The organism is Flavobacterium sp. DSR3-2 (genome assembly GCF_049896525.1).
Classification (GTDB): domain Bacteria; phylum Bacteroidota; class Bacteroidia; order Flavobacteriales; family Flavobacteriaceae; genus Flavobacterium.
The window spans coordinates 57,672-115,342 of record NZ_JAFCUM010000007.1 but is presented as its reverse complement, the minus strand read 5'-3'; the positions used below and the strand labels follow the sequence as shown (position 1 = coordinate 115,342).

The following is a 57,671-nucleotide window of genomic DNA, read 5'->3' as shown; positions in this document are numbered from 1 at the left end:
AAATTATCCTTAATCTTAAACAAGTACGTTTCAAACGTCAAATTGAAGATATTGATAATGAATCAGTTACTATATCTGTTTCAGGTAAAGATCAATTAACAGCTGGTGATTTTCAAAAATTTATTTCAGGTTTCCAAGTTTTGAATCCGGAACTTGTTATCTGTAATTTAGACAGTAAAATCAAACTAAATTTCGATTTAACTATCGAAAAAGGTAGAGGATATGTTCCTGCTGAAGAGAACAAAAAACAGAATGCTGCAATTGGAACTATTTTTACTGACTCCATTTTTACTCCGGTAAAGAATGTAAAGTATGCAATTGAAAACTTTCGTGTAGAGCAAAAAACAGATTATGAAAAATTAGTTTTTGAAATCAAAACTGATGGTTCAATCAATCCAAAAGATGCTCTTACTGAAGCTGCAAAAGTTTTAATACACCATTTTATGTTGTTCTCTGACGAAAGAATTACACTTGAGGCTGACGAAATTGCACAAACAGAATCATATGATGAAGAATCATTACACATGAGACAATTGCTTAAAACTAAGCTTGTCGATATGGATCTTTCTGTTAGAGCATTAAATTGTTTGAAAGCGGCTGAAGTTGATACACTTGGTGATTTGGTATCGTTCAATAAAAATGACCTAATGAAATTCCGTAATTTTGGTAAAAAATCTTTAACTGAACTTGATGAACTTGTTGCAGTTAAAAATTTAAACTTCGGTATGGATTTAGCAAAATATAAACTAGATAAAGAATAATCTAAGCCGCAAGGTTTAAATTTACATAGCAATGAGACACGGAAAAAAATTCAATCACTTAAGCAGACAGACTGCGCATAGAAAATCTATGTTAGCTAATATGGCTTGTTCTCTTATCGAGCACAAACGTATTAACACCACTGTCGCTAAAGCAAAAGCGCTTAAACAATTTGTTGAGCCGCTTATAACAAAATCTAAAGCAGATACGACTCACAATCGTCGTATCGTTTTTGCTTACTTACGTAGCAAATATGCTGTAACTGACTTGTTCAGAGACGTAGCTGCTAAAGTAGGAGACCGTCCAGGTGGATACACTCGTATCATTAAAGTTGGAAATCGTTTAGGAGATAATGCTGATATGGCAATGATCGAATTGGTAGATTTCAATGAGCTTTACAATGGTGGTAAAAAAGAAGTTAAGAAAGCAAAAAGCCGTCGTGGTGGTAAAGCTAAGAAAGATGATGCTACTGAAGCACCAGCTGCCGAAACTGAAACAACTACAGAGACTGCTGAGTAATTATGAAAATAATCATTCAATAAAATCAAGGATAAGCTATTTATAGTTTATCCTTTTTTTTTGATGTGTTTCGAAGCACGGCATTTGGAGTTCTTCAAAACTAGTCCTCCCGCTTTCCGTTGCAATCTTTTTCTTTTTTAAAGAAAAAAGAAAAAGGATTTCCACTTTAATCGGGGCTATTTTAGAACTTTTTCCTTACACAAGAGTACTTAAAAAACATAAATTTTTATAAAACATTGCATTCACTGTTTTAAAGAATTAAATTTGCAAAATACTTAATTACTCATGTAACGAGTTTGCTCGAGTTGCATGAGACCATTAAAAAACTAATAGAAATCAAAGAATGAAATACACAACACGACAAAAAGCAATCCTTTTATTAAGTGACGGAACCATATTCCACGGAAAATCTATTGGAATTAGCGGAACTACTTTTGGAGAAGTTTGTTTTAATACAGGAATGACAGGTTACCAAGAAATATTTACAGATCCATCTTACTTTGGTCAACTAATGGTAGCTACGAATGCGCATATTGGAAATTATGGCGTAAATGATGCTGAAGTTGAGTCGCAAAGCATAAAAATTGCTGGTTTAGTTTGTAAAAACTTTAGCTTCAATTATTCTCGTGTAGATGCTTCAGGAAGTTTAGAGGATTATTTTATAAAGCAAAATCTTATCTGTATATCTGATGTAGATACACGTGCTTTAGTAAGCTATATCCGTGACAACGGTGCTATGAATGCCATAATTTGTACAGATGAAACTCCATTAGAAGAACTAAAAATGACTTTGGCTAAAGTTCCTGATATGAAAGGTTTAGAATTAGCTTCTAAAGTTTCTACAACAGAACCTTACTTTTTTGGAGATGAAAATGCAACCTATAAAATCTCCGCTCTTGACTTAGGAATTAAAGCAAATATTCTTCGCAACCTTGCTAAAAGAGATTGCTATATCAAAGTATATCCTTATAATTCATCATATCAAGATTTAGCTGAATTTAATCCGGATGGTTATTTCTTGTCAAATGGCCCTGGTGATCCTGAACCTCTGTCGGGAGCTATTCAAGTGGCTAAGGAGATTTTGGAAAATAATAAACCTTTATTCGGAATTTGTCTGGGACACCAAGTAATTGGTTTGGCAAATGGGATTTCAACTTATAAAATGTTCAATGGTCATCGAGGTATAAATCACCCCGTGAAAAATTTGATTACTGGAAAAGGGGAAATCACTTCGCAAAATCATGGTTTTGCTGTAAATAAAGAAGAGCTTGACAATCATCCTGATTTAGAGATTACACATCTTCATTTAAACGATGGAACTGTCGCGGGAATGCGAATGAAAAACAAAAATTGTTTCTCAGTTCAATATCATCCTGAAGCAAGTCCTGGGCCACATGATTCCTCTTATTTATTCGATCAATTTATTGCAAATATAAAAGGATAGTAATTGAATGTTCTCGACACGAATGTAACGAAAGAGGGTTTGACTTAATTTATAGTCAAACTTTTTTTTTGTTTTTTAATTTACATACCGAAAGGGTAGTTTTTAGATTTTTGATTTTCACTAAACCAATATTTATGGAATTTAGTTCATGTGTTTCATATATAAAAATGAATGCATCATTTCTCTCTGGAAATATTGAGGAACATAATTTACATATCTTTCGTGTTCTGTATCGTAAACCACGCCAATTGCACGTTGGTCTATTGTTGAAAAAAAACTTTTTTTTCTCATTATTTTATTCATCAGTAATAATCTGTTTTGGTCGTTATTAGCTACGTTAAAGGCATCTTCCCAGCTTGCATCGATAGCTTGTGGAATTTTTATTTTTCGCATAGAATCGCCCCATTCTCTTCTGGAAACAGCACTTCACTGAAATAATCCAAATGCTCCTGCAACAACTGTGACGGTTTCATATCGTTCTCTTAATAGTCGTCCTACATTGATCGTTCACTCCGATGCCATATCTGTAGGTCGTGCATCACCATTGTGCATGATGAGTTCCCAAACTATAATTTTTTAAATCTTTTCCTTGAAATTTCATCAGAGGATCAATGATTGAAACCACATGCACGTCACGAAAATTCCAAGAATCCTATCCTGTATTAATCAGGGCGCGATAATATTTATCTGCGTTTCTGGTAACGTATTCATTTATTCGTTTCTTAACTCATTTTTTGCCCGTTGGTTAAAATTGGGAATATTTTTTACGATAACGTTCAGCAAGTTTAGGATTTCTTTTTGATATAGTTCCGGAACAAAAAAGGATGCCTTCGCATGTGATTGTCCTCCATGTTTACCAAAGGACTTAAAGCATTCCATCGCTTTTTTTGTTACTGCAAGTGCTTTTATTTCATTTTTCTCTAAATATTGCACTATGGATGGATAGACTCTTTGAAACTATAAACGTCTAAACCGTTAAACCCAATTCTTTTATTGGTGGATAAATTTTCATTGTAGCTCTTCAGCAAATCTATAAAAGATGCTACTTCCCAATTAGTCCACATTTAGGCTGGCTAGCTTTTCAATTCATTCATAACGCTAAGAATGTCTTTTCTGAAATCTAAATATCCTTATTCAAACCGGTACAAGCGATAGCGATCCGGCCTTTCACCTTCAACTCCTACAAAAAAGAATCCTCTTTCTTAAACGAGTCGTTGTGTAATTTTTGCATTCCAAGTATAATATTCCAGTGTTTCACGTGATGCCACCCCCAACAAAACATGTTTTGCCTCTCCGATGTAGTTGAGGGATGGTCTTAAATCTTTTGAATTTTCCAATATTAAGGAAGTTTTATTCAGCACTGCAATGATTTTATTATAATTTATTGCATTTTTTGAGTTTTTTACCGGTTTAATCACATTTTATTTTATAAATAGAAAATGCATAATACTATCTAATCGATAGTCCAATAAAATGGATTTATAGCTAAATAAAAAATACAACATTTTAAATAAACATCTTATAAACAAGTGGTTATGCTTTTGCTTATTTAATTGTTTACTTGTTCTTTAATTACATGTAATTTTTTCAATTGAATTGCATGGATTATTGCTTTTGTAATTTTATTTGAGTGGAAAAGAAAAAAATAACAGATTAAGTAAAAATAAATTCTAAAAAAACAGAAATGTTTTGTTTGTAAAAAAATTATAACGTTTTCGTTAATAACATTCATTATTTTCATAAAATGATTCCAAAAGATAGAATATATTTGTATTTCAAAATTTAAAAAATTTAGTATTATGAGTATAATTATCAAAATTCACGCAAGACAAATTTTTGATTCAAGAGGAAATCCTACAATTGAGGTAGATGTAATTACGGACAATGGAGTTTTAGGAAGAGCCGCAGTACCATCTGGAGCGTCAACCGGTGAACATGAAGCAGTAGAATTACGTGATGGAGGAAAAGCATTTCTTGGAAAAGGAGTTTTGAATGCAGTGAAAAATGTAAATACCATTATTTCTGAAGAACTTGTTGGAGTTTCTGTTTTCGAACAAAATCTGATTGACCAAACGATGATCGATTTAGATGGTACCCCAAATAAATCAAACTTAGGAGCAAATGCAATTTTAGGAGTTTCATTGGCTGTAGCCAAAGCGGCTGCTAATGAATTGGGATTGCCTTTATACAGATACGTAGGTGGTGTTTCGGCGAATACATTACCAGTGCCAATGATGAATATTATAAACGGAGGTTCCCATTCTGATGCGCCTATTGCGTTTCAAGAATTTATGATTTTCCCGGTGAAAGCAACTTCGTTTTCACACGCAATGCAAATGGGAACTGAAATTTTTCATAGTTTGAAAAAAGTATTACACGACAGAGGTCTTTCTACTGCTGTGGGTGATGAAGGAGGTTTTGCACCAAATCTTGCTGGAGGAACAGAAGATGCTTTGGACACAATCAAAAAAGCGGTTGAAACTGCTGGTTATACTTTTGGAGACGAAATCATGATTGCTTTAGATTGTGCTGCTGCAGAATTTTATGTAAATGGAAAATACGATTACACTAAATTTGAAGGAGAAACAGGTAAAATTAGATCTTCTGAAGAGCAAGTGGAGTATTTAACGCAATTAGCAGCAAAATATCCTATCATTTCTATTGAAGATGGAATGGATGAGAATGACTGGGATGGATGGAAATTGCTTACGGAAAGAATTGGTGATAAAGTGCAATTAGTTGGAGATGATTTATTTGTTACTAATGTGGAGCGTTTGTCTACTGGTATCGAAAAAGGAATTGCGAATTCAATTCTTATCAAAGTAAACCAAATTGGAACTTTGACTGAAACTATTGCAGCAGTTAATATGGCTAAAAATGCAGGTTATACTTCAGTTATGTCACACCGTTCTGGAGAGACAGAAGATAACACAATTGCAGATTTAGCAGTAGCTTTGAACTGTGGTCAAATTAAAACTGGTTCTGCTTCTCGTTCTGATCGTATGGCAAAATACAATCAATTATTGAGAATTGAAGAGGAATTAGGGAATTCAGCGTATTTCCCTGGTAAGGCTGCTTTTAAAATAAAATAAATTCTTACGATCTTTTTACAGAAAGCCATTCGCCTTGCGTGAGTGGCTTTTTTTTGTAATATTTAACAATTTCATTGTGTTATTCTCTTTTTAATTAGTGTTTAATTCCTTAGATTTGAGAAATTATTATTTTAAAAGTTTATTTTCAATTATATTATGTCAAAAACAGCAACATTAGAAATTGATGGGAAGAAAATTGAACTGCCTATAATTGTAGGAAGTGAAAATGAAGTTGCCATCGATATTAACAAATTACGTGATTTATCCGGTATAATAACATTGGATCCTGGGTATAAAAATTCAGGCTCTTGTAAAAGTGACATCACTTTTTTAGATGGAGAATTAGGAATTCTTCGTTACAGAGGATATTCGATTGAAGATTTAGCAGACAAAGCAGATTTTCTGGAAGTATCTTACCTTTTAATTTTTGGAGAATTGCCAACTGTTGAGCAGTTAGCGCAATTTGAAACGGATATCAGAAAATACACATTGGTCAATGAAGAAATGAAAAACATCATTGATGGTTTTCCTAAAACAGCGCATCCAATGGGTGTTTTAGCTGCTTTGACAAGTGCATTAACAGCATTCAACCCTAAATCGGTAAATGTTGATAATGAGAAAGAAATGTACGAGGCAGTGTGTAAAACTATGGGTAAATTCCTTGTTATTGCAACTTGGACGTACAGAAAAAGCATGGGTTATCCTTTAAATTATTACGATAATACAAAAGGTTATGTAGAAAACTTCATGCGTTTAATGTTTGAATTACCTACACAACCATACACTGCAAATCCTGTCGTTATAGATGCATTGGATAAATTGTTTATTCTTCACGGAGATCATGAGCAAAACTGTTCAACTTCTACAGTTAGAATGGTAGGATCTTCTCACGCAGGATTATTTGCTTCAATATCTGCTGGAGTTTCTGCACTTTGGGGACCACTTCACGGAGGAGCAAATCAAGCAGTTCTTGAAATGTTAGAAGAAATCCACAGAAATGGGGGGGATGCTGATAAATACATGGCTAAAGCCAAAGACAAAAATGATCCTTTTAGATTGATGGGATTTGGTCACAGAGTCTATAAGAATTTTGATCCAAGAGCAAAAATCATCAAAAAAGCAGCTAATGAAGTTTTGGCAACTTTAGGAGTTGAAGATCCAATTCTTGCAATTGCTAAAAAATTAGAAGAAGCAGCTTTAGAAGATGAATATTTTAAGTCAAGAAATTTATATCCTAATGTAGATTTCTATTCTGGAATTATTTACAGAGCTTTAGGAATTCCTACTGATATGTTTACAGTAATGTTTGCCATAGGCCGTTTACCGGGTTGGATAGCACAATGGAAAGAAATGCGTGAAAATAAGGAGCCTATCGGAAGGCCAAGACAAATCTATACAGGTCACCCTTTAAGGGATTTTGTACCAACAGATAAAAGATAAAATCAGTTCAAAAGCTTCACTAATTTGTGAAGCTTTTTTTATATTTGCCAAAAGCTAAAAATACATGTTAGAGTTAAATATAAAGAATGAAACTTCGAAACTCCGAGCTGTAGTTTTAGGTTCAGCCATCAATAATGGACCTACGCCGACGGTTGAAGAAGCGTATGATCCTAAATCATTAGAACATATTTTAGCAGGAACCTATCCTCAGGAGCATGACATGGTGAATGAAATGGAAGCATTTAATACCGTATTAAAAAAGTATAATGTGACCGTTTATCGTCCCGTAATGATTAAAAATTATAATCAGATATTTACTAGAGATATTGGTTTTGTAATTGATGACACTTTTGTCAAATCGAATATTTTGCCGGATAGAGAAAGAGAATTAGATGCTATCCAATATATAATTGACCAAATTAACCCCAAAAAAGTGGCGCGCCCTCCAGAGGAAGTTCACATCGAAGGTGGTGATGTGATGTTGTGGAACGATTATATTTTTATTGGAACTTACAAAGGAAGTGACTACAACGATTATATTACGGCTCGAACAAACATGGCAGGTGTTCAATACATTAAAGATTTATTCCCAAATAAAATTGTAAAAGAAATTGATTTGGTAAAATCTACAATTGAAGCTCGTGACAATGCGTTGCATTTGGATTGTTGTTTTCAGCCGGTGGGGAATGACAAAGGGATTATCTACAAAAACGGATTCCGAGAAGAAGCCGATTATTTATTTTTGGTAAACCTTTTTGGAAAAGAAAACCTATTTCATATTACCAGAGACGAAATGTATGACATGAATTCTAATGTTTTTTCTATTGACACTGATGTTGTTGTTTCAGAAAGAAATTTTACACGACTTAACAATTGGTTGCGTGCAAACAGTTTTGTTGTGGAAGAAATTCCATATTCAGAAATCGCAAAACAAGAAGGATTGTTACGATGTTCTACCTTACCTTTAATAAGAGATTAATTTAGTAAAGACGCACTGCAATGCGTCTCGGCAATAAAATAAAAATTAAAAAATCATGAAACAAACCACAAATTCTATATTGATGATTCGCCCGTTGGCGTTTAGAATGAACGAACAAACGGCAGTAAATAATTATTATCAAAAAGTATTAGACGGACTTTTGCCGGCAACGGTAAATGCCAAAGCGCAACAAGAATTTGATGCTTTTGTCGAGAAACTGACAGCAGTTGGTGTTGATGTTACTGTTGTTGATGATACGCTGGATCCAAATACTCCTGACAGTATTTTTCCAAACAACTGGATTTCTTTTCACGAGAATGGTGACGTAGCTTTATATCCTATGTTTGCTGAAAATCGTCGTCACGAACGTCGTGAAGAAATTTTAGATTTATTGGAAGAAAAAGGTTTCGTAATTCATAATATTATAGATTACACTTCCGCTGAAGAAGATGGATTTTTCTTGGAAGGAACAGGAAGTTTACTTTTGGACAGAGCCAATGCCAAAGCATATTGCGCATTATCTCCCAGAGCGGATGAGGAATTATTTATAGAATTCTGCGAGGATTTTGATTATGCACCAGTGATTTTTGAAGCTTTTCAAACGGTTGATTCAGAACGAAAACTGATTTACCATACCAATGTGATGATGTGCTTGGGAGATACTTTTGCGGTAATTTGCTCGGATTGTATCGATGATAAAAAAGAACGCAAAATGGTTCTGGACAATCTGAAAGAAAATGGAAAAGAAATCATTTTGATTACCGAAGCCCAAATGAATAATTTTGCGGGTAATATGCTTGAAGTTCGTGGAGCAAATGATAAACGGTATTTGGTTATGAGTGCAGCTGCACATCAAAGTTTAACGCCAAAACAAATAGAACAATTAGAAAAACATGCTGAAATTTTGAGTTCAAGTTTGGATACTATCGAAGCTTGTGGCGGAGGAAGCGCCAGATGTATGATGGCAGAGATTTTCTTGCCAAGGAAATAGAAAAGACCGGATACGATTCTAAATCTTATCCGGTTTTTTTATTGCTTTAATTTAAGAGAGATTTCCTTTTATAATATTGATGATGGCGCTTACGATATATTGTATTCCTATCGCAATTACAATGAAACCTACAATTCTTGAAATAGCAACAATTCCCGAAGCTCCTAGTATTTTTGCTAAATAATGAGCACTTTTAAGAATGATAAATATTGTAACAGCAATGGCAAGAATAGCAATGGAAGAGATAATTATCTCCATAGTCGTATTGTGTTCCTGATAAAAAGCAATAAGCAAAGAAATAGAGCCAGGGCCCGCTAGCATCGGGATTGCAAGCGGAGTCAAAGCAATGTCGTTTCTTTGTTGCGCGTCAGTTTCTGCTTTTTTGTTAATACCTCGTTTCTTAGTGAATTTTCCCGAAAGTAAAGAAAAACCGGAACTTACAATAATAATTCCACCCGCTATCCGGAGAGCATCAATACTGATTCCAAAAAAAAGTAATACATATTGCCCGATAAAAAATGAGACAATAAGAATGATAAATACATTTATTGCTGTCCACAAAGAAATTCGGGAACGCTCTTTTTTAGTGTCATGTTGTGTAAGTCCCACAAAAATAGGAACAGTACCTATGGGGTTTAAAACAGAAAAGAGGGCAACAAACAGGTAAATAAAAAGATCCATATTTTATTTTTAAGGGTGTAAAAATACTCTTTTTTTGTTTTTTAATGTTAGGGCAATGTTTTTTATTGCTGCTACAACTAAAGCTTAAAATTATCAAACGGGTAAACCTTTTTGATTACTTTTGCCAAATACAATCAGAGAAAATCATGAAGAATAAAAAAACATTGGTTCTTGGAGCGACGACTAAACCAGAACGCTACGCCTTTAAAGCCGTGAATATGTTAGTAGAAAAAGGGCATTCCGTTCTCGCATTAGGCCAAAATGCAGGCGAAGTTGCCGGTGTGAAAATCCAGACAAAAGCCATTCCATTAAAAAACATCGATACCGTTACCCTATATTTAAACCCTACACGTCAGCGCGATTATTACAATTATATCGTCGAGGCTAAACCTAAACGTGTTATTTTCAATCCAGGAACTGAGAATCCGGAATTTTACCAATTGTTGAAACTAAATGATATTAAAGTAGAAGTAGCTTGCACGTTAGTCTTGTTAGCTACCAATCAGTATTAGTTTTTTGAAGCTTTTCCTGCTATCCATTTCAATCTTTTGAACAAAACAGTATTTTTCTAAATAAATCAAGAGCTTCCGTTGGTCGCTCTTTTTTTATAAGAAAAAATTACTGTTTTTTATCAAAAGGATTTCCATTTCTATCAAGGCTAGGGCGCAAGAAATTTGAGATTTAAAAAGACAGCTCCATAAAATATCTTAAAATCTTGTATCCATAATTGCAGGTTTGCTAATCAACAACAATCCAAGAAAAGTGATCAGTCCGTTTACGATAATCAATTCGTTATCGAAAACATATCCTCCAAATAAAGTCTTCGAATTTTCGCTGATAAAGTACGTCAGCGCTGGAGACAATAAGCAAACGATTGGAACAAATTTGTCTTTGACGGTTTTTGATTTTACAAACAATCCAAAACAATACAATCCTAAAAGCGGACCATACGTATAAGATGCAACTCTAAAAATCATTCCCACTACAGAGCTGTCATTAATAGCATTAAAGAAAATAATCACCAGAAACATTAAAAACGAAAAGGCAATATGTACAAGATGTCTGTTTCGAACTACGTTTGGCTTGTTTAGATTTTCTATTTTATCCATTCCTAAAAAATCAACACAAAACGAAGTTGTCAACGCTGTCAAGGCAGAATCCGTTGTTGCAAATGTGGCGGCTGTTAATCCCAACAAGAAAATTACGGATGGAATCAGTGTCAAATGGTTAAACGCAATTTCTGGGAAAAGTAAATCGGTTCTGGGTTTTCCGGTAATTAAATCGGTAGGAACTTCTATTCCGTTTTTAGCCGCATAAATATAAAGTAAAGCACCTACGCTGAGGAAAAAGATATTGATACCTACAAATATTCCAGTGAACGTAAACATGTTTTTTTGGGCTTCGCCAATGTTTTTGCAACTCAGGTTTTTCTGCATTAAATCCTGATCCAAGCCCACCATGGCAATGGTTACAAAGATTCCTCCCAGAATTTGTTTTATAAAATGAAACTTACTTGATACAAAATCTTCAAAAAAGAATACCTTAGAATAATTGCTGTTTTTTACTGCTCCAAATGCTTCGAAAACATTTAAGTTTAAACTTCTGCAAATAAAGAAAATCGTCAAAAAAACAGATGAAACTAAGAAAAATGTTTGTAAAGTATCGGTAATTATAATCGTTTTCAATCCGCCTCGATACGTGTACGCAAATATCAAAGCCAGCGAAATTAATACCGTAACTGCAAACGGGATTCCGTAAAAGTCAAAAACAAAGCGTTGCAAAACAATAACAACAAGATACAATCTAAATGCAGACCCAATTGTTCTGCTAATCAGGAAAATGGTTGCGGCCGTTTTATAAGAATACATTCCTAATCGTTGCTCGATGTAACCGTAAATAGAAGTTAAATTCATCCGATAATACAACGGCAGCAGTACTTTTGCAATAATAACGAAACCAATCGCATTACCGAGAACAAATTGAAAATATTTGAATTGCTCCCCATTTGGAGAACCTACTTCTCCCGGTACCGAAATAAAAGTCACTCCCGAAAGCGCCGTTCCAATCATTCCAAAAGCAACTAAATACCATTTTGAATTTTTATTGGCTTTAAAAAAAGCATCATTTCCGCTGTCTTTTCTGCTTACAAAATACGAAATCAAAAAAAGAATTCCGAAGTAGATTACAATTAGCGACAGAATGGCGAATGGAGTCATATTATATGAAAATTGTTTTTGACCAAATTACATAAATAATCCTCAAATTTTCAAAATATCTATCCTTAACGATTGGGACAAATTAACTACTTTTGTTTTTATGGAATTTTCTTCAAAATTAATAGAAAAAGCAGTTAACGAAATGTCTCAGCTGCCAGGAATTGGTAAAAGGACTGCACTGCGATTGGTATTGCATTTATTGAAACAACCCAAAGAGCAAACAGGATTTCTGTCGCAAGCCTTGATCGCTATGCGTGAAGATATTAAGTATTGTAGCAGTTGTCATAATATTTCGGACAGCGTGATGTGCGAAATTTGCGCTAACAAAACCAGAAATTATCAAATTATTTGCGTTGTGGAGGATATTCGCGATGTTATGGCAATCGAAAATACAGGTCAGTTTAGGGGTATTTACCATGTTTTGGGAGGTAAAATTTCTCCCATTGACGGCGTTGGCCCCAGTCAGTTGAATATTACAACTTTAGTCGAAAAAGTAAAATCAGGAAGTGTCAACGAGATTATTTTTGCTTTAAGTTCCACGATGGAGGGGGATACGACTAATTTTTACATCTACAAACAAATTGCCGATTGTGAAATAATAATATCAACAATCGCTAGAGGAATTTCGGTAGGCGATGAACTGGAATATGCGGATGAAGTTACCTTGGGAAGGAGTATTTTGCAAAGAGTTCCGTTTGAAAAGTCTTTTAAAAATAATTAATCCATTTAAAGAATAGCGATACTTTTTAAATCGTAAATGAAAAGCTATATTTGTCGCTTAAAAAATATTGAAAATGAGCAAATTCGTACTCTATTTGTTGTTAATTATTAGTGTGTTGCTTTCATCTTGTATACCTACCAAAGATTTAATTTATCTTCAGAAAAAAGATAGCTCAGAAGCGGAAGCCACAATTGCAGCGATAGAAACAAAGCCGTATAGATTGCAAATTAATGACGTTTTGAGTATTACTATAAAAGCGATAGATCCGAAGTTAGTCGCTATTTTTAGCCCTTCGAATGAAGGTGCTGCAGCAGGAAAATCTGAGTCGGGGTTGTATTTTGATGGATTTACTGTGGACGATCACGGGAATATAAGAGTTCCTGTTTTGGGAGATTTGAATGTGATTGGTTACACGCTGGATGAAGTCAGAATACGATTAGAGAAGCAATTATTAGCGGAATATTTTAATAAGGAAGCAAATATTTTTGTGACTGTAAAATTGGCAGGTTTTCGTTATACAATCAATGGCGAAATAGGCGGTCCAGGAACAAAAACATTATTTCAGGAACACGTAAATATTATGGAAGCTATTGCTAATGCTGGAGATATCACCATCACAGGGGATAGAAAAGCAGTGACAATCATGCGGAAAACACCAACGGGAGTTGAAATGCATGATTTAGATCTTACCGATGTAAAGGTGATGAAATCGCCTTATTTTTACTTGCAGCCTAATGATTATGTTTATATAAAACCGCTCAAACAGAAAACTTGGGGCACCGGAAAAACAGGTATAGAATCGCTGGGAACTATTATTACTTTGCTTTCTTTAGCCACAACGACTTTCTTACTATTAAAAAATTAAAAATCGCGATTTAAATATGTTAGATATAAAAGATTTTTCGATTTTCGAAAATCAAGTCAGCTTTGACTTTAAAGGGTTTTTAATAAAAATCGGAAGTTACTGGAAGTGGTTTTTACTCAGTTTGCTAATCACTTTTACGGTTGCATATCAAGTTAATATTCGTAAAGAAAAAATCTACGGTATGGAAACGCTTATTGCTGTAAAGGAAGAGAGCAATCCTCTTTTTACGTCAAATACGAGTTTGGTTTTTAATTGGGGCGGTACTTCGGATCAGGTTCAGACTATTTCTACAACATTACAATCCCGTTCTCATAATGAATTGGTAGTAGATAAGCTACAATATTACATTAGCTATTTGACTCAAGGCAAATATAATTTGGTCGACGCTTATGGCGCTGTTCCTTTTACTGTAAATATTGATAAATCCAAAGGACAACTTGCGGGAACACTTATTGGAATCAAGTTTTTAAGTGAAAGTGAATATGAAATCAGAATTCCATTTGAGAATCCAAGCGTTTCAATAGTTACGTATTCCAATAATTCTTATAGTAACACCGGCGTTGAAACCGGTGAATTTGTTAAAAAATATAAAGTAGGGCAGCAAGTCTCGTTACCTTTTTTGAATTGGAAATTACAAATAAATGATAATCCTGGTTTTTATAAAGGGAATGAGTATTTTGTGCAGTTCAATGATTTTAACGGAACAGTATCCGGATACAAAGGGATAAGTGTGCAATCAGATGATAAAGGTGGTTCCATAATCACTTTAGGAATGCAAGGAACCAATAAAGCAAGAATGGTTGAGTATTTGAATTCGACTGTTAAAATGCTTATTAAAAGACAATTAGATAGTAAGAATCAATTTGCAACCAATACAATTGCTTTTATTGACAGTACATTGGTTACGATGGAATCCCAATTAAAGGAAACCGGGAATGAGCTGAAAACTTTTAGAAAAGGTAAAAACATCTATGATATTGAGGAAGGTGGCGCTAAATTTTCAGAAAAGATTTTAGAATTCGATGTCAAAAAAGATGAGGTTAATCGTAAAATGGCGTATTACAATTCTTTAAAGGCGTACCTGAAAAACAGCGTGAATTATGCTAAACTTCCTGCTCCATCTGTAGCGGGAATCGAAGATCCAAATATCGTTGTCAATGTTTCTAAATTAATTGCGTTATCTACCCAAAGATCTGAAATGGCTTATGCTGTAAAAAGCGATAAGATTTTCAAGGATTTTGACAATCAAATGGAAGCCGTTAAAAATGTACTTTTAGAAAATATAGCTACCGCCAAATCAGCTTTGCAGTATGATTTAGCTATGGTCAGCAGTAAAATAAATGAAACTGAAAGTACCATAAAACAACTTCCTGAGGATCAACAAGAGCTTATTAAGATTAAGAGGAAGTATGATTTAAGCGATAATATTTACAGCACCTTCCTTCAAAAAAGAAGCGAAGCGGATATTGTGAAAGCAGCGAATTTGTCAGACGTTCATTTTATTGATCCTGCAAAAGATGTTGGAGGAGGATTAATTGGTCCAAAAACTTCTGTTAATTATGTTTTGGCATTATTTCTGGGAATTTTGTTTCCGTTGATTTTTGTTTTTGCCGTTTTCTTTATTAATAACTCGATTCAAAATACGGAAGATATCAGCAAAATGACAAAAATACCATTGATTGGAGTCGTTGGTGTCAATAGGGAGCATACGAATTTAGCTGTTTATGACAAACCTAAATCTGCTTTATCGGAATCCTTCAGAGCGATTCGTTCCTCGCTTCAGTTTTTATATAAGCAGCAAAATGTAGATGGTGCTAAGACTTTGATGATTACCTCTTCGGTGAGTGGTGAAGGGAAGACGTTTTGTTCGATAAATATTGCGACAGTTTTTGCTTTAAGTGAAAAGAAAACAGTAGTTATCGGGTTGGATTTAAGAAAACCTAGGTTAGCTTCAGAGTTTAACTTATCCAATGAAGTAGGGGTAGTTAATTATTTAATTAAACAAAAAACAGTTGATGAGATTATAAATCATACCCATATTCCTTATTTGGATGTTATTTTATCAGGACCTATTCCGCCGAATCCGGCTGAAATGATCTTGAGTGAGGGCATGAAAGAATTAATTGAAGAATTGAAGAAAAAGTACGATTATATTATATTGGATACGCCGCCTGTTGGTTTGGTTTCTGATGCGTTAGAATTGGCACAATACTCCGATGTGACGCTTTACATTGTCAGACAGAATTTCACTAAAAAGGATATGATTACTTTATTGAACAATCGAGTGAAACGTGGGGAGTTAAACAATACCAGCATTATCTTAAATGGTTTGGAAAATAAAGCTAAATACGGAACGGGTTATGGGTATGGATACGGTTATGGATATGGGTACGGAACGTATGCGAATGGCTATTATGAAGAGGAAAAACCAAAGAGCATATACCAAAAGGTAGCCCAAAAAATATTAAAAAAACCAACTAAGTAACAGCTAGTTTTTAAGACAAAACGAAATGAAAGAGCAAATACAAAAAGCGATTTTAATTACTGGAGGGGCGGGATTCATAGGTTCTAATCTTTGTGATTATTTTTTGTCAAAAGGGTATAAAGTGGTTTGTTTAGATAATTTTGCCACAGGTCACAGGCATAATTTAAAAGATTTTATAAATCATCCCAATTTTTCTTTGATTGAAGGCGATATTCGGAACGCAATAGATTGTGCCACTGCAGTAAAAGGAGTAGATTATGTTTTGCATCAAGCGGCTTTAGGTTCGGTGCCACGGTCTATAAATGATCCGGCTACCACGAATGATGTGAATGTTTCCGGATTTTTGAATATGTTGGTGGCGGCAAAAGACGAGAAAGTAAAACGTTTCGTGTACGCTGCAAGTTCTTCGACTTACGGGGATTCAGAAGCTTTGCCCAAGGTTGAAAATGTGATTGGGAAACCGCTATCTCCGTATGCTATTACGAAATATGTGAACGAGTTGTATGCAGAAATTTTTAGTAAAACGTATGGTTTAGAAACTATTGGTCTGCGTTATTTTAATGTTTTTGGAAAAAAGCAGGATCCTAATGGCGCTTATGCTGCCGTTATACCGAAATTTGTGATGCAGTTCATGCAGCACGAAAGTCCAAGAATAAATGGGGATGGAAATTATTCCCGTGATTTTACTTATATTGATAATGTCATTCAAATGAATGAATTGGCAATGTTGACCCAAAATCCGGAGGCAATTAATACTGTCTATAATACGGCTTATGGCGATAGAAATACGTTGAATAATTTGGTGGATTATTTGAAAGAATTTTTATCCGAACAAGATCCAAAAATAGGAAATGTTGCTATTGAATATGGTCCAAACCGAGCAGGAGATATTCCGCATTCCTTGGCCAGTATTGAGAAAGCGAAAACGTTGCTTGGATACGATCCAAAATATTCTATGCAAGAAGGATTGCGAGCAGCGGTGCAATGGTACTGGGAGAATTTGCGGGAGAAAAGTAAATAGTTAGGGAGCTTTATAGTATAGGTATAGTAAGAGGTAAGCAGAGGGTAATGAGATAATATTTGTTGAAAAGATGACGGTTAGAAATATAAAAAGGTATAATTGAGCATAAAAAATAAGAGAATGGAAATTACAAAAATTTGTTGCATTGGGGCAGGATATGTTGGTGGTCCAACGATGGCCGTCATTGCTCAAAAATGTCCACACATACAAGTAACAGTAGTCGATTTGAATGAAGAGCGCATTGCCGCCTGGAATGATAAAGACACTTCAAATATTCCTATTTATGAACCGGGATTGGATACCATTGTTGCGGAAGCAAGAGGAAGGAATTTATTTTTTTCCACTGCCGTTGACAAAGCCATAGATGAAGCTCAGATTATTTTTATATCTGTAAATACGCCTACTAAAACGTATGGAAAAGGAAAAGGCATGGCGGCTGATTTAAAATATATAGAGTTGTGTGCCCGACAAATTGCCCGCGTAGCTAAAGACAATAAAATAGTGGTAGAAAAATCTACTCTACCGGTTCGAACCGCAGAAGCTATTAAAAGTATTCTTGACAATACCGGTAATGGTGTGCAGTTTCAAATTTTGTCCAATCCAGAATTTTTAGCGGAAGGAACAGCGGTTTCTGATTTATTAAATCCCGATAGAATTCTTATTGGAGGTGATGCTTCAGAGGAAGGTAAAAAAGCAATTCAGGCTTTAGTTGATGTATATTCGAATTGGGTTGCTTCAGATAAAATATTAACTACTAATGTTTGGTCTTCTGAACTGTCTAAGCTTACCGCCAATGCTTTTTTGGCGCAACGTATTTCTTCGATTAATGCCATGTCAGAACTTTGTGAAAAAACAGGAGCTGATGTCACTGAAGTAGCAAAAGCTATCGGAATGGATAGCAGGATTGGATCGAAATTTCTAAAAGCTTCCGTTGGTTTTGGGGGTTCTTGTTTTCAAAAAGACATTTTAAATTTAGTTTACATCGCAAAATCATACGGTTTAAACGAAGTGGCCGATTATTGGGAACAAGTCATCATTATGAATGATCATCAAAAAAGACGTTTCTCCAATACCATTGTACAAACACTTTACAATACAGTCTCGGATAAAAAAATTACTTTTTTGGGTTGGGCGTTCAAGAAAGATACGAACGACACCAGAGAATCTGCGGCTATTTACGTTGCCGATGATTTGATTAACGAACATGCAAATATTGCTGTTTACGATCCAAAAGTTTCGAATAAAAAAATTATAGATGATTTAAATTATTTAGAAACAAGAAATGTGGAACGCAATGCCAACAGCATCAGTTCTTTTACGGATCCTTATGAAGCCTGCCAAAACGCACATGCTATTGCTATACTCACGGAGTGGGACGAATTCACTCAGTATGACTGGCAAAAAATTTATGATTCGATGCAAAAGCCCGCTTTTATCTTTGATGGTAGAAATTTGTTGAATGGTCCTGATTTGAAAGCTATTGGTTTTGTATACCAAGCTATCGGTTCCTAAAGATACTAGTTGTAAAGAAATAATGGGCCAGAATAATGAAGAGATCAAAAGCACTGAAAAAAAAATATTGACAAAGAGTTTAACAGAGGCAAAGCAACAAACAGCATAGTTACAGATAAAGAATTTCAGAACGGTAAGCGATAGCGTCATGGGTTCAGGGATATTAATGATATAGGGTGTGTTATAATTTAGAAGCGTTTACTTTCAAATTTGACGCGGAATATTAATTGTATTGTAAAAAATAAAGGAGATGAATTGGTATGTAGTGTATACAAAGCCCAAATGGGAGAAGAAAGTTGCAGAACAATTACAAAAGAGAGGAATTGAATGTTATTGTCCATTGGTTACACAAATGCGACAATGGTCTGACCGAAAGAAAAAAGTGGAAGTTCCTCTTTTTAATTCCTATGTTTTTGTTCAGGTAGCTGAAGGGGAACGCAATGCTGTTTTTGAATGTGTAGGTGTAGTGCGGTATTTATTTTGGTTGGGAAAACCGGCTATTGTCCGTAATGAAGAAATTGAAGTTATAAAAAAATGGCTCAATACGTCCGATACAATTGATGTTGCCGTTTCGTCCTATCAAGTAGGGGATTCCATACAATTGGAATCAGGACCATTCTCCGCACAAACAGCTACGATTCAAGAAATGACCAATACACATTATGTGCTGGTTTTGGAATCTTTAGGATGTGTCTTGAAAATGAAAATAAAGCAGTAGGTGTTTGTTTTTTGTGTTGCATGACCTTTTTTTATCTTTTACAGGAAATTGAGCTTTGTACGAATAAAATAAGACTTTTATTACTTGAGTAAAATCTGTAAGGTGGGCTAAAAAGGGGCAAAAACTGTTTTTTAGATTGAAAAATAAAATTAAAATTGAATTAAAGATTCGTGCTTAACTATTGACTTTCAGATGCTTGTGATTTAATTTAAAGTGCCTGCAAATATTTAATGTTTAATTATTTTGGAGTATTCTTTTTGATAGCCGATTGTAGCTATATTTGCCTCCTTAATTTAACTAGATTCCTGCTCCGTTTTGTGTGAGTAAGGAGTGCGTAGCGGTGCCATAGAGTAAACAATCGTTAAAATTATTATTGTTAAAAGTTTTAGGATTATAATTTAAAAATGAATTCCATCAAAAAAATAGCGGTAATTGGTTTGGGTTATGTGGGTTTGCCATTGGCCCGACTGTTTGCGACGCAGCATGCTGTAACCGGGTTTGATATTAATCAGTCCCGAGTTGCTTCGTTGCAGTCCGGCACTGATTCCACTTTTGAAGTATCGGACTCAGTTTTACAACAAGTATTGTTACAGGAACCAAGCGATTCTATCGGTTTGTATTGCACCACCGACATAGCTGCAATAGCCAACTGTACGTATTATATAATAACGGTTCCAACTCCTGTCGATAAAAACAATCGTCCAGATTTGACTCCTTTATATAAATCAAGTGAAACGGTAGGTAAAGTTTTGAAAAAAGGAGATGTCGTTATTTATGAATCTACCGTGTATCCTGGAGCGACAGAAGAAGAATGTGTGCCCGTTTTAGAAAAAGTTTCCGGACTGGAATTTAATGTTGATTTTTTTGTCGGGTATTCTCCTGAACGCATCAATCCCGGTGATAAAGAGCATACGGTAGAAAAAATTTTAAAAATAACTTCAGGTTCAACACCGCAAATTGGCCAAAAAGTAGATGCCCTATATAAATCAGTAATCACCGCAGGTACCCATTTGGCACCCTCCATAAAAGTAGCTGAAGCCGCTAAAGTGATTGAAAATTCCCAACGGGATATCAATATTGCTTTTGTAAATGAATTGGCTAAAATATTTAATCTGATGCAAATTGATACCCATGCCGTTTTAGAAGCGGCAGGTACGAAATGGAATTTTCTTCCTTTCAAACCGGGTCTAGTCGGCGGGCACTGCATTGGTGTAGACCCCTATTACTTGGCGCAAAGAGCACAAGAATTTGGTTATCATCCAGAAATTATTTTAGCAGGACGTCGATTAAATGACAGTATGGGCGATTATGTGGCTTCACAGATTGTAAAATTAATGATCAAAAAAGGAATTTCAGTAAATGGTGCTACTTTATTGATGCTAGGTATTACTTTTAAAGAAAACTGTCCTGATGTTCGCAACACAAAAATTGTCGATGTCATAACAGCTTTGACCGATTATGGAATTGCTATTACTATTTATGACCCCTTGGCTAATCCTTCAGAAGTACAGCATGAATACCGTTTAATGACCACTGCTACTTTACCAAAGGAAAAATTTGATGCGGTTGTTTTAGGTGTCGCACATCGTGAATTCCTAGCTCTCGATTTTTCCAAATTGCAAAATGAGAACAGTTTGTTATACGATGTCAAAGGTATTTTAGGAAATGTGGCGGATGGAAGGTTGTGAGCGTTGCCTATCGTCCTTAGCTTTTCGTCCAACGATTTTCGATTACCGTTTTTCGTCCAACGTCCATCGATTTTCGACCACCGTCCATCGAACAACGAAACTGGAACAACGAAATATGACTGGCGTTTTTCGTCCAGCGTTTAATGTCCATCGATTTTCGTACAACGACCAACGAATTTCGATTAACGAATTTCGAACATCGAACAACGAATAAAATATGGAATCAAATTTAGAAGTTTGGAAATTAGCTCATCAGCTCACTTTACAGGTCTACAAAATTACGCAATGCTTCCCAAAATCTGAACAATTTGGTCTTATGAGTCAAGTGAGAAGAAGTGTAAGTAGCGTTCCCACAAATATAATTGAAGCTCAGGCAAGACAATATAAAAAAGAGTTCATACAGTTCTTATACATAGCAAAAGGATCATTAGAAGAAACAAATTATCATTTGTATTTGTCTAAAGATTTAGGTTACATTACTGATTCTGATTATAAGTTTTTATTTGAATTGTGCACAAGAATAAAAATGATGTTGTATAAATTAATTAAATCGTTATCCGTTTAACGTCTAACGATTTTCGACTACCGTTTTTCGTTCAATGTCCAACGTCCATTGCTTCTCGACTAGCGTTTTTCCTTCAGCGTTCAACGTCCATTGAATCTCGAATCTCAATTGTCGTTTTTCGTTTAACTTACACCGCTGCTCGGACAACGAAACTCGTACAACAAACAACGAATTTTGAACAATAAACATCGAACAACGAAACTCGAACAACGAACAACGAACAACGAATATAATATGGAAAATAAACATTCAATCACGCATGTTATTCTTACCGGTGGAGTGGGAAGCCGATTGTGGCCATTATCCAGAAAAAGCCAACCCAAGCAATATTTAGATTTATTTGAAGGTAAGTCTTTATTTGAAATGACTGTAGAACGCAATCGTACTTTAGTGGATCAGGTTATGGTTGTTGGCAACATTGACAACTGCCATTTGAGCAGACAGGTTTTAGAGAAATCGAATACTTCTTATATTGATATTATAGAATCTACTCCAAGAAATACGGCTGCAGCCATTGCTTTTGCTGCGTTGGCTTCTGATTCGGAGGCCATTTTAATTGTGACGCCATCGGATCATATTATCGATGACATGGAACAGTATAATAAAGCCATTCAGGAGGCCATTGAAAAGGCTTCTAACGGTTTTATTGTCACTTTTGGGATTGTCCCAATTAAACCGGAGACGGGTTATGGCTATATTGAAAGAAAAGGAAACGATGTTGTATCCTTTCGTGAAAAGCCCAATAAAGTTACTGCGACTGATTTTATTGCCAAAGGGAATTTTCTCTGGAACAGTGGCATGTTTTGTTTTAAAGCAGGCGTTTTTTTGGAAGAATTAAAATTGTTTGCTCCTGAAGTATATGAAAAATCAAAAATAGCTTGGGACGCCAATATTGATGGAAATTTAGATTTGGCCTTATCGATGGATATTCCGTCAATCAGTGTTGATTACGCTGTGATGGAGCGTAGTAAGAAGATAAAAGTTGTTCCTTCGACCTTCGTTTGGTCTGATTTGGGTTCTTTTGAATCGGTTTATGATTATTTGGAAGCTACAGGACATGCGGTCGACACTAACGGGAATATGGTAATCGGTACTACTAATTACACTGCTTTTGTAGGGGTAAAAAATACTATTTTTGTTTACACGGAGACCGCTAATTTAATTCTTCAAAAAGAGAATTCTCAAGATGTAAAAAATGTTTACAGTGCTCTGGAAAAACAAAATTCAGATTTGTTAAATTAAATGATCGTTATGAACAAAGATTCTAAAATATATATAGCAGGTCATAATGGCATGGTAGGAAGTGCCATTTGGAGAACTTTGACAGTTAAAGGCTATACTAATTTAATGGGAGTTTCAAGTACTGTCTTAGATTTAAGAAATCAACAAGCGGTTGCGGATTTTATTGCTGCCGAAAAACCGGAAGTGATCATTGATGCCGCAGCTCGTGTGGGCGGTATTTTGGCCAACAATGATTATCCGTACCAATTTATTATGGAGAACATGCAGATCCAGAATAATCTTATCGATTCTTCTTTAAAATCCGGAGTGGAGAAGTTTATTTTTTTAGGGAGTTCTTGTATTTATCCAAAATTGGGGCCACAGCCTTTAAAAGAGGAGTACTTGCTTACTGGTACTTTGGAACCTACGAACGAATGCTATGCTATTGCAAAAATCGCGGGTGTTAAGGCTTGCGAAGCCATTCGCAAACAATTTGGAAAGGATTATGTGAGTTTAATGCCTACAAACTTATACGGTACCCATGACAATTTTGATTTAAATACGTCTCATGTTTTACCGGCAATGATGCGTAAATTTCATGAAGCCAAAGAAAACAATCATGCTCCTGTTACTCTTTGGGGTAGCGGAACACCCATGCGTGAGTTTCTTTTTGTGGATGATATGGCTGCTGCAGTTATTTTTGCTTTGGAAAATAAACTTCCGGAATATTTATACAATGTGGGAACAGGAGAAGATTTGACCATCAGACAGCTGGCCGAAACTATCCAAAAAATATCGGGACATCAAGGAGAAATCATTTGGGATGCCAGTAAACCGGACGGTACTGCAAGAAAGTTAATGGACATAGCTAAAATGCACGCTTTGGGATGGAAACATCAGGTGCAGTTGGAAGAAGGTATACAGAAAACATACAATTGGTTTTTAGAGAATATAGATCGATTTAAGGAAGTGAAAATTTAGAGGGGATAATCGTTTATTGGATTAGGAAGAAGTTAATTGTTTAAAAAAAAAATTAATCGTTACGAAAAAAATTAACTGGATAGGAAAAAGTTTATCAGTTGAACTTTTTAGAGAAAAAGTTAATCGTTTAGGAAAAGAATAGTCGATGAAGCGAAATAAAAACAATTAATCACATATCAGATTCAGCAATTGATAAAACAATTAGCACGGTCTTTTTTATAAAATAATAAAATTAATTCTTTTATCGAGAGGCGAAACAACTAAGTAAATAATCGAATAATCATTTAAGCTAAAAAAATGAGTACAATACAAAAAACAGCATTTATTACCGGAGTAACGGGACAAGATGGAGCATATTTAAGCGAATTTTTACTTAAAAAAGGATACATCGTTCATGGATTAAAAAGACGTTCTTCGTTATTTAACACCGATCGTATTGATCATTTGTATCAAGATCCGCATGTAGACCACCGTAATTTCTTTTTGCATTATGGGGACATGACTGATGGGACCAATTTAATTCGTTTGATTCAGGAAATACAGCCTGATGAAATTTATAATTTGGCCGCCATGAGCCATGTAGCGGTTTCTTTTGAGACACCCGAATATACAGGGAATGCCGATGGATTGGGAACTTTGCGTATTTTGGATGCCGTTCGTTTGTTGGGATTAGAAAAGAAGACCCGTATTTATCAAGCTTCCACTTCTGAGTTGTATGGTAAAGTACAGGAAGTGCCACAATCAGAAACCACTCCTTTTTACCCTCGTTCACCGTATGCTGTAGCCAAGATGTATGCCTTTTGGATTACCGTAAATTACAGAGAAGCTTATGGAATGTATGCCTGTAACGGTATTTTGTTTAATCATGAATCGCCTATTCGTGGAGAAACTTTTGTCACACGTAAGATTACCAGAGCGACTTCAAGAATTGCTCTGGGTTTACAAGACAAATTGTATTTAGGAAACTTGGATGCGAAACGCGATTGGGGTCATGCCAAAGATTACGTACGGATGATGTGGATGATTCTTCAGGCCGATGAAGCCGAAGACTGGGTCATCGCGACTGGGAAAACGACACCGGTACGTGAATTCGTACGAATGAGTTTTGCTGAAGTTGGCATTGAACTGGAGTTTAAAGGAGAAGGTATAGATGAAAAAGCGTATGTAAAAGCCTGCTCTAAACCTGAATTTCAATTGGAAATTGGGAAAGAGGTGTTAGCAGTTGACCCTAAATATTTCAGACCAACAGAAGTCGATTTGTTAATTGGTGATCCAACCAAAGCAAAAACCAAATTGGGGTGGGAATGTAAGTATGATTTAGCAGCCTTAGTCAAAGACATGATGCAAAGTGACTTAAAACTGATGCAGAAAGACCAATACTTAAAAGACGGAGGGTATAAAACGTTGAATTATTTCGAGTAGATAATACCTTTTCATTTGCATTAATAAAGGTAATTGAGTTTATAAAAGCACAAAGCTCAAAAATTAAGATGATAAAAAATTTAATAATATTTGGAACTCGTCCTGAAGCCATTAAGATGGCACCTTTGGTAAAACAGTTTAAAATGTATCCCCAATTATTTGATACCCGGGTTTTTGTTACGGCACAACATCGTGAAATGTTGGATCAGGTTTTGGATTTTTTTGAAATCACTCCGAATTATGATTTGGATTTGATGAAACCAAACCAGAACTTATATTCGCTGACTTCTGATATTATTTTAGGATTGAAGCCCGTTTTAGAGGAATTTCAGCCGGATTATGTATATGTGCACGGTGATACCACAACAACAATGGCCTCAAGTGTTGCCGCCTTTTATTCTGGTGCTAAAGTATGCCATATTGAGGCTGGTTTAAGAACCCATAACAAGCTTTCTCCTTTTCCTGAAGAGATAAACAGGCAGATAACAGGACGCATTGCCGATATACATTTTGCCCCAACAATTACTTCTAAAGAGAATTTATTGAAAGAGAATATTGATGCAAGCACGATTCTAATTACAGGAAATACCGTTATCGATGCCCTTTTAGACAGTTCTACTAAAGTAAATTCAATTCAAAACAAGGAAATTGAATTCTTAAAAAACGAACTGGACTTTACAAAACGCGTTATATTGGTAACGGGACACCGAAGGGAAAATCATGGGGAAGGCTTTATTAATATTTGTAGTGCTTTGAAAGAAATTGCTTTAATGAATCCAGAGATCGAAATTGTATATCCTGTACATTTAAATCCACATGTGAAAGGACCTGTTTATGAAATTCTAGGTGAAATTCCCTCGATAAAATTAATTAGTCCATTAGCTTATCCTGCATTTGTCTGGCTGATGAATAAATCCTGCCTAATTATTACAGATAGTGGTGGTGTACAAGAAGAAGCCCCAAGTTTAGGAAAGCCTGTTTTAGTCATGCGCGATACCACGGAGCGTCCAGAAGCAGTTGATGCTGGGACCGTAATTTTGGTAGGAACAGATAAAGATAAAATTGTAAGAGAATGCAATAGTTTACTAAATGACAAAGTTAGGTATGAACACATGAGTGCCTTACATAATCCTTACGGAGACGGAAAAGCGAGCGAACGTATTGTAGATCATATTATGCAATTGTCAAAAGAAAAAGATTTAACAGCTACAAAATAAAATAAAAAATGAGTCAAGTAAAAGTTGTAACTATAGGTTTAGGATATATTGGATTACCCACATCAGCATTGATTGCGAACAATAATATTTCTGTTCATGGGGTTGATATTAACCAAAATGTAGTAGATATTATCAATTCTGGAAAAATTCATATAGTGGAGCCTTCCCTTGATTTAGCAGTTTCTAAGGCAGTACATGAGGGGTTTTTAAAAGCAGATACCAAACCGGTTGTTGCTGATACGTATTTAATTGTTGTTCCTACTCCTTTTAAAGCAAAAAACGAACCAGACATTTCTTTCGTTCTTGCTGCAACTAAATCCATACTTCCATTTTTAAAAGTTGGAGATCTATATATTATTGAATCAACTTCTCCAATTGGAACTACCGAGAAGATGCTACATTTTATTTATAATGAACGTCCAGAATTAAGAGATAAAATACACATTGCCTATTGCCCAGAACGTGTGTTACCAGGCAACGTAATGTATGAATTGGTGCATAATGATCGTGTAATTGGTGGTGTGGATGAAGCATCGACCCAAAAAGCAATCGCTTTTTATAGCCAATTTGTAAAAGGAGAATTGCACCCAACCAATGCTAGAACAGCAGAAATGTGTAAATTAGTTGAGAATTCCTCCAGAGATGTACAAATTGCTTTTGCCAATGAATTGTCTTTGATTTGTGCCAAGGCTGATATTAATGTTTGGGATTTAATCCAGCTTGCTAACAAGCATCCAAGAGTAAACATATTGCAGCCAGGTTGCGGAGTGGGGGGTCATTGTATTGCGGTGGATCCTTATTTTATTGTAGCTGACTATCCTATGGAGTCTAAAATCATTGCCTCTGCGAGAGAAATAAATAATTATAAATCATTCTGGTGTGCGGAGCAAGTAAAAACAGCTAAGCTGGAGTTTCAATTAAAAGAAGGTAGAAAAGCTAGTGTAGCGATCATGGGATTGGCATTTAAACCCAATATAGATGATTTGAGAGAGTCTCCTGCAAAATATATAGCGCAAAAAGTTATGCAAGATGCCCAGGACGAACAATATTATATAGTTGAGCCTAACATTGAGGATCATCATGTTTTTAAGATAACCAATTATAAAGAAGCTATAGAAAAAGCGGATATTGTTGTTTTTCTGGTTTCACATAATGAATTTAAAAACTTGGAAATTTCAAAAGATAAAGTGGTGTTAGATTTTTGTGGAGTGATGAATACTAATCAAGTGTTATAAAAAGGAATAACATTTAAAAAATTTTGACAGTAGTTCGTTTTGTAAGGTAGGTAATGCGGTTTGAATACAAATAGAGTTCATAGCAGAAAATATAGATACAAAAAGCTAAGTTGAATTTTGTGCAAATCCAGATTTTCAATTGGAAAATAGAAAAAAAAATGAAAAGTATTTTAGTAACTGGAGTAGCAGGTTTTATTGGAGCTCATTTTTGTGAGAGATATAATGAAGGAAATGAAGTAATTTGTATGGATAATTATTTTACTGCAAGTAAGCAAATGGCCAACATTTATTGGGTAATGTATTTTTTGAATTAATTAGATAAACTTTACATACTATTTATTTGTTTTTAAAATACCACCAAGATACACTGTAAGTAAAACCAAAATTAGATAGCTAATGTAAATAGGAATTCCGGCTTTAGTAAAAGACATCATGCAACGCTATAAAAATGAATTAAAAAGACTAGTGTTTGATAGATTTTGGAATAAGAACCGGAACTATTTTTATTGGTTTTCCTTGTGAATTATTTTTTTTGATTATTAAGTTGTTTAAAAAAAAATATAATCGTTTGATAATACATTAACAAGTTACTATTTCCAAAATTTATTAAAAAATAATTTATCTATTTAATTTTAAGAAAATCAGCGAATTTCTTTGAAGACTTAAGTTAAATAATCTTAATTATTTGAGCAGTAAAAATCATTAATATTACAGTATGTTTACCATAAGACTTAAAAACGACACCAATTTTTTATGTGCTCCAGCAGACACTATTTTGATTGGTGCCCAGAAACAGAATATTACCTTAGACTATAATTGCAAAACAGGTCGTTGTCAGTCCTGTAAGGCTAAACTTATTAGAGGTACTTCAACTGGATCAATTGATGAAGTAGGATTAAGTGATCAAGATAAATTAAATGGGTATATCTTAACGTGTGTAAGGAAGCCAACATCGGATTTAACGTTAGACATCGAAGATTTGAGTAAATATGCATTAGAACAAGTGAGAACATTACCCTCAAAAGTAGATAAGATTACAATAATTTCAGATGATGTTGTCGAATTACAATTGCGGATACCGCCACAATCTAATTTTAAGTATTTATCAGGCCAGTATATTAATATTATCAAAGGGGACTACAAGAGGAGCTATTCTATTGCCAGTAGTAATTCAAACCAAAATTTAGTTTTTTTTATAAAGAATTACGAAGGTGGAAAGTTCAGCCAGTATTTGTTTAAAGAGGCAAAAATAAATGACCTGCTTAGGATAGAGGGTCCAATCGGAACTTTTTTTTACCGAAAGACCAATAAAAAAAATATTGTTTTTTTGGCAACAGGAACTGGAATAGCACCTGTGAAAGCAATGCTGGAACAAATGGATGAAAACCATAGCGAACTGATTAATAAAATCATTTATTTGTTTTTTGGAGGCAGAGCAGAAGAAGACTTGTTTTGGGAGCCAAAATTCGCAAATATTAAGGTAGTATTTGTACCGGTTTTAAGTAGAAGCGATGATAAGTGGAATGGTGCAAAAGGCTACGTTCAAGATGTTGTTCTTTCTAACGATATTGATTTAACAGACAGTGTTTTTTATGCTTGTGGTTCAGAAAATATGATCAAAGATTCAAGAGAATTAGTGATAAATAATGGGTTATCAGAGGATTCATTTTATTCGGACGCATTTATTAGCAGTTAAAAAAGGGATAATTGGTTAACGAGTTAATTTTTTAATAAATACTTACATCATAATTATTTATTGGTAAATCTTGAGTCTATTTCGCTAAAAAATTAAATTACAAATAGTAAAAATTGTTATTAAATATAAATTTATGAAAGCAGTCATTCTTGCAGGAGGTTTGGGAACGCGTCTAAGCGAAGAGACCGTATCCAAGCCAAAACCGATGGTGGAAATTGGAGGCAAACCCATTTTATGGCATATTATGAAAACTTATTCCCATTATGGGATTAACGATTTTATTATTTGTTGTGGGTATAAGGGGTATGTGATTAAAGAGTATTTTGCAAATTATTTTTTGCATCAATCTGATGTTACCTTTAATATGAAAGATAACAAAATGGTGGTGCATGAAGAAAGAGCAGAACCGTGGACTATAACTTTAGTGGATACAGGTGATGATTCTATGACTGGAGGAAGACTTAAAAGAGTGTCCCAATATTTAAAAGAGGAAGAAAGTTTTTGTTTTACTTATGGAGATGGTGTTGCGGATGTGAATATTGCGGAGTTATTAGCCTTTCACAAAGCCCATGGTAAAGAGGCTACTTTAACCGCTACCTATCCACCAGGGCGATTTGGTGCCTTGGATATTGTTGACAATGAAGTACGCCAGTTTCAAGAAAAACCAAGAGGTGATGGCGCTTTAATTAATGGTGGTTTTTTTGTGTTGTCTCCAAAGGTTATTGACAGAATAACTGATGATTCTACGGTATGGGAACAAGGTCCATTGAAAGGTTTGGCTTCAGACAACCAATTAATGGCATTCAAGCATGAAGGTTTCTGGCAACCTATGGATACGTTGAGAGATAAAGTTCATTTAGAAGAATTATGGGATAGTAATCAAGCACCTTGGAAATTATGGAGGGAATAAAAGGAAAAGTGAATTCTGCTTTTTGGAAAGGTAAAAAAGTCTTTTTGACAGGACATACCGGATTCAAAGGTAGTTGGTTGTCACTTTGGCTACAATCTATGGGAGCAGTTGTTAAAGGATACTCTTTAGCACCACCGACTAATCCATCATTGTTTGTAGAGGCAGATGTGGCAGCAACAATGGAATCTCAAATGGGCGATATTAGGGATTTGGAAATGCTAAGGAAAAGTATGTTGGACTTTAATCCAGATGTTTTAATTCACATGGCAGCACAACCTTTAGTCCGATTATCTTACATTGAGCCAGTTGATACGTATACTACAAATGTAATTGGTACCGTGAATGTATTAGAAGCCGCTAGAAATTGCCCTAATCTCAAGGCGATTGTATCCGTCACAACAGACAAGTGCTATGAAAACAAGGAATGGGCTTGGGGATATCGAGAAGATGAACCTATGGGCGGTCATGATCCGTACAGCAGTAGTAAGGGTTGTGCTGAATTAGTGACAGCAGCTTATAGAAATTCTTTTTTTAATACTAAAGATAGTGCCGCATTAGCAACAGCTAGAGCAGGAAATGTGATAGGTGGTGGTGATTGGGCTGATGATAGGCTTATTCCTGATATTTTAAAAGCCTTCGAAAAATCAGAAGCGGTAGTGGTGCGTAATCCTTTGTCTACAAGACCATGGCAACATGTTTTGGAACCTCTTTCAGGCTATTTAGTTTTAGCAGAAAATTTATATATAAATGGTCATGATCATGCAGAAGCTTGGAATTTTGGTCCTAAAGACGAAGACTGCAGATCGGTGAATTGGATTTTAGATAAAATGGTATCGAATTGGGGAGCTGGAGCAAGTTGGCAATTAGACAAAAACAATAATCCTCATGAGGCAGGTTTTTTAAAATTAGACTGTTCTAAAGCGAAGCAAAGACTAAATTGGGAATCCCAATGGAATTTAGAATTTACGCTAAAATCAATTGTGAATTGGCATAAAGCTTGGATGAATAAAGAGGACTTAAAAAAAGAATGTTTAAAAGAAATAGATTTATATACTGATAAATTATAATGATGGAAAAGAAAGAACAATTAGAAAATTTACGAACGGAAATAGCTGGTTTAGTATCAAAATACGCTGCTATTAATTATGCAGCAACCCCTTTTATCCCGGGTGAAACTGTTGTTCCTCCTTCGGGAAAGTTATTAGGTGAGGAAGAAATGCAGAATATGGTTGCGGCATCCTTAGATGCTTGGCTAACAACAGGTCGCTTTAATGCCGAATTCGAAAAAAAGTTAGCCGCTTTTTTAGGTGTGAAACATTGTTTGTCTGTAAACTCAGGTTCCTCGGCAAATTTAGTGGCATTTACCACATTAACTTCTCACAAATTAGGAGATCGCGCCATCAAAAAAGGAGATGAGGTGATAGGCGTTGCCGCTGGTTTTCCTACGACAGTAAATCCTATTATTCAATTTGGGGCCATTCCAGTTTTTGTAGATGTTGACATTCATACCCACAATGTTAATGCAGATTTAATTGAAGCTGCGATAACCCCAAAAACAAAAGCGATAATGTTGGCGCACGCTTTAGGTAATCCTTTTAATTTGAATAAGGTTACCGAATTGTGTAGAAAATACAATCTTTGGTTGATTGAAGATACTTGTGATGCACTAGGTGCTGAATATAACGGACAAAAATGCGGTACTTTTGGCGACATTGGTACTTTGAGTTTTTATCCTGCCCACCACATGACTATGGGAGAAGGTGGCGCTGTGTTCATGAATTCTCCTGAGTTAAAATCTATCGCAGAATCCTACAGAGATTGGGGGCGTGATTGTTACTGTGCGCCGGGTTGTGACAACACCTGTGGCTGCCGTTTTGAACAAAAACATGGTGATTTACCTTATGGATACGACCATAAATATGTGTACTCACACTTAGGCTATAATTTAAAAATTACCGATATGCAAGCGGCCTGTGGCTTGGCGCAGCTGGATAAATTAGATTTTTTTATTGCCAGACGTCGTGAAAATTTCGCATATTTAAAAGAAAAGCTACAAACCTTAAATGATTTTATTCATTTACCAGTAGCAACTGAAAATAGTAATCCTTCTTGGTTTGGTTTCCCTATTACGCTCAAAGATAATTGCGGTTCTAACCGAGTTGATTTATTAAAATTTTTAGACAATTATAAAATAGGCACTCGGTTGTTATTTGCCGGTAATTTAACGAAACAGCCATACTTTAAAGATATTGAATACCGTGTTGTAGGGGAGTTAACACATACGGACAAGACCATGAATGATACTTTTTGGGTTGGTGTGCAACCTGCATTGACAAACGATCATTTGGATTTTGTGGTCGAAAAAATGGAAGAATTTTTTGGTTTAAATTTCTAATGAGTACCATCTTGTTAACTGGTGCAACTGGGTTTTTAGGAAGCCATCTACTGGAGTCCTTTATTAAACAGGGATTAGATGTAATAGTTTTAAAAAGAACTACATCTGACACTTGGAGAATTAATCATTTGTTAGATAAAGTAAAAATTTATAATATTGATACAGTCGATTTTAAAACAGTTTTTAGTCATAAAAAAATTGATGTAATAATCAATACGGTTTGCAGTTATGGTAGAACTAATGAAAGTTTAATTGATATTGTTAATTCAAATTTAATTTTTGGTTTAAATTTATTGGATGAAGCAATAAAAAATAAGGTGCAAACATTTATTAATACGGACTCATTATTGCCCAGAAATCTTAATGATTATAGTTTATCTAAAGCACAATTTGCCGATTGGCTTTATCAACGTTCGGAAAAGATACAAATCATTAATTTTAAAATTGAACATATGTATGGCCCTAAAGACGATACGAATAAGTTTTTGCCTTGGCTAAGGAATGAAATGATTAATAAAACAGACGATATTAATTTAACCTCTGGAATTCAGAAAAGAGATTTTATTTACATAACGGATGTTATTGCCGCATACGATTTAGTTTTACAAAAAAAAATGAGTTTGCCAAAGTGGAGTCAATTTGACATTGGGACAAATATATTTACTGAGGTAAAAGAATTTGTATTAATTCTTGCTGGAGAATTAGAAAAATTAAATAAAAGTAAAATAGCTTACAAGTTAAAATTCGGCAAAATTCCGTACAGAAAAGGAGATGTTATGATTCCAGAATTGGATAATACAAAATTAATCGGGTTGGGATGGAAACCAAAAGTGACCATTATGGAAGGAATTCAAAAATTTTTAAAAGAATAAAAAATGAAGTATCTAATAACAGGAGGTTGTGGATTTATAGGCAGTAATTTGGCTGCCGAAGTTTTAAAAAGAGGAGAAGAACTGGTTGTTTTTGATAATTTATTTCGATATGGAAGTGCTCTAAACTTAGAGTGGCTTAAAAAACAGGGTGAATTTAAATACTATCCCTTTGATATCCGAAATTTAAATGACGTTGAAACGGTAATTAAAGAAGAACAGCCCGATGTTGTTTTCCATCTGGCTGGGCAAGTAGCGATGACCACTTCCATTAATAATCCAAGATTGGATTTTGAAATAAATGCGATGGGAACATTCAATTTATTGGATTCTATCAGGAAATATGCACCCAATGCAATGGTATTGTATTCATCATCAAATAAAGTATATGGTGATTTTGATGAATTAACTTTTGAAGAAAACGAAACAAGGTATTTATGCAAAGAATACCCTAATGGTTTTGATGAAAAGGCACCGCTGAATTTTCATTCGCCCTATGGTTGCTCTAAAGGCACCGCTGATCAGTATCTATTGGATTTTAATCGCATTTATGGCATAAAAACAGTCGTGTTTAGGCATTCTTCTATGTATGGAGGCAACCAACATGCCACAATTGATCAGGGATGGATTGGGTGGTTTTGTCAAAAAGCGCTAGAAATTAAAAACCATTCAAACACAGAAAAATTCACCATTTCTGGAACGGGAAAACAAGTAAGAGATGTATTGCATGCAGATGATGTCGTCTCACTATATTTTTCTGCTGTAAAAAATATAGATAAGGTACAAGGTAACGCTTTTAACATAGGAGGTGGTATAGAAAACAGTTTGTCTTTACTGGAGCTTTTTGGTTTGTTAGAGGAATTACTGGATGTGAAAATGGATTATAATAAATTACCTCCTCGAGAAAGTGATCAATTGTTATTTGTTGCTGACAATAAAAAAATAGTAGCGCTTACTTCTTGGAAACCCCAAATTGAAGCTAAAAAAGGTATAATTAAAATGCTTGAATGGCTTGATGGTACTGTAGAACCAAATTATAAATAACATTTTTGATGAGTAAGATACAGTTGAAAAAGTTAAAATTATGGATTAATTCAGGACATTTAAGAACGGTTCAGTTAAAGAAACAGATGCTTTCAATGTTCATATTAAATGGGTTTCAAATCGCACTTAATTTAGCATTAGTACCACTTTTACTGCGTTATCTTGGAGATGTTAAGTATGGTATATGGATTACATTAAGTTCAGTAATAACGTGGGTTACTTTTTTTGATATTGGATTAGGAAATGGATTAAGAAATAAATTTGCAGAATCAGTAGCGTTAAAAGATTACAAAAAAGCCAGAATATATGTAAGTACAACTTATGCTTTGATGACAATAATTATGTTTGTCGTATTTATAATATTTTTAATAGTTTATAATTTTGTCGATTGGGGAATAATTTTCAACGTTCCTAAAAATGAGATTAAAGATTTTTCGAAGTTAGTTTTTTGGATTTTTACATTTTTTTTAATCCAATTCGTTGTTAAGCTTGTAGGGGCTTTATACAGTGCAAGTCAAAAAACTTCAAGAAATTCAGTAATAAATTTAGTAAGCGGTATAATATCTTTTATAGTTGTATTTATTCTATATAAATCAGCATATAATAGTCTTTTATTTTTTGGTATAGCTTATTCAATAATCCCAATAATTGTGTATATTATTTTTAGCTTAAAAAGTTTTAATGACGAATATATTGACTTTAGTCCAAGTTGGTCACATGTTCGATGGAAATATTCCAAAGACTTATTTGGCTTAGGTTTTAAATATTTTATCATACAAATTTCAATTATTATTATTGCTCAAACAGATTTAATGATAATAACTCAAGTATTAGGTCCTGAAAATGTTACGCCTTTTTCGATTACCCAAAAATATTTTAGTATTTCTTATATGGTATTTGGTATTGCGATGGCTCCCTTATGGTCTGCATATACAGAGGCCCATATCTTGAATGATTATAATTGGATGAGACGTATTATAAAGAAACAATTAAAAATTATTCCATATATAATCTTTGGGTTGATTTTGATGGCATTATTGTTTAAACCGATTTTAAAAATCTGGATTGGAAAAAGTTTTGATGTTATTGGAAATGAATTTATTTTATTATTTGTGATTCAAGCGTTTTTTGTAGTGTGGAATAATATTTTTGGTATGGTATTGAACGGTTTGTCAAAAGTCAGATTAAATACAATATTAGTACTTATTTCTGCAATAATTAATATCCCTCTTTCAATTTTATTTGCAAAACATTATGCGATGGGTATAAATGGGGTAGTGTTAGGAACATTAGTAAGTGGAGTTCTAGTTTTTATTATAAACCCAATACAAGTTTATTATTTTATTTTTTCAAATAAAAAATCACCATTATTAACAAAAATATTTAGTTAATGAACATTAAAATATCTGTTTGTATTCCGACATACAATAGAAAAGGAAAGCTTAAAAGAGCAATTGAATCTGTTTTAAAACAGACATATAATAATTATGAATTAATTATTTCGGATAATTGTTCCATTGATGGAACTGAGGAAATGATAAAAACAGATTTCTTAGATGTTCCGAATATGGTATATTACAAGAATAAAGTAAACCGCGGAATGGTGCCTAATTGGCGTAATTGCATTGAAAAAGCAACTGGTGATTTTTATATTATTTTGGATGATGACAACTATTTAATTTATGATGATTATCTATTAGATGCTTCTTTAATAATCACACAGAACTCTAATATTCAATTGGTTTTTGGTGATTTTTTAATTAGATTTAAGGAAAAAGACCAAATGGAGTCTTATCGGTTTAATTCTTATGTAAAAGGACAGGACGTCTACAATAATTATTTTAACTTTAAAGAGGTATCTCAAATATTTTTTGTTTTGTTAAATAGAGAAACAGCAATTAAGAATGATTTTTATATTGATAACTTAATTACACATGATGTTCAATCTTTTTTGATATCAATGTTACAAGGTGATGTTGGATATATAAAAAGGCTAATTGGGATATATGATATGACGGGTGATGACAACGTGGTGTTGTCAATACAAAGTAAATGGAAAGATTACATAAATTATCATGATAGAATACTTGCGTTTGGAAATAAAAACGGATTAAAAAAGTCGTTTTATGTGAAACCGCTGAAAAGACAATTAAGACAGAGTTATAACAGTCAATTAACAAGATTAAATAAAGAAGAAAAAGATTGGTATAATAACAGAATTAGAAAATTATATGGGCAAAAATATTTTGTCTATTTGAAGTGCGTCGATATATTATACTCTATAGGTAAACTAATTTTAAAATGATAAAAAATCCGTTAGTAAGTATACTAATACCTGTCTATAATAGAGAATATATAGTAGGGGAAACTATTGAAAGTGCTATAAATCAAACCTATACTAATATTGAAATAATCATAGTTGATAATTGTAGTACAGATGAAACCTGGGTCGTATTAAAGAATTTTGCCGCAAAGGACAGTCGTATTAAAATATTTCAGAATGATGTAAACGTTGGGCCTGTGTTAAATTGGAAGCGATGCATAGATGAGGCAAAGGGGGAATATGGAAAGATTTTATTTTCAGATGATTTAATTTCAGAAAATTTTATTGAAGAAACATTAGCTGTTTTTGACGAACAAACAGCATTTGTGCTATCTAAAATAAAAGTTTTTGCTACAGATGTGGAAAAGGATTATTCTGAGAAAGTTGAAGTCAATACTATACATTCATCGTCATTTTATTTACAGGATGTATTACTAAATAACTTTTATGGTTTTTCCGTTTCTCCGGGGTGCTCTTTGTTTCGAACAAGTGACTTGAGAACATCATTAATTATAGATATCCCAAATACGTTAAATTTAGATTTTAAAAAATTTGGCGCAGGAAATGACTTATTATTATTTTTGAATACTGCTTTACTGTACTCAAAAATTAAAACAACAAATAAAGCGGTTGCATTCTTTAGATCTCACAAAGATTCATTCACCATTTCAAATCAGCTTGGTGTTTATTACGATTTTTCACGCCTTTATTTTATTGAAAAACATTTTCCACACTATCTTTCTAAATTTAAAACGTTGACATGGTTAAAAATGAAAAAGCATGGTACAATAAACCCTATATTCCCATTATTGGGTGAGTCACATAATTGGAGTTATGGCATCAAATTTATTTTTAAAAAACTAAAATGAGTGCTTAATAACAGCAAAATTATTTAATTGTTGGAGGAGTAAACTGTTTAGTCTTTTTGTGGCTCACATTTATTGTTGTTAAAGTTGCGTAATGCATTGGAACGATAAGCTCAAATTTCAAATTATTTAAAAATAATAAACGATATAATAACTTTTTTAAATACTAAAAATCATAAAGAATGATTGGAACTTTTTTATTGCTTATCCTTTTTTTTTTCTTTTTTTTAAGAGATAATACAACAGGGATAGTATCTATAATCATTATATCATTAATGAATGATATGTTTGAATTGTCTTTGGGTTTTTCATTAGCGGTTCATTATATCATTGCATTGGTATATATTCCAAAACTGTTGTTGGATTATAAATTTATATCATTAAAAAATAGACAATTAATTAGACCTCTTTATATTGAACTTTTTTATCTTATTTTTTTGGCTATTTTTTTTGGGTATATTGAGCCATGGGAATCTCGATATGATTATGAACGAAGTTGGAGCCAGAAAGCGGAAGGTAGGGCAATAATTCAAATATTTAGGCTGTTTGCTGAGTTTGCTCTGATGTTAATACTGTTATTATGGCTTAACAAAAAGCGAATAACTATAGATTATTTATTGAAAGCGATTTCCTTAATAATGTTTTTTACTTTGATGATGGCATTTTTTGATACTGCTCTGAATGGAGGTTTAAAACAGATATTTTTTTCAGGGTCAAGAATATTAGGTGACCGTTTTACCGGATTTAACGGAGAGCCTAGAGCTTTCGGCCGTATGTGTTCTTTTGTTTTGCTATTTTTGGTAACGTTTAGGGCTAGTAATAAAAATAAGCTTATTAAAATCGGTATGTGGTCTTCGATTATTGGTTTAGTCATAAGTTTATCTGCATCAGCATATTTAATGACTTTAGTTTGGGGAACAGTATTTATTATAATTACACAAAGATATAAGTATCTTTTTTTTGGTATTCCACTCATTCTTTTTTTACTATTTTTTCTTAACCAAAACGAATTTTTTAAGGAAAGCACATTAAAAAAAATAGAAAATATGGTGTCAAACGGTGGTGGTTATAATCAAAAAGAAAAAGTAAATGCTCAAGAACCTGAAATTTTCAGCAGTTTTGAAATATTTGACAGAGCCGCATTAAATTTTCTTTACGATGAACCCTTTTTCTTTATAATAGGAACAGGTCCAAATATGATTAGTATTCCATCCTCACCTTATTTAACAGCATCCTCTTATGCCATATATGAAAATAGAATTGATAGTGTACCTCATAGTTTTTTAGTTAACTTAACTGCACGTTCAGGAATTATAGGTCTAACATTATGGTTTGTTTTTTTTAGAAGATTCAAAAATGCTCTTAAAGGTTTTGACAAAAAATTACAGGCTTTGTTTATTTGCGTGATGCTTTCACAATTTATTGTAGATACATCTATGTTCTTATTAATAATCGCTGTTCTTTTATTTATTGCTCAAAAAAACGAAAAACAAATTTTAAAAGAAAAAATATGATTAGTATTATAACTCCGGTGTTAAATGGAGCTGATTTTATTGAAAACAATATTAAATCAATAGAGAAATTAACCATACCCTTTGAGCATATAATAGTGGATGGAGGCTCAACGGATGGTACATTGGAAATTATTCAAAGATTTTCCAATGTAAAAGTGATCCATCAGAAAGAAGGTAGAGGGATGTACCATGCGATACATTTAGGGTTCAAAGAATCGATTGGGGATATTATTACATGGGTAAATTCAGATGATATTATTTTAAATAATGGATTTGAGAAATTGTACACCACAATTGTCAACTCTAAAAGTGACGTTGTTTATTCGGACGCATTTTTTATAAATATATCAGGAAAAAGGATAAAAAACGTGAAAGGAAGATATTTTGCCAAATTTTTATTAAAAAATGGTATATTTCCGTTTATACAACCATCTGCAATTTTTACAAAAAAATTATATTATAAAGTGGGTGGTTTCGATTTTATCAATTTTAAAATTGCAGGAGATTTAGATTTGTTCTATAGGTTTTCATTGCTAAAAGAGGTTAAGTTTAAAAAAATAAAAAAGTATTCAGTTGAGTTCTTAAAATATGGGGATTCTCTAGGTGATAAAAATACAGTATTAGCTAATAAAGAACGGGATAGAGCCAATATACCAATCCCCACTTTAATAATAAGAATATTTAATAAAATTGTAAGTTTATAATGAAATCAACAATAGTAATTTTCGGCAAAATATTTTACTCGTTATTTAGTAGATTTTAATTAAATTATATTAGCAAAAGTATAATGCTAAATTAATTTAAAAAATCATAGAATTCATGAAAGCAGTTTTTTTAATTATCGATTATGTACCGCATCAGGTTCTTACTATTCGCAAACTTATAGAAGATCATGATTGTGATATTTTAGCATATCATGTCGCAAGATTTATTACAAACATTCCAGTACTCGATAATTTTGCGACAACCCATTACAAAAATCAAAAAAAGGAAGAAATTCTTGCTAATATAATATCCTATAATCCTGATATAATAGTTGTAGCAGGTTGGATGATCCCAGAATATGTTTGGATTGCAAAAAAATTAATGAAAATACTTAAAGTCCCTATTGTGAGTTATTCAGATACGCAATGGTATGGAACAATACGGCAGAGAATTAATGCATTGATAAGCCCCTTTCACGTGAAAAAAGCTTTTACACATATATGGGCAGCGGGTTTATATCAATTTGAATATGCAAGAAAATTAGGGTATAGTAAAGGGAATATCATATTAAATTCTTTAACGGCAGACGTGGACTTGTTTAATAAAATTAATCTGGAGGTTAAATTAGAAAATTATCCGAAAAATTTTATTTACATAGGTAATTTTTCTCTTGGAAAAGGTTTGGATGTATTGATTAAAGCTTGGGATGCTATTTCAGATAAAAAAGACTGGACATTAACTTTAATTGGAGATGGTATTCTTAAAGATAGTTTAAGAAGTAATAAATCAATTATCATAAAGGATTACATGAATCAAGCAGAATTAATTCATGAAATACAAAATTCAGGATGTTTGATTTTACCCTCTTTAAAAGAACAATGGGCTTTAGTGATTCATGAAGCCGCTGTTTCAGGATTGCCTATTGTTTGTACTGATATTTGTGGAGCAGCGCCACACTTCGTGATAAATGGTTATAATGGCTTTAAAGTTAAAGCCAATGATATAATTGAGATGAAACAAGCCTTAATAAAAATGATTAACATGAATGATAATGAATTATATGTTTTCTCATGTAAAAGTCGAGAATTAGGTTTGTATATTACTCCAGATATTTCAATAAATAGTCTTCTGCAATTAATATAGAATATATGATCCTTCTAGATGCCTTATATATAAATAATAGCGGTGGTAAAGTCCTCTTAGATTATCTGGTAGCTGAACTGGAGCAATCAGGTCTTGATGTTTTTTATCTTTTTGACGATAGGTGTAAAAATGACTTTAAGGATATTCCAAAGAACAAGAAATTATTTTTAAAAACCGGGATCTTATCGAGGTATAAATTTTACAAAAAAAACGGTGTAAATTTTTCAAAAGTATTATGTTTCGGTAATTTGCCACCTTCTTTAAAAATAAAAGCTGCAGTTTACACTTATTTTCATCAGAAACTCTTTCTTGAAATACCCAAAGAAATTTCAATCAAGGATAAGATTGTTTATCAAATAAAAACGTTATTTTTTAATTTGTTGCTTAAAAATACAGATTTTTTCATTGTGCAAACGCAAGTAATGAAAGATTCCTTTTTAAATAAAATTCCAAAATCAGAAAATGAAAAAGTATTGATTATTCCTTTTTATCCTTCAATCAAAAAGTCTAATATTGAAAGAGGGAAAAAAGACAGTTTTGTATATGTTAGTTCAGGAACCAAACATAAAAATCATTTCAATATGATAGAAGCATTTTGTAGCTATTATGACGAAATAAAACATGGAGAACTCCACTTGACAATTGGAAAAGAGTTTAAAGACTTAAACAGTATTTTAGAAACAAGAATTAAAGAAGGGTATCCCATAATCAATTGGGGTTTTATTCCTAGAGGTGAATTAGGGATGATTTACGGTAAAGCAGCTTTCTCTATATATCCATCGTTGACTGAGAGTTTTGGATTGGGGCTTGTTGAAGCCATTGAAAATCAATGCGATATAATTGGGTCTGATTTGCCCTACACTTACGCTGTCTGTAAACCTTCGTTAGTATTTGACCCGACCAAAATTGAGAGCATCGCAGATGCCTTTAAATTAGCGGTAGCAGAAGAAATAATTTCCACAGAACAGTTGGTTTTTAACGAAATTGATAAATTAATAGTTTTGCTGGAATAAAAGAATATACTACAAATAAAATGACCATTGGGTATAAAGCGAGGTCAACAATTAAATACTAATTATTACAGGACTAAAGATCCTTAAGGTAGGCAAAAAAGTATTTAATTCTAGGATATAAGTGAGATATATACTCGCTTTATTAAAAATATAGAAAACTAAATTTAATTTGAACATTGACCAGCGCTTATGTGTGGAATATTAGGTTATTTTGGAAACCAGGGGTCTTCTTTTTTAAATAAAGTCTCTTTAGAGAAAATTTCTCATAGAGGACCGGATCATTCAGAATTTATAACAGGAGAACATTTTTATTTAGGTCATACCCGTTTGTCAATTTTAGATTTATCTGCTAGAGGAAATCAACCAATGTATTCTTCAGACAAGAATTTCTCTATCATTTTTAACGGAGAAATTTACAATCATTTAGAGTTGCGAGAAAAATATCTTTCGAGTGTCAATTTTTCATCAACCAGTGATACAGAAACTTTATTGTATGGTTTAATTAATGAAGGTACCGATTTTATAAAAAAACTGAACGGTATTTTTGCTTTTTCCTTTTATAATTTTGAAACAAAGGATTTCATAATCGCCCGAGATCATTTTGGGGTTAAGCCATTGTATTATTTTTTAAACGATAATGAAATAGGGTTTTCCTCCGAAGCAAAAGCGCTGCTTCCGTACTTAAAAAATATGGATGTTGACCAAACGGCGCTGAAAAATTATATTAATTTTCTGTGGGCTCCGGGAAATCTTACTCCTATAAAACAAATAAAAAAACTATTACCGGGTAATTATATTACCGGAAATGCAAGTAAAATTAATGAGTTAAAATTTACCCGCTATTATTCAATCCCTTTTGATTCCAACTCATTCAGCAATAAATCTGACGCAGAATTAATTGATTTGCTGGAAGAAAAATTAGTTAGCGCTGTACAAAGACAAATGCTATCAGATGTACCTATTGGCTTTTTTTTGTCAGGAGGTCTTGACAGCAGTTTGGTAGTAGCTATTGCCAAAAAATTACATCCGAAAAAAAAACTGGACTGTTTTACAATTAAAACTCATAATATTGAGAATGAAGGATTTGTCGACGATTTTTATTACGCAGAAAAAGTAGCGAAATATTTGGATGTAAATTTAAATGTAGTTGATTCCACTGTAGAGATATTAAACGATTTTGATAAAATCATATATTTTTTAGATGAACCACAGGCTGATCCCGCTCCTATACATGTGTATAATATATGTAAAGTTGCAAAGGAAAAAGGAATAAAAGTATTATTAGGAGGAACGGGTGGAGATGATATTTTTTCTGGATATAGAAGGCATCAAGCATTAGAATTTACAAAAATAATTTCTTTTTGTCCTGTGGTTTTAAGAAAATTAATGAAAAATATTGTTGGTAAGCTTAACCAAACAAATTCATTATCAAGAAGGCTAAATAAACTGACTAAAAATATCGATAAATCAACCGAGGAAATTATGTTAGGTTATTTTGACTGGATAGATCAGGATAAATTAAATGGTTTATTTTTAAATAAAAGCCAAATTGATATTCATAGTTATTTTAAATTTTTAAATACTTTAATACCAAAAGAAAAATCAAATTTGAACAAAATGCTCTTTTGGGAAATAAATACTTTTTTGGTAAGTCATAATTTAAATTACACTGATAAATTAAGTATGGCACATGGGATTGAGGTGCGGGTTCCTTATTTAGATTTAGAACTGGTTGAATTTTCAACAACTATACCTCCCAAACTCAAATTGAATGGTAGTGAAACTAAATATTTATTAAAGAAAGTTGCCGAGAGATATTTGCCAAAAGAAATAATATACAGAGGGAAAACTGGTTTTGGCGGACCAGTGAGAAAATGGATTTTAAATGATATGTCAGAACTTATAGACGATTATTTGAGTAAAGAAGCAATTGAAAAGCGGGGTATTTTTGATTATGAAAAAGTAAATGAATTATTAGAAATGAACAAAAAAGGCGGTGATGATTTGTCCTATCCAATTTGGTCTTTGTTGGCTATTGAATCGTGGATGAGACAATTTTATGATAATAAACTAGAAAAATGAAACAAATCATTCAGTCCTTTAAAACAGGACAAACCATATTAGAAGAAGTTCCGGCACCTCAGGTGACCAAAGGAACTGTCTTAATTCAAACGACGCGTTCTTTGGTTTCATTGGGTACAGAGCGTATGCTTGTTGAATTTGGTAAATCAAATTTAATTTCAAAAGCAAGACAACAACCTGATAAGGTTAAACAAGTTTTGGATAAAATAAAAACAGAAGGACTAGTTCCAACTTTAGAAGCCGTTTTTAATAAACTGGGAGAGCCTTTGGCATTGGGCTATTGTAATGTAGGAAAAGTAATAGCGGTTGGTGAAGGGGTTAGTGAGTTTAAAGTTGGCGACAGGGTTGCTTCCAATGGGCAGCATGCCGAATTTGTTTCTATCCCTAAAAACTTGGTTGCCCATATTCCAGATAATGTGTCTGACGAACAAGCCGCTTTTACAGTTATAGGTTCTATCGGTTTGCAAGGAATTCGGTTATTAAATCCAACACTTGGTGAAACGATAGTTGTCACTGGTTTAGGATTAATAGGATTGTTGACTGCCCAATTATTAGTGGCCAATGGTTGCAAGGTTATTGGTGTAGATATTGATGAAAGCAAATTGGCTTTGGCCAACCAATGGGGGATTATCCCTTTTAACCCAAGAAATGGTGATGTTGTAAAATTTGTGGAAGAAAACACTAATGGGATTGGTGCTGATGGTGTTATTATAACAGCTTCTGCAAAAACGGATGAAATTATTTCACAAGCAGCTAAAATGTCACGCAAAAGAGGACGTATCATTTTGGTTGGTGTTATTGGTTTAAGTTTGAGCAGGGCTGAATTCTACGAAAAAGAATTATCGTTTCAGGTATCCTGTTCCTATGGGCCAGGTCGATATGACGAGAATTATGAAAATAGGGGAATAGACTATCCTTTAGCATTTGTAAGATGGACAGAAAAAAGAAATTTTGAAGCCATTCTACAGTCTATTTCTGCAGGAAAACTGCAGGTGACAGAAATGATTACTGAAGTAATTCCACTGGATAATTATTTAGAAATTTATGGAGAAATAGGTTCCAGTAAATCAATAGCTTCAATTTTAAAATATAATGAAACGGACATAGCACCTCAAAATACCATTCAATTAAAAGAAGCCAATTATACAGGTCAAAATGGTGTTATCGGAATTATCGGTGCTGGCAATTTTACAAAAATGACGATGCTGCCTGCTTTAAAAGCGAGTGGTGCCAATTATAAATATATTGCCAGTAAGGGAGGCGTTAGCGGAACGGCTATGGCGCAAAAATATGGATTCTCTCATTCAACCACCAATGTGGATGATGTTTTGCAAGACAATGAAGTTGATCTGGTATTAATCACCACGCGCCACAACCTTCATGCCGAAATGACCGTGAAATTTTTGGAAGCCAAAAAACATGTTTTTGTGGAAAAACCATTGGCGCTAAATGAACAGGAATTAAATGAAGTAATTGAGGCTCAGGCAAAGTCTGGCAAAACGGTTATGGTTGGTTTCAACAGAAGATTTTCTCCGCATACCGAAAAAATGAAATCATTATTGGGGACTTCTCAAATGAATATAATTGCCACGATGAATGCAGGGAATATTCCGGCAAATGTTTGGATTCATGATACGTTAGTGGGTGGAGGAAGAATTATTGGAGAAGCTTGTCACTTTATTGATTTAATTACTTATTTGACCGGCAGTAAAGTCAAAGCTGTTTGTATGAATGCTATGGGTATAAATCCAGAAGAAAACACAGATAATGCAACAATATTATTGAAATATGAAAATGGTTCTACAGGGGTTATTAATTATTTTTCTAACGGTTCAAAAGCCTATTCAAAAGAACGTGTAGAGGTTTATTCACAAGATCGAACTTTGGTAATGGATAATTTCAGGAAAACGGAGGGTTTTGGATTCAAGGGTTTTTCAAAGTTGAAAACCAAATTGGATAAAGGGCATAAAAACCAATTTCATAAATTAATCAGTCAAACTAAAAATGGTGGGTCTGCTTTAATTCCATTTGAAGAAATTGTCAATACGACAAAAGCATCATTTGCCGCTATCGAAAGTTTAAAAACTAATCAATGGATTGAATTGTAATTAAAAAGTAAACCAATTGAATATTAAATTAGCTTATCGACTGTTTCAAAATATGGGAATCCGTTATGCTTCCTATAGAATTCGACATGAATTGGAGAAACGGATGGGGTTGTTGAAGAAAAGGCATCCGGTAAATCCTGAAAATAAGTCTTTTATATCTCTGCAAGTTTGGAAAAAACTTGATATTCCTTTTATAATCAAAGAACGAGAATCGATATCATTTTCTAAAAATCCAGATGGATCTCTAAAAGATTCTGCTCATAAAATTTTGAATGGAGAAATTTGTTTTTTTAGTTCAGAATGGAAAGATTTAGGTTTAAATTACGACTGGATTACCAATCCTGAAACAGGATTTAAATACGACGGTACAAAACATTGGTCCGAAATCAACGACTTTAACCCTGCTAATGGAGACATAAAATATGTTTGGGAAAAGTCAAGGTTTACGTATCTACTGACCATACTACGATATGATTATCATTTTAATGAAGATCATTCTGCTTTTGTGTTTTCTGAGATTGAAAGTTGGATAGATGCCAATCCCACAAATGAGGGACCCAATTGGAAATGCAGTCAGGAAATTTCCTTGCGCCTATTCAACTGGATGTATGCGTTATATTTTTACAAAAATTCCAAAGAACTTTCAGAAGAACGTTGGAATAAAATCCAGAACGCTATTTATTGGTCGTTGCAGCATGTGTATCATCACATTAATTTTTCAAGAATTGCAGTTCGAAACAACCATGCCATTACAGAAACTTTAGCACTAACAATTAGCGAATTGTTATTTCCTTTTATTCCTGAAACTAAAAAGTGGGCAAAAAAGGGAAGACAATGGTTTGAACAGGAAGTGGAATATCAAATTTATGAAGATGGCACATTTCTTCAATTTTCGATGAACTACCACAGGGTAGTGGTTCAATTATTGTCGTTTGGGATTGCATTAACAGAATTGCATCATAAAAAGTTTTCAAGCGTTATTTATGACCGTGCTGCAAAATCATTGGATTTTCTGTACCAATGTCTACAAGAGGAAAATGGACACCTGCCCAACTATGGTTCTAACGATGGTGCTTTGTTTTTTCCACTATCTAATTCAGAGTACCGAGACTATAGACCACAGTTGAATACGTTGCATTTTATTCTATATGGCCAGCATCTTTTCGACAACAAAAATAGCAGGGAAGACTCTTATTGGTTAAAACAAAAGTCAAATAGTCTTCCTGTCAATGAAATAATTCAAAAAAACGACGGTGCGATTTCTTATCCAAAAGGGGGTTATTATCTGATTCGGGAATCAGACACTTTTACTTTTATACGATGTGGGAATTACAAAGACAGACCGTATCAGGCAGATAATTTGCATTTGGATATCTGGTGCAATGGAGTAAACCTTTTGAGGGATTCGGGCAGTTATAAATACAATACAGAAAAAAAATATCAGGATTATTTTATGGGAACGGCTTCCCATAATACGGTAATGGTGGAGAGTCATTCCCAAATGTTAAAAGGAAGCCGTTTTATATGGTATTATTGGACAAAGTCTCTTTCAGCCGAGTTAACGGAAACAAATAGTGAATTTATTTTCAAAGGCAAAATCGCCGCTTTCCAGTTTCTGAATTCAAAAGCTACCCATAAAAGAAGTGTCATCAAAAAGAAAAATTCAAAGGAATGGGTTGTAATTGATGAGGTAATTGGATTAAATAATTTTGAAAAATTCCAAATATGGCATCACGATGAAAGCCCTGTCAAATTTCAAGCATTGGAAGACGATAAAGAGGTAACTCCCGACGTGTGTGAATCTTATGATTCTTCCTATTATGGTATGATGAATAAAGGAAATGCAACTGCTTTTAAATTCGACACAGAGATTAAAACAAAAATTACAATTACATAAAAGATCAATACTATTTTAAATCAATGAAATGAGCATAACCGATAATTGGTCGGAAACACTAATGATGATATGCGAATTACATATGACCGATCAAAAACAATAATATCAACATATGAAAGTACTTTATTTTCACCAACATTTTACGACTCCTGCTATTGGTGGAGCTACACGTTCTTATGAATTTGCAAAACGTTTAATAGAAAAGGGACATACCGTTTCTGTAGTTTGCGGTGAATACGCTAAACTAAATTTAGCAGGAACTGATGTGAAAGGAATATATCGAGGAGATGTTGACGGCATCGATGTCATCCAAATAGCTTTACCTTATTCGAATAATGATAGTATAGCAACAAGAGCTTGGATATTTATAAAGTTTGGTATACTGGGAATTAGGGTGGCAATTAAAGAGGAGTACGATATCTTATTTGCTACTTCCACCCCATTAACCGCTGGGATACCCGGAATCTTCATGAAATGGTTTGGTAAGAAGAAGAAATTCGTTTTTGAAGTGCGTGATCTTTGGCCCGAGCTGCCCAAAGCTTTGGGGATGAAAAATCCTTTCCTTCTTTGGGGTATGAGTGTCTTAGAGAAATTAACTTACAGCAAAGCAGATGCATGTATTGGTTTGTCTCCCGGTATTTGTGAGGGAATTGCAAAACGATCACAAAAAAACAAGAAAATCACATTGATTCCTAACGGTTGTGATTTAGATTTGTTTGTGCCTGGCACTAGAGCTGAACTTGTTTTGGACGGAATTAAACCTACTGATACTGTTGCAATATTTACTGGGGCACACGGTATCGCTAATGGATTGCATGCAGTATTAGACGCGGCAGTGGAGTTAAAGAAGAAAGGAAGGTTGGACATAGTATTGGCACTTATTGGTGATGGTAAAATGAAACCAGAATTGGTGGCTAGAGCAGTGAAAGAAAACCTCTCGAATTGTCGGTTTTATGATCCTATGCCAAAATCTAAGCTTAATAAAATTTTGGCTAATGCGGATATAGGAATGATGGTTCTGGCGAATGTGCCGGCGTTTTATTACGGTACTTCTCCAAATAAGTTTTTTGACTATATTTCTTCGGGTTTACCGGTTTTAAATAATTATCCAGGTTGGTTGGCGGATATAATACGAGAGAATAATTGTGGTCTTGTGGTGTCGCCTAATAATGCGGAAGCTTTTGCAAATGCATTGATTAAATTAGCAGATGATCGGAAACTTTCGCGTGCATTCGGACAGAACTCCAGAAGATTGGCTGAAAATAACTTTTCTAGAAATGATCTTGCCGAGAAGTTTGTAGGTTTTTTGGAAGAAGTTCAAAGAAGTAAGTAAATATATAATATTATATTCAATCATTAATAGATTTCTTAATCGCATTAACGTGCTTAGAACGGCTAAATGGAAGAAAACAATGTTGGTTAAGTGAAGGGATTAGTAGAATATAAAAAAATGAAGCAGAATGTATAAACTCTTTTTTAAAAGAATATTGGATTTTATGCTCGCCCTATTTGGCTTAGGGGTGTTGAGCCCTTTATTGGTATTTGTTACAATTGCTTTATATTTTGCAAATGAAGGCAAACCATTCTTTTTTCAATTACGTCCGGGATTAAACGGCTCCGTTTTCAAAATTATCAAGTTCAAGACGATGAACGACAAGAAAGATTTAGCCGGAAATCTGCTATCTGATGCCGAACGATTGACAAAAATGGGAAGCTTTGTGCGCAAAACCTCCTTGGATGAAATTCCTCAATTATTGAATGTGATTAAAGGTGACATGAGTCTGATTGGACCCAGGCCTTTACTGCCCGAATATTTGCCGTTATATGATGTTGAACAACAAAAGCGTCACGCCGTCACGCCCGGAATAACAGGGTGGGCTCAAGTCAATGGTCGGAATGCGATCAGCTGGAAACAAAAATTTGAATATGATGTTTGGTATGTGGATCATATCTCTTTATTTTTAGACTTAAAAATATTATTTTTAACCGTTAAAAAAGTACTAGTCAGAGAAGGAATAAACACAGAGAATACAGCTACGACAGAACGTTTTTATGGAAATTGATATCTATTTATTTGGCGCCAGCGGGCATTGTAAAGTTATAATCGACATTATAGCCTCTACACAAGATTTAACGATTAAAGGAATAGTTGATGATTATCCTAATCAGAAAGAGCTTTGTGATATCCCTGTTTTCAACACAAATAGTTTTGGCACTTTTTCGGATAAACAGTTTATTGTTTCGGTAGGTAATAACAGGACTAGAAAAAAAATTGTTGACCATTTGTCTGCCATTTATCCAATTGCCGTACATTCTCAAGCCATAGTCTCCAAACGCGCTATCATTGGCAAAGGTACAGTTATTATGGCATGCGCGGTAGTAAATTCAGATGCGTTCATTGGACAGCATTGTATAATCAATACTGCGGCTGTAATTGAACACGATTGCAAAATAGCTAACTATGTGCATGTTTCACCCAATGTGACTTTGGCAGGTAATATCATAGTAGGCGAAGGAACACATTTAGGAATTGGAGCAACAGTCATACAAGGAATCAAAATTGGAAAATGGGCAACCATAGGTGCAGGATCAGTAGTCATTCGTGATGTTCCTGATTACGCTGTAGTGGTAGGGAATCCAGGTAAAATTATAAAATACAACGTAGAAAATGAATAAATCAAAAATATGGCTTTCTTCCCCCCACATGGGCGGCAGTGAGCAAAAGTTTGTACAGGAAGCTTTTGATACGAATTGGGTAGCTCCACTTGGTCCTAATGTTACGGGGCTGGAACAGGATTTGGAGAAATATTTATCTAAAGGTGAAGTTGCTGTTGGTGTTTTAAGCTCTGGTACAGCAGCCATTCACCTAGGACTAGTTTTATTGGGTGTTACCTCGGGTGATGAAGTGATCTGTCAAAGTATGACGTTTTCTGCTTCGGTTAATCCTATTTTTTATCAGGGGGCAACTCCAGTTTTTGTTGACAGTGAATTGGATACCTGGAATTTATGCCCAGTAGCTTTGGAAGCAGCCATTAAAGACCGTATTGCGAAAGGTAAGAAACCTAAAGCCATTATAGCAGTTCATCTGTATGGTGTGCCGTTCCAAATTGAAGCTATACGAGCTGTTGCCGATGCGTATGCAATTCCCATTTTAGAAGATGCTGCCGAGGCTTTAGGCAGCAGCTATAAAGGTAAGAAGTGTGGGACTTTTGGAGATATTGGGGTTTTGTCCTTTAATGGAAACAAAATCATTACCACTTCAGGAGGAGGAGCCATTGTAATGCCTACTGTAGCTTTAAAAGAAAGGGCTATTTTTTTTGCTACTCAATCCAGAGATGATGCACCACACTACCAGCATAGCGAAATAGGTTATAATTACCGCATGAGTAACGTTTGTGCCGGTATTGGTAGAGGCCAAATGGAAGTTTTGGATGAACATGTTGGTCAACGCAGGGCTATGCATGATTTTTATGGTGCTTTTTTTAATGATATATCAGCTATTACTTTGTTCAGCGTACCTAGTGATGATTATTTTGCCAATTATTGGTTAAGTGCTATATTAACAGAGCCTGAAAAATCCAATGAAATAACCCGAGAAACGATTCGATTGGCATTGGAAGCAGAAAATATTGAGTCCCGACCCCTTTGGAAACCGATGCATTTGCAACCTATTTTTAAAAAGTATCCGTACTATGGAGAAAAAGTGGCTGAAACGCTGTTTGAAAATGGACTCTGTCTGCCGTCGGGTTCCAATTTAACAGAAGAAGACAGGAATAGAATTCAGAGTGTTTTGGCCAAGTTGTTTGGTCAGAAGGCATAGTTTATTTTCTATTATTATTATTATTATTATTATTATTATTAGTGATTCTTGTAACTCACTACATTTAATTTTTTAAACACATCGAATCATAGTTTTTAAGTATTTCTATTAAGACGTTTAACTTTATATAGTAAATCATACCCTTATGGACTCAGAATTGAGTTATTCGATTCTTTTTTCTATGTTTTGATCCGGCAGTTACTTAAGTCGAGGTTGGTGTTTTTATATCTTTTTTAAAATTATTAATTTTACATAATTACACTCGTCGGGGATAACTAATTGTTTCGATTATCACTTAGTATCCTGCCTTATTAACAATTTGTAAGAATAAAAAAGTAAATTAAAGACAATTTTCTCATTGTTAAATTCTGCAACATACGGTCAGTGTGTTTTATCGTTTGTATGTAAAAAAAGTGTTTGTTTGAGACTTTATTTTATTTCCTATATTTGATTCTTATTCATTATTCAAGACGTATCACTTTAAAAAAAAATAAATTACTTTGAGTACTCCTGTAAATAAAAAAGCAGCACAGTTTGTTACTGACGTTTTTTTCAAAAAGAACCTTAGATTGAATATTCATAATTTGGGTTATTTGCCCCGCTGGATCATTGTTGGCATTGATTTGATGGTTTTGCTGTTGTCGTTCTTTTTTACTTTTCTTCTCTTTAGAGGTACTGGTTTGGATTATATAACGACGCCTCATACCATCATTTTCATCAGTTCTTTTTTTGGAATAAATTTGTTTTTTTTCTGGCTATTTCGCACGTATTCCGGAATTATCCGACATTCTTCTAATATTGATGCGGTTAAATTATTGTTTTCACAATCGGCCGTTTTAATTGCTTTTCTTGCTTTTAATTTTTTACACGAGATTATCCTTGGTACAAAAGCCTTTTTGAATACCGCTATTTTTATCAATATTGTTTTGTCTTTTTGCGGCTTGTTTTTATATCGAGTTGTGGTCAAGCAAACATTTGAACTTTATTTTTCGGAAAAGAGCAATTTAGAATTAATACGAACTGTCATTTACGGAACCGATGCCAATGCAATTTCGGTTGCTAACGCGTTAAAATTTGAAACACCTTCACGTTTTAAAATTGTGGGATTTGTCGATAAAAAAAATAAGAATGCTTCCAAACGCATGTTGGATCTTCCTATTTTAGTGCAAAAGAAAAAGTTGCCTGCTTTAATGCGTTCGGTAGCAGCGGAAGGCGTTATCATTGCTGATAAGGGATTGTCAAAAGACGAACAACTTATCATTGTAGACCAGTGTTTGGAATACAATTACAAAGTTTATACCGTACCCTTAATATCTGATTGGGAAAATCAAAAAGAGATTTCCCAAAAAGTAAAGACCATTGAAATTGAAGATCTTCTAGAAAGAAAACCAATTGTATTGGACAACAAGTCCATTTCAAATCAGTTGAAAGGCAAAGTGATATTGATTTCGGGAGCTGCCGGTTCAATAGGGAGTGAAATCGTGAGACAGGTTTTGCTATTTGATCCTAAAAAAATTATAATATTGGATCAGGCTGAAACGCCGTTGCACCATCTCAAATTAGAAACGGACAATATTATTACCCGCGCCAAAATTCGAACCGTTATTGGGGATATTAGGAATCTAAAGGCAATGGATACGCTTTTTGCATCTTATAAGCCCGAAGTTGTTTTTCATGCAGCTGCTTATAAACACGTGCCGCTGATGGAAGAAAATCCTTGTCAGGCAATTTTCACCAATATAAAGGGGACTAAAAATTTGGCTGATTTAGCTTGTTTGTACGGCGTAGAAAAATTTGTAATGGTGTCTACTGATAAAGCGGTAAACCCCAGTAATGTAATGGGTGCCAGTAAGCGAATAGCTGAAAAATATGTGCAGTCATTACAATTGAAAGAACAAAAAGAGAAGGATTCTCATGCTACTAAATTCATTACCACTCGTTTTGGAAATGTTTTGGGTTCCAATGGTTCTGTTGTTCCTTTGTTTACCAAGCAAATCGCCGAAGGCGGCCCACTTACTATTACTCATGTAGACATTATTCGTTATTTTATGACCATTCCCGAGGCTTGTCAATTGGTCTTGGAAGCGGGGGCTATGGGGGATGGCGGTGAAATTTATATTTTTGATATGGGTAAACCAATCAAGATAATTGATTTGGCACGAAAGATGATTAAATTGGCAGGATTCATTCCGGATAAAGACATCAAAATTGATATTGTTGGGTTGAGACCCGGAGAGAAACTGTATGAAGAGTTGCTTAATGATACTTCAAAGTCGATTCCAACGCATCATGCTAAAATTATGATTGCACAAGAAATACAAGTAGAGTTCGAGGCGTTGCATATCGATATTAATGAATTGATTCGTCTGGCAGATTTGTTTGCCAATGATGCGATAGTGACTCAAATGAAGAAGATAGTACCTGAATTCAAAAGTATGAATTCGACCTATGAAATGTTGGATTAAAACATAAAAAAAGATTAGGATAGCCCAATTCTCGGAAACATAAAGCTATGATTTATACCATTAGCTATTGTATTTTAGTCCAACTTTTTTTGTCCCATCGAGCGCAGTCGAGATGCAACAATAGTTCTCGACTGCGCTCGAACTGACAATTGAACTAATTTATAAACACCTTGGTAGAAAAATGTAAAGAATTAGTTGGGTGTAATGAGATTTAATTATTAAAAGTTACAAATTGTATAGTTAATACTTATTGATTTTGTCATTTCGAGGAACCTGACTCGAGCGACAGCGAATAAGCGAAGCAAATCGCATTTTGTGAATCTATCATGTGATTCCTCCTCTGTCGGAATGACAAAATAACAACTTATGTTATTTTTAAATAATTGCACCCAACGGGTTATAAATTTGATTTCTCGTAGCTCGAAATGACAAACTTTGCAGGGAATTTCGCGATTTGAGTATTAAATTTCAGGACTATATTCGGGATTAGTAACAAACTGAATTTTATGAATAAAATGTAGCTGTTCTATCATTTCGACTAAGAAAAAATTTGATTAGTTGCTACCGTTATGTGATTTCTCCTTTGTCGAAATGACAAATTAGATCCCATTATTAGTAGTAACGGATAGTCCAAAAAATATTAAATAAAACTAATTAGATCAAACGGGTTAATGTTTATATTTGCCCTTTTTAAAAAATAAAATTACATGAAATACTTTTTTTTACTAAAAAAAACAATTCCATTTTTGTTTTTAGTGTTATTGTTCTCTTGTACTTCGAAAAAAGACATCATTTATTACCAAGACATTGATACTTTGGGAGCACAAGAAAAATCAACATCGTATGAAATTAAAATACAACCCGATGATTTATTGATGATTATCGTTTCTGCGGAAGACCTTGAAATTGCGATGCCGTTTAATTTAATAGCTTCATCCGTAGCAAGTCCTGATAGGCCAGATGTCATGGGACAACAATCCACACAATTGTATTTGGTGGATGTTAATGGGATTATAGATTTTCCAATTTTGGGTAAGTTAAAAATTAGCGGATTGACGCGTTCGGAAGTTCTTAAAATCCTACAAGACAAAGTTGCTGTGTTTATCAAAAATCCAATAATTAATCTTCGTATCATGAATTTTAAATATTCGGTTCAAGGTGAAGTTACTAGTCCTGGAACCTATAATGTTGCTTCCGAAAGAATTACGTTGATTGAAGCCTTGAGTAAAGCAGGAGATCTGACAATTTATGGTAAAAGGAATAGTATTTTAATCATTCGGGAAATTGATGGAGTCAAATCCTATAATAGAGTGGATATCACCAAGACGGAATTTATCAATTCTCCGTTTTACTATTTGGCACAAAATGATGTCGTGTATATAGAACCCAATAAGAGTAGAATCAATGCTGCAGCAGTAGGACCAAACACCGGGGTAATTATTTCTGTTTCCTCTTTGCTGATTACTTTAATTACCTTAATTATTACCTCTTCAAAATAAATAGTTTCAATGGAAAATAACATGTCAAATGAAAATCAAGAACAGGATTTTCAACTAAAAGCTATTGTTGATCAGTATGCTTCCCACTGGAAATGGTTTGTTTTAGGCGTTTTTGTTAGTTTACTAATCGCATACATTTATCTTAGATATTACACACCGCAATATCAGGCTGCTACTACGATCTTGGTAAAAGATGAAAAGAAGGGGGGGATGCTTTCTGAACTTTCAGCTTTCGCTGATATGGGTATAGGGGGCGGTATTAAAAATAACTTAGACAATGAGGTAGAAATTTTAAGATCAAGAACATTAATTGAAAGTGTTGTAAAAAAATTGAATTTGAATACGGCTTTTATTATTGAAGGAAATGTAATTAAAGCTGAAGTATACCAGAATTCCCCTATTATAGTCAATTTTATTGATCAGAAGCCTGGTTTTTTTGAAAATAAAATGCAGTTTAAATACGTAGCATTGACATCCAATACCTTTGAGCTAGATGATTTATCATCTGAAAATATTATTTTACTTGATAGTAGCACTGTATTTAAGTATGGTCAGCCTATCAAAACAAAGTACGGTACTTTGGTTATTAATAAGTCGGCTACAAAGTCAAATACTATTGATAACAATAACAGTACAATTATAATCGTACACTCTCCTCTTGAGAATACAGTGGAAAGTTTCAGATCAAGATTAAAGGTTAATCCAATAAGCAAAACAAGCAGTGTCGTTGAAATCTCGTTAATTGATCCCGTGTTGACCAAAGCGGAGGATTTCTTGAATGTTTTGGTGCAGAACTATAACGAAGATGCTGTTGCGGATAAGAATTTAATTTCTGAAAACACTTCAAAATTTATTGCAAACAGATTGAAATTAATTACGGAAGAATTAGAGGGTGTCGAGCAGGATGTTCAGAGTTTTAAAAATACGAATCAGTTAACGGATATCGAAACGGAAGCGAAACTTTTTATTGAAGGTTCAAGCGAGTATGATAAAAAAGGGGTAGAAGCAGATATCCAATTGAATATTATTTCTTCGATGCTGGACTTTATGAAAAAAAGTAAACAATCGGACCTGTTGCCTGCAAATATTGTCAGTGGTGAAGCGACAGAGATGATTGGTTCGTACAATCAATTAGTTTTAGATCGGAACCGAATTATGAAATCGGCAACCGAAGCTAATCCAACTGTTATTAAAATAGACCAACAACTTTCCTCTTTAAAATCAAGTGTGGCTTCGAGTCTGACTCGCATGCAATCAAATTTAAGCATTCAAAAGAGAAATTTGAACAGTCAAGAAGGATTTTTGAATTCTAAATTGGGAAAAATACCAGTGCAGGAACGTCAGTTTAGAGTTATTGCCAGACAACAAAAAGTAAAAGAGGAATTGTATTTGTATTTGTTGCAAAAAAGGGAAGAGACCGCTATTTCACTGTCAGCAACAGAACCCAATGCCAGAGTGATTGATGCTGCCAAAGGATCAAAGATTCCGGTGGCTCCGAAAAAAAACATAATTTATTTAGCCGCATTATTATTAGGGCTTCTTGTTCCATT

Annotated in this window: 49 protein-coding genes and 1 pseudogene (2 of these 50 cut by a window edge); 45 read left to right on the top strand and 5 right to left on the bottom strand. The window is 34.0% G+C overall.

The window, feature by feature from the left end; genetic code table 11:
* The 3 genes from ACP7AV_RS10200 to carA all read left to right on the top strand — a co-directional run.
* On the top strand, window positions 1-761 hold the 3' portion of the coding sequence (locus ACP7AV_RS10200) for a DNA-directed RNA polymerase subunit alpha (protein ID WP_091203658.1). It extends 232 nt beyond the left edge of the window; 761 of the gene's 993 nt are visible here — the last part of the coding sequence; the start codon falls outside the window, past its left edge; it ends in the stop codon at window positions 759-761.
* A 31-nt stretch (window positions 762-792) separates the two neighbouring features.
* Window positions 793-1,278, top strand: a complete 486-nt coding sequence (gene rplQ, locus ACP7AV_RS10195; RefSeq protein ID WP_426091879.1) for a 50S ribosomal protein L17 — start codon at window positions 793-795, stop codon at window positions 1,276-1,278.
* Between the two features lie 343 nt (window positions 1,279-1,621).
* Window positions 1,622-2,722: a glutamine-hydrolyzing carbamoyl-phosphate synthase small subunit gene (gene carA / locus ACP7AV_RS10190; RefSeq protein WP_426091878.1), complete on the top strand. Its 1,101-nt coding sequence runs from the start codon at window positions 1,622-1,624 to the stop codon at window positions 2,720-2,722.
* A gap of 141 nt (window positions 2,723-2,863) precedes the next feature.
* Here carA and ACP7AV_RS10185 read toward each other — a convergent pair.
* Both ACP7AV_RS10185 and ACP7AV_RS10180 read right to left on the bottom strand, forming a co-directional pair.
* Window positions 2,864-3,124 (bottom strand): annotated as a pseudogene (locus tag ACP7AV_RS10185) (erythromycin esterase family protein); the annotation flags it as partial.
* 530 nt (window positions 3,125-3,654) lie between these two features.
* The gene (locus ACP7AV_RS10180) at window positions 3,655-3,786 is read right to left on the bottom strand and encodes an erythromycin esterase family protein (RefSeq protein ID WP_426091877.1); all 132 of its coding nucleotides are present in this window, start codon (window positions 3,784-3,786) and stop codon (window positions 3,655-3,657) included.
* A 735-nt stretch (window positions 3,787-4,521) separates the two neighbouring features.
* Between ACP7AV_RS10180 and eno the strand changes: the two genes are divergently transcribed.
* From eno to ctlX, 4 genes are all read left to right on the top strand, one after another.
* Window positions 4,522-5,814: a phosphopyruvate hydratase gene (gene eno, locus ACP7AV_RS10175; RefSeq protein WP_426063444.1), complete on the top strand. Its 1,293-nt coding sequence runs from the start codon at window positions 4,522-4,524 to the stop codon at window positions 5,812-5,814.
* A gap of 156 nt (window positions 5,815-5,970) precedes the next feature.
* A complete protein-coding gene (locus tag ACP7AV_RS10170) occupies window positions 5,971-7,254 on the top strand; it encodes a citrate synthase (protein ID WP_426091876.1) in 1,284 nt (427 codons plus the stop codon).
* Window positions 7,255-7,318: 64 nt separating this feature from the next.
* Window positions 7,319-8,233 carry a dimethylarginine dimethylaminohydrolase family protein gene (locus ACP7AV_RS10165; RefSeq protein WP_426091875.1) on the top strand — a complete coding sequence of 305 codons (915 nt, stop codon included), beginning with the start codon at window positions 7,319-7,321 and terminating at the stop codon, window positions 8,231-8,233.
* A gap of 55 nt (window positions 8,234-8,288) precedes the next feature.
* Complete coding sequence (ctlX, locus tag ACP7AV_RS10160; protein ID WP_426091874.1) at window positions 8,289-9,224, top strand: citrulline utilization hydrolase CtlX; 936 nt, start codon at window positions 8,289-8,291, stop codon at window positions 9,222-9,224.
* Window positions 9,225-9,275: 51 nt separating this feature from the next.
* On the opposite strand, the gene ACP7AV_RS10155 is transcribed toward ctlX, so the two are convergent.
* Window positions 9,276-9,905 carry a MarC family NAAT transporter gene (locus tag ACP7AV_RS10155; RefSeq protein WP_091203649.1) on the bottom strand — a complete coding sequence of 210 codons (630 nt, stop codon included), beginning with the start codon at window positions 9,903-9,905 and terminating at the stop codon, window positions 9,276-9,278.
* Window positions 9,906-10,051: 146 nt separating this feature from the next.
* Here ACP7AV_RS10155 and ACP7AV_RS10150 point away from each other — a divergent pair, with 146 nt between their 5' ends.
* On the top strand, window positions 10,052-10,417 hold the full coding sequence (locus ACP7AV_RS10150) for a CoA-binding protein (RefSeq protein ID WP_091173917.1): 366 nt from the start codon (window positions 10,052-10,054) through the stop codon (window positions 10,415-10,417).
* Between the two features lie 195 nt (window positions 10,418-10,612).
* Here ACP7AV_RS10150 and ACP7AV_RS10145 read toward each other — a convergent pair whose 3' ends face one another.
* A complete protein-coding gene (locus ACP7AV_RS10145; RefSeq protein ID WP_426091873.1) occupies window positions 10,613-12,121 on the bottom strand; it encodes a sodium:solute symporter in 1,509 nt (502 codons plus the stop codon).
* A 100-nt stretch (window positions 12,122-12,221) separates the two neighbouring features.
* Here ACP7AV_RS10145 and recR point away from each other — a divergent pair, with 100 nt between their 5' ends.
* From recR to ACP7AV_RS10110, 7 genes are all read left to right on the top strand, one after another.
* On the top strand, window positions 12,222-12,842 hold the full coding sequence (gene recR / locus ACP7AV_RS10140) for a recombination mediator RecR (protein WP_426091872.1): 621 nt from the start codon (window positions 12,222-12,224) through the stop codon (window positions 12,840-12,842).
* Window positions 12,843-12,915: 73 nt separating this feature from the next.
* Window positions 12,916-13,707, top strand: coding sequence for a polysaccharide biosynthesis/export family protein (locus ACP7AV_RS10135; protein WP_426091871.1), 792 nt, complete (start codon window positions 12,916-12,918; stop codon window positions 13,705-13,707).
* Window positions 13,708-13,723: 16 nt separating this feature from the next.
* Window positions 13,724-16,192: a polysaccharide biosynthesis tyrosine autokinase gene (locus ACP7AV_RS10130; protein ID WP_426091870.1), complete on the top strand. Its 2,469-nt coding sequence runs from the start codon at window positions 13,724-13,726 to the stop codon at window positions 16,190-16,192.
* A 25-nt stretch (window positions 16,193-16,217) separates the two neighbouring features.
* Window positions 16,218-17,213, top strand: a complete 996-nt coding sequence (locus tag ACP7AV_RS10125) for an SDR family oxidoreductase (protein ID WP_426091869.1) — start codon at window positions 16,218-16,220, stop codon at window positions 17,211-17,213.
* A 120-nt stretch (window positions 17,214-17,333) separates the two neighbouring features.
* Complete coding sequence (locus tag ACP7AV_RS10120; RefSeq protein WP_426091868.1) at window positions 17,334-18,725, top strand: UDP-glucose 6-dehydrogenase; 1,392 nt, start codon at window positions 17,334-17,336, stop codon at window positions 18,723-18,725.
* 250 nt (window positions 18,726-18,975) lie between these two features.
* The gene (locus tag ACP7AV_RS10115; RefSeq protein WP_426091867.1) at window positions 18,976-19,443 is read left to right on the top strand and encodes a UpxY family transcription antiterminator; all 468 of its coding nucleotides are present in this window, start codon (window positions 18,976-18,978) and stop codon (window positions 19,441-19,443) included.
* Between the two features lie 404 nt (window positions 19,444-19,847).
* Window positions 19,848-21,131: a nucleotide sugar dehydrogenase gene (locus tag ACP7AV_RS10110; RefSeq protein ID WP_426091866.1), complete on the top strand. Its 1,284-nt coding sequence runs from the start codon at window positions 19,848-19,850 to the stop codon at window positions 21,129-21,131.
* Between the two features lie 16 nt (window positions 21,132-21,147).
* On the opposite strand, the gene ACP7AV_RS10105 is transcribed toward ACP7AV_RS10110, so the two are convergent.
* Window positions 21,148-21,282: a hypothetical protein gene (locus ACP7AV_RS10105; RefSeq protein ID WP_426091865.1), complete on the bottom strand. Its 135-nt coding sequence runs from the start codon at window positions 21,280-21,282 to the stop codon at window positions 21,148-21,150.
* 66 nt (window positions 21,283-21,348) lie between these two features.
* Here ACP7AV_RS10105 and ACP7AV_RS10100 point away from each other — a divergent pair, with 66 nt between their 5' ends.
* From ACP7AV_RS10100 to ACP7AV_RS09955, 30 genes are all read left to right on the top strand, one after another.
* Complete coding sequence (locus tag ACP7AV_RS10100) at window positions 21,349-21,696, top strand: four helix bundle protein (RefSeq protein ID WP_426091864.1); 348 nt, start codon at window positions 21,349-21,351, stop codon at window positions 21,694-21,696.
* Window positions 21,697-21,930: 234 nt separating this feature from the next.
* Window positions 21,931-22,938, top strand: coding sequence for a mannose-1-phosphate guanylyltransferase (locus ACP7AV_RS10095; protein ID WP_426091863.1), 1,008 nt, complete (start codon window positions 21,931-21,933; stop codon window positions 22,936-22,938).
* Window positions 22,939-22,947: 9 nt separating this feature from the next.
* Window positions 22,948-23,898, top strand: coding sequence for a GDP-L-fucose synthase family protein (locus ACP7AV_RS10090; RefSeq protein ID WP_426091862.1), 951 nt, complete (start codon window positions 22,948-22,950; stop codon window positions 23,896-23,898).
* A 297-nt stretch (window positions 23,899-24,195) separates the two neighbouring features.
* Window positions 24,196-25,320 (top strand): GDP-mannose 4,6-dehydratase, encoded by a 1,125-nt coding sequence (gene gmd, locus ACP7AV_RS10085; protein ID WP_426091861.1) that lies wholly within the window; start codon window positions 24,196-24,198, stop codon window positions 25,318-25,320.
* A 68-nt stretch (window positions 25,321-25,388) separates the two neighbouring features.
* Entirely contained in the window at window positions 25,389-26,537 is a 1,149-nt protein-coding gene (gene wecB / locus ACP7AV_RS10080) for a non-hydrolyzing UDP-N-acetylglucosamine 2-epimerase (RefSeq protein ID WP_426091860.1), read from the top strand.
* 8 nt (window positions 26,538-26,545) lie between these two features.
* Window positions 26,546-27,772: a UDP-N-acetyl-D-mannosamine dehydrogenase gene (gene wecC / locus ACP7AV_RS10075; protein WP_426091859.1), complete on the top strand. Its 1,227-nt coding sequence runs from the start codon at window positions 26,546-26,548 to the stop codon at window positions 27,770-27,772.
* 158 nt (window positions 27,773-27,930) lie between these two features.
* Window positions 27,931-28,086 carry an NAD-dependent epimerase/dehydratase family protein gene (locus ACP7AV_RS10070; protein ID WP_426091858.1) on the top strand — a complete coding sequence of 52 codons (156 nt, stop codon included), beginning with the start codon at window positions 27,931-27,933 and terminating at the stop codon, window positions 28,084-28,086.
* Between the two features lie 401 nt (window positions 28,087-28,487).
* Window positions 28,488-29,468, top strand: a complete 981-nt coding sequence (locus ACP7AV_RS10065) for an FAD-binding oxidoreductase (RefSeq protein WP_426091857.1) — start codon at window positions 28,488-28,490, stop codon at window positions 29,466-29,468.
* A 133-nt stretch (window positions 29,469-29,601) separates the two neighbouring features.
* The gene (gene rfbF, locus ACP7AV_RS10060) at window positions 29,602-30,378 is read left to right on the top strand and encodes a glucose-1-phosphate cytidylyltransferase (RefSeq protein ID WP_426091856.1); all 777 of its coding nucleotides are present in this window, start codon (window positions 29,602-29,604) and stop codon (window positions 30,376-30,378) included.
* Complete coding sequence (gene rfbG / locus ACP7AV_RS10055; RefSeq protein ID WP_426091855.1) at window positions 30,366-31,445, top strand: CDP-glucose 4,6-dehydratase; 1,080 nt, start codon at window positions 30,366-30,368, stop codon at window positions 31,443-31,445. Before rfbF ends, rfbG begins: the two co-directional genes overlap by 13 nt.
* A gap of 2 nt (window positions 31,446-31,447) precedes the next feature.
* The gene (gene rfbH, locus ACP7AV_RS10050; protein ID WP_426091854.1) at window positions 31,448-32,773 is read left to right on the top strand and encodes a lipopolysaccharide biosynthesis protein RfbH; all 1,326 of its coding nucleotides are present in this window, start codon (window positions 31,448-31,450) and stop codon (window positions 32,771-32,773) included.
* Complete coding sequence (locus ACP7AV_RS10045; protein ID WP_426091853.1) at window positions 32,773-33,645, top strand: NAD-dependent epimerase/dehydratase family protein; 873 nt, start codon at window positions 32,773-32,775, stop codon at window positions 33,643-33,645. Before rfbH ends, ACP7AV_RS10045 begins: the two co-directional genes overlap by 1 nt.
* Window positions 33,646-33,648: 3 nt before the next feature.
* Window positions 33,649-34,686, top strand: coding sequence for an NAD-dependent epimerase/dehydratase family protein (locus tag ACP7AV_RS10040; protein ID WP_426091852.1), 1,038 nt, complete (start codon window positions 33,649-33,651; stop codon window positions 34,684-34,686).
* Window positions 34,687-34,694: 8 nt separating this feature from the next.
* Window positions 34,695-36,077, top strand: coding sequence for a lipopolysaccharide biosynthesis protein (locus ACP7AV_RS10035; RefSeq protein ID WP_426091851.1), 1,383 nt, complete (start codon window positions 34,695-34,697; stop codon window positions 36,075-36,077).
* A complete protein-coding gene (locus ACP7AV_RS10030) occupies window positions 36,077-36,991 on the top strand; it encodes a glycosyltransferase family 2 protein (RefSeq protein ID WP_426091850.1) in 915 nt (304 codons plus the stop codon). Before ACP7AV_RS10035 ends, ACP7AV_RS10030 begins: the two co-directional genes overlap by 1 nt.
* Window positions 36,988-37,878 carry a glycosyltransferase family 2 protein gene (locus ACP7AV_RS10025; protein WP_426091849.1) on the top strand — a complete coding sequence of 297 codons (891 nt, stop codon included), beginning with the start codon at window positions 36,988-36,990 and terminating at the stop codon, window positions 37,876-37,878. Before ACP7AV_RS10030 ends, ACP7AV_RS10025 begins: the two co-directional genes overlap by 4 nt.
* A gap of 179 nt (window positions 37,879-38,057) precedes the next feature.
* Entirely contained in the window at window positions 38,058-39,389 is a 1,332-nt protein-coding gene (locus tag ACP7AV_RS10020) for a hypothetical protein (RefSeq protein WP_426091848.1), read from the top strand.
* Window positions 39,386-40,093 (top strand): glycosyltransferase, encoded by a 708-nt coding sequence (locus tag ACP7AV_RS10015; protein WP_426091847.1) that lies wholly within the window; start codon window positions 39,386-39,388, stop codon window positions 40,091-40,093. The genes ACP7AV_RS10020 and ACP7AV_RS10015 overlap by 4 nt, the downstream gene beginning before the upstream one ends.
* 115 nt (window positions 40,094-40,208) lie before the next feature.
* A complete protein-coding gene (locus ACP7AV_RS10010; RefSeq protein WP_426091846.1) occupies window positions 40,209-41,237 on the top strand; it encodes a glycosyltransferase family 4 protein in 1,029 nt (342 codons plus the stop codon).
* Window positions 41,238-41,242: 5 nt separating this feature from the next.
* Entirely contained in the window at window positions 41,243-42,250 is a 1,008-nt protein-coding gene (locus ACP7AV_RS10005) for a glycosyltransferase (RefSeq protein WP_426091845.1), read from the top strand.
* Between the two features lie 189 nt (window positions 42,251-42,439).
* Window positions 42,440-44,332: an asparagine synthase (glutamine-hydrolyzing) gene (gene asnB, locus ACP7AV_RS10000; RefSeq protein ID WP_426091844.1), complete on the top strand. Its 1,893-nt coding sequence runs from the start codon at window positions 42,440-42,442 to the stop codon at window positions 44,330-44,332.
* Window positions 44,329-46,440 carry a bi-domain-containing oxidoreductase gene (locus tag ACP7AV_RS09995; protein WP_426091843.1) on the top strand — a complete coding sequence of 704 codons (2,112 nt, stop codon included), beginning with the start codon at window positions 44,329-44,331 and terminating at the stop codon, window positions 46,438-46,440. Before asnB ends, ACP7AV_RS09995 begins: the two co-directional genes overlap by 4 nt.
* 16 nt (window positions 46,441-46,456) lie before the next feature.
* Complete coding sequence (locus ACP7AV_RS09990) at window positions 46,457-48,337, top strand: alginate lyase family protein (protein WP_426091842.1); 1,881 nt, start codon at window positions 46,457-46,459, stop codon at window positions 48,335-48,337.
* Between the two features lie 112 nt (window positions 48,338-48,449).
* Window positions 48,450-49,670 carry a glycosyltransferase family 4 protein gene (locus ACP7AV_RS09985; RefSeq protein ID WP_426091841.1) on the top strand — a complete coding sequence of 407 codons (1,221 nt, stop codon included), beginning with the start codon at window positions 48,450-48,452 and terminating at the stop codon, window positions 49,668-49,670.
* Window positions 49,671-49,797: 127 nt separating this feature from the next.
* Entirely contained in the window at window positions 49,798-50,400 is a 603-nt protein-coding gene (locus tag ACP7AV_RS09980) for a sugar transferase (protein ID WP_426091840.1), read from the top strand.
* The gene (locus ACP7AV_RS09975) at window positions 50,390-51,013 is read left to right on the top strand and encodes an acetyltransferase (RefSeq protein WP_426091839.1); all 624 of its coding nucleotides are present in this window, start codon (window positions 50,390-50,392) and stop codon (window positions 51,011-51,013) included. The genes ACP7AV_RS09980 and ACP7AV_RS09975 overlap by 11 nt, the downstream gene beginning before the upstream one ends.
* Window positions 51,006-52,157 carry a DegT/DnrJ/EryC1/StrS family aminotransferase gene (locus tag ACP7AV_RS09970; RefSeq protein WP_426091838.1) on the top strand — a complete coding sequence of 384 codons (1,152 nt, stop codon included), beginning with the start codon at window positions 51,006-51,008 and terminating at the stop codon, window positions 52,155-52,157. Before ACP7AV_RS09975 ends, ACP7AV_RS09970 begins: the two co-directional genes overlap by 8 nt.
* Before the next feature lie 569 nt (window positions 52,158-52,726).
* A complete protein-coding gene (locus ACP7AV_RS09965) occupies window positions 52,727-54,622 on the top strand; it encodes a polysaccharide biosynthesis protein (protein ID WP_426091925.1) in 1,896 nt (631 codons plus the stop codon).
* A 707-nt stretch (window positions 54,623-55,329) separates the two neighbouring features.
* The gene (locus ACP7AV_RS09960) at window positions 55,330-56,121 is read left to right on the top strand and encodes a polysaccharide biosynthesis/export family protein (RefSeq protein ID WP_426091837.1); all 792 of its coding nucleotides are present in this window, start codon (window positions 55,330-55,332) and stop codon (window positions 56,119-56,121) included.
* A gap of 9 nt (window positions 56,122-56,130) precedes the next feature.
* On the top strand, window positions 56,131-57,671 hold the 5' portion of the coding sequence (locus ACP7AV_RS09955; protein ID WP_426091836.1) for a GumC family protein. It continues 817 nt past the right edge of the window; only the first 1,541 of its 2,358 coding nucleotides appear in the window; the start codon lies at window positions 56,131-56,133; its stop codon lies beyond the right edge, outside the window.

Bases quoted from the DNA above. Each gene is read 5' to 3' on its own strand.
- recR (WP_426091872.1), top strand. From the start codon at position 12,222: ATGGAATTTTCTTCAAAATTAATAGAAAAAGCAGTTAACGAAATGTCT.
- ACP7AV_RS10135 (WP_426091871.1), top strand. From the start codon at position 12,916: ATGAGCAAATTCGTACTCTATTTGTTGTTAATTATTAGTGTGTTGCTT.
- ACP7AV_RS10065 (WP_426091857.1), top strand. From the start codon at position 28,488: ATGTTTACCATAAGACTTAAAAACGACACCAATTTTTTATGTGCTCCA.
- ACP7AV_RS10005 (WP_426091845.1), top strand. From the start codon at position 41,243: ATGATCCTTCTAGATGCCTTATATATAAATAATAGCGGTGGTAAAGTC.
- ACP7AV_RS09980 (WP_426091840.1), top strand. From the start codon at position 49,798: ATGTATAAACTCTTTTTTAAAAGAATATTGGATTTTATGCTCGCCCTA.
- ACP7AV_RS09985 (WP_426091841.1), top strand. From the start codon at position 48,450: ATGAAAGTACTTTATTTTCACCAACATTTTACGACTCCTGCTATTGGT.
- wecC (WP_426091859.1), top strand. From the start codon at position 26,546: ATGAGTCAAGTAAAAGTTGTAACTATAGGTTTAGGATATATTGGATTA.
- rfbH (WP_426091854.1), top strand. From the start codon at position 31,448: ATGGAAAAGAAAGAACAATTAGAAAATTTACGAACGGAAATAGCTGGT.
- ACP7AV_RS10025 (WP_426091849.1), top strand. From the start codon at position 36,988: ATGATAAAAAATCCGTTAGTAAGTATACTAATACCTGTCTATAATAGA.
- ACP7AV_RS10100 (WP_426091864.1), top strand. From the start codon at position 21,349: ATGGAATCAAATTTAGAAGTTTGGAAATTAGCTCATCAGCTCACTTTA.
- ACP7AV_RS10090 (WP_426091862.1), top strand. From the start codon at position 22,948: ATGAACAAAGATTCTAAAATATATATAGCAGGTCATAATGGCATGGTA.
- ACP7AV_RS10070 (WP_426091858.1), top strand. From the start codon at position 27,931: ATGAAAAGTATTTTAGTAACTGGAGTAGCAGGTTTTATTGGAGCTCAT.
- ACP7AV_RS10180 (WP_426091877.1), bottom strand. From the start codon at position 3,786: ATGTGGACTAATTGGGAAGTAGCATCTTTTATAGATTTGCTGAAGAGC.
- ACP7AV_RS10095 (WP_426091863.1), top strand. From the start codon at position 21,931: ATGGAAAATAAACATTCAATCACGCATGTTATTCTTACCGGTGGAGTG.
- ACP7AV_RS10130 (WP_426091870.1), top strand. From the start codon at position 13,724: ATGTTAGATATAAAAGATTTTTCGATTTTCGAAAATCAAGTCAGCTTT.
- ACP7AV_RS09960 (WP_426091837.1), top strand. From the start codon at position 55,330: ATGAAATACTTTTTTTTACTAAAAAAAACAATTCCATTTTTGTTTTTA.
- ACP7AV_RS09995 (WP_426091843.1), top strand. From the start codon at position 44,329: ATGAAACAAATCATTCAGTCCTTTAAAACAGGACAAACCATATTAGAA.
- ACP7AV_RS10040 (WP_426091852.1), top strand. From the start codon at position 33,649: ATGAAGTATCTAATAACAGGAGGTTGTGGATTTATAGGCAGTAATTTG.
- ACP7AV_RS09975 (WP_426091839.1), top strand. From the start codon at position 50,390: ATGGAAATTGATATCTATTTATTTGGCGCCAGCGGGCATTGTAAAGTT.
- rfbG (WP_426091855.1), top strand. From the start codon at position 30,366: ATGGAGGGAATAAAAGGAAAAGTGAATTCTGCTTTTTGGAAAGGTAAA.
- ACP7AV_RS10145 (WP_426091873.1), bottom strand. From the start codon at position 12,121: ATGACTCCATTCGCCATTCTGTCGCTAATTGTAATCTACTTCGGAATT.
- eno (WP_426063444.1), top strand. From the start codon at position 4,522: ATGAGTATAATTATCAAAATTCACGCAAGACAAATTTTTGATTCAAGA.
- ACP7AV_RS10010 (WP_426091846.1), top strand. From the start codon at position 40,209: ATGAAAGCAGTTTTTTTAATTATCGATTATGTACCGCATCAGGTTCTT.
- asnB (WP_426091844.1), top strand. From the start codon at position 42,440: ATGTGTGGAATATTAGGTTATTTTGGAAACCAGGGGTCTTCTTTTTTA.
- ACP7AV_RS10015 (WP_426091847.1), top strand. From the start codon at position 39,386: ATGATTAGTATTATAACTCCGGTGTTAAATGGAGCTGATTTTATTGAA.
- ACP7AV_RS10020 (WP_426091848.1), top strand. From the start codon at position 38,058: ATGATTGGAACTTTTTTATTGCTTATCCTTTTTTTTTTCTTTTTTTTA.
- ACP7AV_RS09970 (WP_426091838.1), top strand. From the start codon at position 51,006: ATGAATAAATCAAAAATATGGCTTTCTTCCCCCCACATGGGCGGCAGT.
- rfbF (WP_426091856.1), top strand. From the start codon at position 29,602: ATGAAAGCAGTCATTCTTGCAGGAGGTTTGGGAACGCGTCTAAGCGAA.
- ACP7AV_RS10150 (WP_091173917.1), top strand. From the start codon at position 10,052: ATGAAGAATAAAAAAACATTGGTTCTTGGAGCGACGACTAAACCAGAA.
- ACP7AV_RS10155 (WP_091203649.1), bottom strand. From the start codon at position 9,905: ATGGATCTTTTTATTTACCTGTTTGTTGCCCTCTTTTCTGTTTTAAAC.
- carA (WP_426091878.1), top strand. From the start codon at position 1,622: ATGAAATACACAACACGACAAAAAGCAATCCTTTTATTAAGTGACGGA.
- ctlX (WP_426091874.1), top strand. From the start codon at position 8,289: ATGAAACAAACCACAAATTCTATATTGATGATTCGCCCGTTGGCGTTT.
- ACP7AV_RS10045 (WP_426091853.1), top strand. From the start codon at position 32,773: ATGAGTACCATCTTGTTAACTGGTGCAACTGGGTTTTTAGGAAGCCAT.
- ACP7AV_RS10115 (WP_426091867.1), top strand. From the start codon at position 18,976: ATGAATTGGTATGTAGTGTATACAAAGCCCAAATGGGAGAAGAAAGTT.
- wecB (WP_426091860.1), top strand. From the start codon at position 25,389: ATGATAAAAAATTTAATAATATTTGGAACTCGTCCTGAAGCCATTAAG.
- gmd (WP_426091861.1), top strand. From the start codon at position 24,196: ATGAGTACAATACAAAAAACAGCATTTATTACCGGAGTAACGGGACAA.
- ACP7AV_RS10165 (WP_426091875.1), top strand. From the start codon at position 7,319: ATGTTAGAGTTAAATATAAAGAATGAAACTTCGAAACTCCGAGCTGTA.
- ACP7AV_RS10030 (WP_426091850.1), top strand. From the start codon at position 36,077: ATGAACATTAAAATATCTGTTTGTATTCCGACATACAATAGAAAAGGA.
- rplQ (WP_426091879.1), top strand. From the start codon at position 793: ATGAGACACGGAAAAAAATTCAATCACTTAAGCAGACAGACTGCGCAT.
- ACP7AV_RS10110 (WP_426091866.1), top strand. From the start codon at position 19,848: ATGAATTCCATCAAAAAAATAGCGGTAATTGGTTTGGGTTATGTGGGT.
- ACP7AV_RS10125 (WP_426091869.1), top strand. From the start codon at position 16,218: ATGAAAGAGCAAATACAAAAAGCGATTTTAATTACTGGAGGGGCGGGA.
- ACP7AV_RS10105 (WP_426091865.1), bottom strand. From the start codon at position 21,282: ATGGACATTAAACGCTGGACGAAAAACGCCAGTCATATTTCGTTGTTC.
- ACP7AV_RS10035 (WP_426091851.1), top strand. From the start codon at position 34,695: ATGAGTAAGATACAGTTGAAAAAGTTAAAATTATGGATTAATTCAGGA.
- ACP7AV_RS10170 (WP_426091876.1), top strand. From the start codon at position 5,971: ATGTCAAAAACAGCAACATTAGAAATTGATGGGAAGAAAATTGAACTG.
- ACP7AV_RS10120 (WP_426091868.1), top strand. From the start codon at position 17,334: ATGGAAATTACAAAAATTTGTTGCATTGGGGCAGGATATGTTGGTGGT.